Raw genomic sequence first — 57,671 nt, 5'->3', positions numbered from 1 at the left:
ACGCCGCGAAGGTTCGAACGGTTCGCCGCATCGTTCAAGAAACGGATCACCTGCTTGGGCACGGCCCCCTTGCCGCCCTCGCCGCTATAGGTCGGAACGAGAAGCACATAGGGCGACCCTGCCTGCAGGGTCTCGCCAGTGATGGGGATGCGCTGCGCGGGAAGGCCGAGCTTCTCGACGAAGCGATGGGTATTCTCGGATCTGCTGGAAAAGTAGATCACCTCACCCATTGCAGCAGCCACTCAGGCGAGCGCGCTGATCATGTCCGGGCGGAAGCCCGCCCAATGCTGCTCGCCGGCGATGACGACGGGAACCTGGCGATAGCCGAGACCCTGCACCAGCTCGTAGGCGGCAATATCGGTCGAAACGTCGACGACAGTATAGTCGATCCCCTGGCGGTCGAGCGCGCGGGTGGTGGCAGTGCATTGAACGCAGGCAGGCTTGGAATAGACGGTGATCGGCATGGTTTCCTCGTGAAGCTGGACGCAGAAAAGGGTTTCCGGCCTGGTATCGGACCGGAGCGAAAAGGGCTGTGGCAGAAATCGACGGCGCGGATGGCCGCAGTCGAAGCGACTACGGGTCAGCGATGATATGGAATTGTGAATTCATGGCCTTCACCCCGAAGCAGACAGATGACGGGGCAGCGAGGACGGTATAGGACCGGCTTCATCCGGACGCAATCTACCGTACCCTGCCGGACACCCCGCCGGCGGACGTATCGATCAAGGCAGGTCTCCTGGCTCACGGGTCACTGCGCCTTCTCCGCCTTCCCGGGAACTCCCAGTGGCATGATGGACAAGACACTCGCCGTTCACAGTTGCGGGGGCAGCCTCGGCTTCGCGAACATCATGGGCGCTACCGAATTCCCGTCTTAGCCCTTGATCCGAATTCGAATCGAAGGGAACCTCGAACACTAGATATAGTATACGCGGTTAAATCCGCGTCAACGGCTATGATGCGCCTGTGCCAAATTCACAGGGGAAAACCCGGCTGCAAGGCTCCAAGCCGTGGATATTCAGTCCTTCTGGGTCAGAAGCTGCTTGTCGAAGTCCACGCTGGTATCCATCCCTTTTGCCGAGGGATACGAGAACCGGCCGAACTCGCTGTAGCCTTGGCTTCTCCAGAAGCTGAGGGTATCAGGTGTGTCCGCATCGGCATGGAGATAGGACGTGACATAACCGAGATCGCGCGCCTTATTCTCCAGGGCAGCAACGATTGAACCGCCGAGTCCTTTCCGCCGCACGTGTGGCTCCAGATAGACCCGGACGATCTGGCATACATTGGCAGCGTCGCAATAGCGATCTTGCAGGCGGATCGCCGTAGTCGGCTTGTTCTGAAGATCGTAGAGGCCTCCGGCGGCGACGACGCGCTCTTGTTCGTCGCGAACCACGAGGAAAGCCCCGCGTCTTTCATTCGAGAACCAGCTCTCCGAGGACACGTCCAACAAAGAGTCCAGATCGGTGTGCCAGGCAGGGGTATAGTCGATCTTGTAGAAGTCCTTGATGATCCGGAGGCAGAATGCGCGTGCTTCAGTCCGCACAGCGGTTGGATCGTCATCAGTGAGCCATGTCAGTGCGCTTATCGATTTCACAACTCTGTTCTCGAACGTCCCCAAATCCCGACTTAGCGCTAGACTATCCCATTTATATATCGACGCATGCAATACAGGAGCGTTGCACGTTCTTCATTTTCGCAAAGGTTGATCACCCTGCCGAAAAGAATGCGGTGAGTAGCCTCATCAACGGCATTGACAAGTTCGCATTCGAAACTGACCGATGCGCTAAGAAGGACGGGGGAGCCGGCAATCCCTTCATTCCATTGCCCGAATGAAAATCGATCTTCTGTCGGTATCCGGCCTCCGAACGCGTTTGAAATGTCTTCCTGGCCTGGCATCAGGGTGTTAACGCAAAAATAGCGGGCGCCTCCAAAGGCATGAAAACATGAACTTGCACGGTTGATGCAGACGAGAAGCGTAGGCGGCGTATCGCTGACACCACAGACAGCCGAGGCCGTGAAGCCGTATCGCTTGCCCCTAACGCTGGTGCTGACGACATTGACCGACGTGCCAAGGCGAGACATTCCATCGCGAAAAATGGCGCTATCAACAATGTCGAAGCGGTGGTCATCCATTTTCATATCAGCCTCGTTAGCGCCGTCGAGACGGTCGTTTCTCTCAAAAATCAAGTTCGGCAGCGAGCCCCTCCCCACAGAATTGGCAAGGCGCGCGCAAATATTGACGGATATGGGTGAAGCTGTCGCTGTCCCGTGTAAGCAACTCGTTAGGCCGCAGCAGACAATTCCCTGCGGACGATTTCCGCGCCTGCGCTCAATGCCTGCAGCTTGCCTCTTGCCACGCGACGCGACAGAGGGGCCATGCCGCAGTTGGTGCAGGGGCAAAGCTTGTCGGCATCGACGAACCGGAGGGCCTTTCGTAAGGTGGCAGCAACCTCTTCCGGCGTCTCGATCGTGTTGCTCGCCACATCGATGGCGCCGACCATGACTTTCTTGCCCCGGACAAGTTCGATGAGATCCATCGGGACATGGGAGTTGTGGCATTCCAGCGAGATCATGCCGATGCTGGATTTCTGCAGTGTCGGGAACGTCCGCTCATACTGCCGCCACTCCGAACCGAGCGTCTTTTTCCAGTCGGTATTGGCCTTGATCCCATAGCCATAGCAGATATGCACCGCCGTTTCGCACTTCAGCCCTTCGATCGCCCTTTCCAGGGTGGCGACGCCCCAGTCGTTCACCTCATCGAAGAAGACGTTGAAGGCGGGTTCGTCGAACTGGATAATATCGACACCGGCAGCCTCAAGCTCCCTTGCTTCCTCATTGAGGATCCTGGCGAACTCCCACGCCAGCTTTTCCCGGCTTTTATAGTGGTTGTCGAAGAGCGTATCGATCATGGTCATCGGGCCCGGAAGCGCCCATTTGATCGGCTGCTTGGTCTGCTGGCGCAGGAACTTGGCATCTTCAACGAAAACCGGTCTTTGACGAGACACGGCGCCGACAACGGTCGGCACGTTCGCATCATAACGATCCCGGATCCTGACTGTCTCGCGCTTCTCGAAATCAACGCCGTCCAGGTGTTCGATGAACGTCGTGACGAAATGCTGGCGCGTCTGCTCGCCATCGCTGACGATATCGATGCCCGCTTGGCTCTGGTCATCAAGAGAAAGGCAAAGGGCGTCGTGCTTGCCCTCGGTCAATTCCTCGCCTTGCAACTTCCATGGCGACCAGAGCTTCTCGGGTTCGGCAAGCCAAGAGGGCTTCGGCAGGCTGCCGGCAGTTGACGTGGGCAGGAGTGTTTTCATGGCATTCGACCTTGTGATTTCGGTTCGTCAATGAGCGTGCTTGGCAGACCACTGTTCAAGAATGTGCCCGTAAGGCTTGATCAGATGGTCCTCGGCGAACCTCCCCTGCTCCACGGCCAGCCGGCTACGCTCGTCCCGATCGTAGACGATGCGGGTTAGGGAGTAGTCCTGGTGCTTCAGGCTAGGTTGATAGACGCCGCCCGCTGGCGAATTGGCGTTGTAGATTTCGGGACGATAGATCTTCTGGAAGGTCTCCATCGTGCTGATGGTGCCGATCAGTTCGAGATCGGTGTAGTCACGGAGAAGGTCGCCGAGAAAGTAGAATGCCAGAGGCGCCACGCTATGTGGCGACATGAAGAAGCGAACCTTCAATCCCATCTTCCGGAAGTATTCGTCGGTCGTCGAAAACCCATTCTGCTGGTATTCGATCCCCAACACGGGATGCTGATTTTCAGTCCGATGGTATGTCCTGCTGCTCGAGGCGCTCAGGCAGATCACCGGCGGCTTCTTGAAATGCTCTCTGAACGTGTCGGAGTTCAGGAACGATTGAAACAGGTTTCCATGCAGCTCCCCGAAATTCTCCGGTGTGCTGAATTCGGTGCGGTCCTTGTTGTATGAGGGCAGCACGATGCTGAAATCATAGTCGCGGACGTAGGAAGACAGGTTGTTTCCAACGATGCCGTCGATGCGCGCATTTGTGGCTCGGTCGATGATCGTCGTCTTCAGGATCTCTATCAGAGGGAAGGCGTCGGGCCGGTCTCGGGCATCGGTCACAAGCTCAACCGAGATGATGTCGAGGGCGACGGAATATCGATCTCCTGTAGGATTGTCCCAATGAACCAGGGCGTTGAAGCGGTTGTCGATCATCGTCAGGGTGTTGCGAAGATTCTCCTGGCGGCCTGCTCCCCTGGCGAGGTTCGCGAAATTGGTCGTTATGCGCGTGTTGGCTGCCGGAAGGTAGTTCTCATCGAAGGGAATACTCTTGAGGACGAAGCGAAATCCCGCGTCCGGTGCATCATCATCCGTGACATCCGAAGTGAAAGAAGGGTCGCTTTGTTTCTCCTTCATCGCTCTCATCGCTTCTCTCGCCTTTTGACCCGTGAGTACTGCAGGATTCTGCCGTTGGTATGCACATCCCTTATGTCCGAGCCTTTGACGAAGAAAAATTGATTTGATTTCACGCAATCATGAGCGACTCTCATGCTTGGGATGCGAGACCCTCACGCCCCCCTGGACGCCGTGAGAAAGCCCGCAATGAAATCGATGGCCTCTTCCCCACGTCTCAGGCCGAGATGAATGCTCTTGTGGATCCCCGTCCGGCCGATCCGCACCGGGCGAACGCCAAGCGTTGCTGCCTCCTGGCGCACCAGCCAGTCCGGGATGGCGCTGACGCCACGGCCTGCCGCCACCAGCTGGAGCATCATCTCGGTTGTCTCGATATTGCGGTGGTGCCGCGGACTGCAATTGGCGGGCACCAGGAATTGCGTGAACACGTCCAACCTCTGCGGCGGAACAGGGTAGGTCAGGAGCGTTTCATGGGTGAGATCCATCGGGTCGGCATAGTCCCTACTCGCCAGCCTGTGATCGCTCGGTACGGCGAGCACGAGCTCATAGTCGAACACCGGCACATACAGGATACCCGGTGCCTCTATCGGATCCGGAGTGATCAGGATGTCGATCTCGTGGACCATCAGCGCTGACACACCGCCGGCTGCGAATGAGGTCGTCAGCTCCAGGTCTACCTGAGGCCAGTCCACGAGGTAGGGTTTTGTAACCCCCATCAGCCATTGATGGCATGGATGACATTCCATACCGATCTTCAAAGAACCTCGCTGCCCCTGACGATAGTCCGTCAGGACATGTTCGGCCCTCTCGATCTGCGGCAGGACACGCTGCGCCACCGAGACGACGTAGCGGCCGGCCTGTGTGAGACGGAGATTGCGACCGTCCTTCTCCCACATCGCCACGCCATAGCGGTCTTCGAGCTTTCGGATCGTATGGCTGAGCGCGGACTGGGTCACGTTCAGCCGTTCCGCGGCTGCGGTCAGACTTCCCAGGCGATCCACTTCGAGCAGGATCGATAAATGCTGACGGTCAAGCATGAGCGTACCCGTCCTCGCTTCGGGAGAGTTCTACCGCTGGGGCGGCCTCGCGTATGTTAATCGGCCGGCTGTCTTCGCCGACCGCCACCATGTTGAAGAATCCAGTGGCGGTAATGGATCTTTCGCCTGTAAGCAGATTCTCCGACCAGAGCTTTGTCTCAACAAGCATCGAGCTGTGACCCACACGTTCGATACGTGCCTCCGCCTCGACGATCTCCCCGATCTCAATGGGTCTCGCAAAGTCGACACGCTCGGATGATGCCAGGACCACCAGCTTGCCGGAGTAGCGCGATGCTTCCACGAAGGCGGCCTTCGTCATGAAGGAGATGGCCTCGCCCCCGAACATCCGCCCGACACTGTTTGCCTGATCCGGAAAAACGATATCCACCATCTTGACGCCCGCCGTCGAAAGCGGCGTCTCCATGGGCAGGAGTTCCCGCAGGAAGAAATCGCCGGCCCCCTGGCCTTCGGGAATTGCCACCATATTAAAGATGCCGCGAGTGCAGGCATGTCGCTGATGCCCTACAACTGTCTCCGCGAACATCTCCACCTCGACCGTCAGAGACCGACGTCCGGCTCTGACCGGTATCGCCGAAAATTCAACGATGTGGCCGACACGTGCCGGCTGCTTGAAATCGATGCGCTCGCACGAGGCCGTCACGAAGGGGACGCGTCCGAAGCGGCTGGCCGCTATGAATGCGACGCGGTCCATGAAAGCAAGGCCAGCTCCGCCAAACAGCGTTCCGTGATGGTTCGTATCTCCGGGAAAAACGATGTCTATGAGACTGGTCGCCAGCGCTTGCTGGCCAGTTGTTTTGATCGTCGGTGTCATCCGCACTTCCATCAGGTTGAGACGGGGCGGACGCATGACGCAGGGCGAACGGCAGGGCATGCCGATCGCGCAAAGCGGCACACCGGGACACCCCGCCCGTGGACGTTATCTATCGCGGCAGGTCTCCTGGCTTGCGGGTCATCGCTGACGTTCGTCTTCCCGAGGCGTCTTCCTCAGTGACATGTTGAACGACAACTCTCCGCCTACAGTTGCGGGGGCAGCTCCGGTATGGATGCATGACACATCGTCACCAAATTCCCTCTTAGCTCCGGATTTCGACATCCGCAGAACCACGACGGGCACACCATGCCTTGGCGAGAGCGCAGCCGTCAACCATATAACGACATCTTTATATGACTTGGTACATGGTTTATTGGGGTAGAACGCGAAGCCAATGTCTGACTTTATTGGCAAAGGGTGCACCCTACAGTGACCCGAACGCACCGTAAAACCATTTTAGAAACAAGAGCGAACAGACAGGCCTACAATTCTCAGGACGACCGCCTTGAAAGGAGCCGAACTTACGAGCCTCTACTGGTGCCAGCCCTTACAGGTCAGAAGTACACTTTCATCAATGGCTTAGAGATCCAAGCCATGATTTTTGTCACTGCCCCTCCATTTCAGCCGCCACTTCCTTAGCCAACCCAACAAAGACCAGCGCCGCCGCGCTTCGGTAAGCGTCCTTACGTTGCATCAGAACAGCGGTCCGCTGCAAGCGCACGGGATCAAGCGCAACGGCGACCAGGTCCTGATGGGCGAATGCGATTGTTGCGGGCAAGAGTGTCGACAGCCTCGTTCTGCGGACGATTTCGATCACCGCACTAATCGAGTTGGCCTCTATCTGTACTTTCGGGTGAATATCGTGCTGGCGGCAGAAGCGATCGATCTGTTCGCGCGTAGCGAACTCCGCGCTGAGTAGCACCAATGACTCGGTGCTCAGGGCCTGTAGTCCGATTGACGTTTCACTCGCCAGAGGATGCCCGGTGCTGACGACCAGGGCGAGGGTCTCCACCAGCAGGGGGTCCAGATCGATGTCCGGTGTCAGTGTGCCGGAAAACGCGATTCCGACATCGACCTCATCAGCGAGAAGCAATTCCTCCATATGCTCCTGGGAAATCTCCCGCACGTTGAGGAAGATGTTCGGGTAACGACTGTGGAACGCCTCGACGAGAGGGCCGACCAGATATGTCGTGAACGTTGGCGTCACTGCAACGCGCAACGTACCACGGCTGAGATCGCTCACGTCGTGGATAGCGCGCTTGGCTTCCCGAAACTCCTGCGATGCGCGGCGCACGTATTGCAGATAGACCTCTCCGGAATCCGTCAATCGGGTCGTGCGCCCCGATCGGTCGAACAATTGCACGCCGAGGCTTTCCTCCATCAACCTGACCTGCTGCGAAAGCGCCGGTTGCGAGACATGCAGGGCCTCTGCGGCCCGTGTGAAGCTCTGATGCTCCGCGACTGCGAGAAAATAACGAACCTGTCGGGCGAGCATGTCAAAACCTATAAGATTATCTAATCCACCTCATAATAAACGAGACTTTTACATTATGCCATGCCTTCCGTAGCCTTCATATCAACAGATCGAGACACGGAGATTGCAGCGATGAAAGACATTATTGACGGCTTTCTGAAGTTCCAGAGGGAGGCCTTTCCTGAACGGGTTAAGCTGTTCAAGGATCTGGCAAATCAGCAGAACCCGCGGGCTCTGTTCATTTCCTGCTCGGACAGCCGCCTGGTGCCTGAACTGGTTACCCAGCGCGAGCCGGGCGACCTCTTCGTCATCCGAAACGCAGGCAACATCGTCCCGTCCTACGGCCCCGAGCCGGGTGGCGTTTCCGCCTCGGTCGAATACGCCGTCGCGGCGTTGCAGGTCTCCGACATCGTGATCTGTGGCCACTCCGACTGCGGCGCGATGACCGCCATCGCGACGTGCAGGTGCCTCGACCACATGCCCGCCGTGGCCAGTTGGTTGCGCTATGCAGACTCTGCCCGCGTCGTGAACGAAGCCCGCCGGCACCAGGATCAGCCCGCCAAGGTCGCATCGATGGTGCGCGAAAACGTGATCGCCCAGCTCGCCAATATCCAGACGCACCCGTCGGTGCGGCTGGCCCTAGAAGAGGGGCGCGTCGCGCTGCATGGCTGGATTTACGACATCGCGAGCGGACTTATCGAAGCCTTTGATGGCAGCAGGGGTTCCTTCGTCTCCCTTGCGGACAATCCCGACGTCCAGGCCATCAAATACCAAGCCAGGCGCGTTGCCTGAACCCTGTATCCCAACCAAGGAGAGAATGCCAATGCTACAGTCCCAAGCCACACAAACCGCTCGCCAGGACCTGACGGACGTCATCCTCGCATCGAAGCTCAAGAAAGACCTGACCTACGCCCAGATCACTGAGGGCACCGGCCTGTCGGAAGCCTTCGTTACCGCCGCCCTGCTCGGCCAGCACCCGCTACCGGCGGACGCTGCCAAGGCCGTGGGCAAGACGCTCGATCTCGACGACGACGCCGTTGCGCTGCTGCAGACGGTTCCGGTCCGCGGCAGCATCGGGAACGGTCTGCCCACCGATCCGACCATCTACCGCTTCTACGAAATCGTGCAGGTCTATGGGACCACGCTGAAGGCCCTGGTCCACGAAAAATTCGGCGATGGCATCATCAGCGCCATCAACTTCAAGCTGAACATCGAGAAGGTTGAAGATCCGGAAGGCGGCTCGCGCGCCGTGATCACGCTGGACGGCAAGTACCTTCCGACCAAGCCGTTTTGACCGCGCTATTCGTATGCAACGCCGCACTTTCATTACCGCGATCCCCGCTGTGGCCCTTGCGGGCTCCGCGCTTGCCGCAACCGTTCAAATCACGAAAGGAAACATCATGACACGTCCCCCACTCCCCCCGTTCACCCGAGAAACTGCCGTCGAAAAGGTTCGCCTGGCCGAAGATGGCTGGAACACGCGCGATGCGGCGAAGGTCGCTCTGGCCTATACGCTCGATACACGCTGGCGTAACCGGGTCGAATTCGCGACCAATCGAGAAGAGGCTCAGGCCTTCCTGACGCGCAAGTGGAACAAGGAACACGAATACCGGCTCATCAAGGAGCTGTGGGCCTTTACGGACAACCGCATCGCGGTGCGTTATGCCTATGAATACCGTGACGACGGTGGGCAATGGTTCCGCGCTTACGGGAACGAGAACTGGCTCTTCGCCGAGGATGGACTGATGTCGCATCGGCACGCCAGCATCAACGAGATGCCAATCGCTGAAGCGGATCGCAAATACCACTGGCCCCTTGGCCGCCGTCCGGATGACCATCCGTCGCTGAGTGACCTGGGCCTCTGAGCGACGCACCAGTTCTCGTCGATCGCGCCAGTGCTCCGCTCGCACTGGTGCGATTTGCTATCATGGTGGGACGTTGACGTTCCCCCAGGCGCGCGCTCCACACAGGTTCGCGATCCGTTACCGTGCGGCAAACCAGCCTCGCAACGACGCTCGTAGTTGATATTTCTCAGGCAGCAGTTTCGGCATGCGTCGACGGCTGCACGCCGGCAACAATGTGTCAGCAGCCGTGACTGACCGGTCCGGGGCGGCAGTTTCTAAGACTGTGAACCACTTGTTCGACGACAGCAATGCAGGTGCAGAGCAGTCATCCCGCACCTGGCTGCAACGCCACTGTTAAAGATCACGACCTACGGTCAACAAAATCGGATTCGTATGATGTGAGGGGATTAGAATCCACGACCCTATTGTTACCGAAAGCGCTCCACCTTAAACTTTTCAATAGCATGCATCGACTTAACCTCGATGGAACGACGGAATTGGAGCCGACGAGAGTCTCGCAGGTCTTGGCCGATGTCGTAGACTAGCTTCGCCTTGTAGGGAGAAGTTCGGCAGCATTCGTTATCTCGATGAGACGAAGCTCCGACTCAGTGCCCAATGGCCGGAAGAAATGAAGCTATTAACGCAAGGGCGCCCGACGAAATCATGCCCCCTGCCGCGCCGGAAATCGCGTTCCGACAATCCTGCAGTAATCCTCTTATAACGCCATGATCGGGCTTCGAAGCTTCAAGCTGCTGTATGATTGCGCTGGTAGCCTTGTCGACTGCGCCCGCATCTGCTCCCTCCTCCGCCAGATCCCCAAGATGAGCTCGAAGCTGCACGATAAGTCTTTTTACCTCGATCAGGTTCAGATCACCCCCAATGATGTCGCGGACCCGGTTATTGTTGCCTATCACGCCGTTAAAATTCTGGATATTGTAATTGGTCACCACACGTTCCTTCTCCTCTTTCGTGAATGAGAACCCCTCGCCCAGCACACCGCTCTTTTCTAGCTCGAGCGCCCAATCCAAAACCATCGTTCTGACCCTATCCAGGATGCCAGCAATATCCGATCGACTGATATGAACGGACATTTCACCGAAAGGAACGCGGTTGCGCCGATTTATAGCGCTTATGATCTCTGCGGGGAGAGGTTTCTGAAGTACCCCCTTTAAGTCTTGTTTCAAAAGATCCTCTATCTCCGCAATGGACTGTCCCGTGTATGCTTGCGAGAGCATGGCTTGGATCTCGGGGTCTGGATCGATGATCGGAATCCATTGGCCTCTGATTGGATTGTACGCCTTTGGCTGTCCCGTCAATTTCCGATATTCTGGGAGATCGCCGATATAGCCGTTCAGCTCCATGTCCACCCATTTTTCGACCGCTGCGAGCCTCAACTTAACGGCGGCAACTTTGACCTTCCGCAACAAAGTCGAAACGGGAATGCTGTCATTAAGTGCGTCTGCCTGAATTTCCTCGACCAGACCAACCATTGCGAACCCCAATTGGCAGAAACCACGTTTGCTAGATTTTGCGTTCAGTCTGGCTTACAACCAGATCGCCTCCGCCTTCCAGGTGAACGGAAAACCCGCGCTATTTAAACTTAGATATTTGCTGACGGGCATCGTGTCGGCGTGTGCAATCAACCGCGTCCGCCAACTACTGGTCGGATTGATAACCCTCAACATCCAATTGAGAATAACGAGGGCGGCATATAAACGTGTCGGGCTGATAGGCGTTACGGTGACATGATCTAACATCGGGGTGACACCCGTCGCGGGCCAGGTCGGCTGATTGACAAGTGGCTTGTTCCAGAGGCGAGAATGATGGGCACACACGTTTCGCACGTCATTCAGGCAATGAAGCCAAGTTTTTAAAATCTGACCGCTGGGTAACCCATACGCCGTGGCAATCTGATCTTGGTCCGCTATCGTTAAGCCGCCAAAGAGGTGCGACAACGAGCCGAAATCCCATAGTTCTACGTCAATCCAGATCGGAGGATGTACGCCAGCATATTTGGTCTTGAAGTGCTTTGCAAAATCCTCTCGGGAATCCAGAAATTTTTTGTCCTGTCGGTTGAGCCATTCCTGGTGACGAGTGTTCGCGCTACCAGGTTTTGGGCGACGAGCAAAGTTACCATGCAGTAGACGTGGATTGCGATGTGCCCACGGATCTTTTCGACCCAACAGAAGTGCTATGTCTGTTCTCACGGCCACTTCAATGCGCTCTAAGGCATCCAGGACGAGTAGGCGCAGGTTCTTGTCGAAAATATACAGGCCGTGAATGGTCGGAAAGTCGGTGTCGCCTTTGAAGTCGTCAAGAACAGTTGTCGTGGACCTTCCAGAGGTGGCATCCACGACTGTTTGAGATTTTCGAAAGGGATACCAATAGGCGCTAAGACGATAATACCCTATGCGGGCCAAGCAGGCTTTTGCCTTGCCGACATCAGTGATAGTCATGCCCCTGGAGACTAATAGGGCGACTTGCTGATCCAGCGTGAGGTAGGGTTTCGCATATGGAGCCATATGCAAATGAAGACCGACCCGTACAGAAAGCGCAAGCGCTAATTGCAGAGGGGCCGGCCGTGTCTTCCTCTATATGGGGCAAGACGATTCCTACTGCAACAAAAAAATTGGATCACGTAATGAATATGGTAGCAACAAGACAAGTTTGCTTGTTGCTACCATATTTAAAGGCTGCTGTCAAAGGAGCAAAAAACCATGTTTTATATTGATAATTTCGTGATACGAGGCGATAGTTTCGTTTCAAAACTAAAAGTGAAACAACAATGAACAACGCCCTCTCCACCTATTTTGAGCAACGTCTCCAGCGGGAGATTGAGGAAATCGACGCACGAATCAGGGACCTGACAGCCGAAAAATTAGCCCTGCAGCGCCAGCTGATGAAGGCGCGCCGGGAAGTCTCAGGGCTGACCGACGTCAACCGCAAAAATAGCGTAACGCGGATCATGATCGAAAATCGCGTGCTCGATGCGCTTCGAAACAGCCCGAAGCCACTCGGCTCAAAGGCACTCTTGATGGAAGCGATGCATGTCGACTTCCAGCTTAAGGCCACGACGTTTCGCACCCATCTTCATCGCTTGAAGGAGAAAGGCGTGATCGCATCTGCAGGGCAGCGCGGCTTCTGGAAACTAAACTCAGACTTATAGTAAGCAATTGATATTATTTTATTAGGAGTCGTAAAGCAGATGGCGCCCAACGCGCTTGCCATTTTTCGAGCAATTTCGCCCTAATCAGTTCTGGGTTGGCGCAACTCTCTCAATAAGCAGCTTTAGTTGTGAAAAACGAAATAGATCGAGAAAGAATTACTGTTCACTGAACAGGATGTGCCATACCCCTTCAGAAAACGTGGAGCCTGATATGGCGATTATCGATCTCTTTTCTAAACGACAAAAGCGGTTGCGGGGCGAAACAGTAGACATTTTTACCTATGATGCGATACCGCAAAAGCTGCGAGTCCAAATCGTTCACATCATCCGTGAGGCTCTGGGAACCGAAGAATACGACTCAACCGGTAACGTCCAAGAGGTTCTGAAGATTATTACTAAGGCTATCCGCCAGGAACTTGGAGTTTTCGTCCTGCCTCCCACCCAAGTTCCCGATGGTAGGAACCTTGAGGCGGAACTGTTCAATTATTTTCTTAAAGAGCAGTCAACGGAAGCGTGTCTTGACTTCATTGAAATTTCGTTTCGCGCAATAGACCACTTCGTCAGAGACTATGCATTCAACAATGTGCACAACGCGGTCGAGAGAGCGGATGGGGCGATCGCCGACCTAAACGGAAGATTAAGGGAACACGGAATTGGGTACCAGTTTGCAGATGGTCAAGTAATTCGGATTGATTCCGAACTAATTCATGTTGAAGCTGTAAAGCCCGCCCTACGCCTTCTTGGCGGAAAGGGGTATGCTGGGCCACATGATGAGTTTGTTCGCGCGTACCAACATTATCGTGAGGGGAAGAACAAGGAGGCACTCAATGAGTGCTTGAAGTGTTTTGAGAGCACGATGAAGGCCATCTGTAGTAAGCGGAATTGGGCGTTTGGGCCGGGTGATACTGCCAGAGCGCTTATTGATATTTGCCTAAAAAATGGATTGGTGCCGGGTTTTTGGGCGAATGAGCTGACCGCGTTGCGTCAGTTGTTGGAAAGCAGCATTCCAACGGGACGAAACAAGCTAAGTGGCCATGGTCAGGGAGCAACTCCGTCTTCAGTGCCGGAATACATTGTCGCCTATATGCTGCATATGACAGCTTCAACCGTGGTTTTTCTCGTAAACGCTGAGAAAGCGCTGTCCTAGCGGATACCAACGCTTATTTCACACGGCGATTGGGGCATATGGAAGGGCAGTCACGGGACATTTAGCTTCCCAACGCTTTCATCCAGATTTGCGTTTGAGGTCCGTTCTGTGGCGAAGATGCCGTTGATGAACTTGCGATATCGGTATCCGAGGAGATGTGAATCGGCGTCGCCGAATGACCCCACTCGGCTTTGAAATATCAATAGCTTGTGACGACGATTTGCCTCTAATCACCGCGCCGCTTCGCAATCTGTGCGATCGATGAATGCAGGGGGCAGCTTTATCTAGATACCAGCGTAAAAAAAAGGCCGATCCGCTCCCGGCCTCAATCCCGGACATCCGTCGTCTAGGAGTTAACGTCTGCCGTTGACGCTTTCCGACCGAGATGATCATCCAAAGCACGTTCGAGTTTCAACCGACAAACCCCGCAATTCGCGTTTGATGACTTCTTTCTGTCTAACATGAAGACGCAGTTGCCGGATGAAGTGGAGTTCGCCTATTTTGCCCCCATGATCCGAACCGTTCGCCAGACCAACATTAAGTCGAACCGGCCTCAAGATGGCGCACCACGTCCGTTCTCGGATTTTGGAGCTGCGCGTAACCTAGTAGTGCTCGGCGACCCTGGTGCAGGTAAGACGTATGTGTTCAAGCAAGCGGCGGCGGCCGAAGGCGGACGGTTTCTGAAGGCGCGGGCGTTCCTCAGTACACCCGCGCAAATGCTAAGCGGCCAGGCCCTATTTATCGACGGACTTGATGAAAAACGCGCTGGACGTGCTGACCGGGCCACTATCGATGCCTTGGTGACTAAGCTGTTCGAGGTCAATCCCTCCAAAGTCCGAATTTCCTGCCGCATCGCCGACTGGTTGGGTGAGAGCGATCTTGCTGGCTTCCAGCCCTATTTCGAGCAGTACAACGAGGCTCCAGTTCTTCTCCTGGAAAGCCTTTCCCACCCTGAACAGGTTGCCGTGCTCGCTGCCCAAAACGTTGAAGGCGCCGCAGCCAACACCTTTCTGACCGGGGCCGCTGAGCGCGGGCTGAATGAATTTCTGGAGAATCCACAGAACCTCATCATGTTGTGGCGGGCTGTTCAGACTGGCAACTGGCCGTCCACGCGCAAAGAGCTCTTTGAGCTCTCGACCGAGCTTATGCTGCAAGAATTCGATCCGGAGCGCGCGCGGGCCGGCAACGGCGCATTTTCCGTAGCCGAGTTGCGGTCCGCTGCCGGGGCCGTTTGCGCGGCGCGTCTCATCAGCGACGTTGAGGGTATTAGCCTCACCGATCAGGAAGGCAGCGAGAATATACCGGGATATCGCTCGGTGACGTTCTTTCCAACTGAGAAGGTACAGGCAGTGCTGGGCCGCCGCATCTTTGATGCGGGTCCTCAAGCCGAGACCGTCGATTACACCCACCGGACCACGGCCGAGTTCCTCGCCGCTGAGTTCCTGGCGGGCCGGGTCCGCGACGGGCTCCCGTTTGAAAGGATTGTCGCCCTCATGGGAGTCGATGGGCACCCGGCAACGGAACTGCGCGGCCTCCATGCTTGGATTGCCGTTCATCTCCCCGAACGCGCGAGCGAGCTTATTGAGGCCGATCCTTACGGTGTCCTGACGTATGGTGATGCCGCGTCGCTAACACCATCGTCTTGCGCACTCCTTGCACGTGCGCTCGACAGGCTCTCAAGGGCGAACCCTTGGTTTCGGTCAGGCAATGGGCAAGCCAGAGCCATCGGCGCATTGGCCCGCAAAGAGATGGTGGGGGAATTCCGGGCAATCCTCAATAATCCGACTTCATCGTTTGGTATTCGATCCATCGTTGTGGACGCACTTATGCTCGGCACGCCTATGGAGGAGATGCTACCCGACCTCGCCACTGTGCTAGGCCGGCAAGTCTCTCCTTACGCTGAGCGTGTACATGCGCTCGCGGCACTGCTGCGTATCGACGCGGGTAAAGCGATTATCCGGGACGTGTACAGCCAACTCGGCAACACGACGAACGATTTCCGTCTCCGGGCTGAAGTCATTATGGCACTCTACGGGGAACCCTATGGGGCGGCCGACGTGGTCGCCCTTGTGAACGGCTTTTTTAGCGTTGACGATATAGCGGGATCGGGATCGCTGTGGAAGCTTGCCGAGAACTTGCCACTTGCCGACCTTCCTCAAATACTTGATGGCATCGCGCCACCGGCACGCAACGGCGAGGGGGTTGACCGGCGGCATTGGGAGGTGGGTTCATTCTATGCCCGCGTTCTGGTTCGCGCATGGCGGACGCCCTTGAAGCCTAATCCAGGCCAGGCGCTTGGCTGGCTGCTCAAGCAAGCCATGATCAAGGGCGCTCCTAGCCGCGCGCAGGATTTGCGCGCTGCTTTGCGTGACACGCCCGAGCGGCTGGCAGAAATAGCACGTCATTTCTTTCGCACCATCGTGGTCGATGGCCAGAGCTGGCTCGCCTTCAACCGGTTTCGAGAAGCGATGTTGCTTGAGCTGAGCGCCGACGCAATGCTGGATTTACTTATCGACGAACTGGGTATGGCAGAACCCGGCGGCGACCGGCAACTTCTGCTTTATGAGTTTGCCCTTCGGCTTTGCTATCAGGGAGCTCAACCGCATGTGGCGGATGTGTTTGCGCGATTGTGGTCGCAAGCCGAAACGGACCCGCGGCTCTTCGATGTCCTTAGCCAGACAACGCACTCGAAGCTTCCCGACGATTATTTTGAAGGGCGCTCCAATCACCATCTCGATGAGGAGATAAGTCGCGAGCGGCAGCGGCTAGAATTCGACCACGAAGTTGAACGGATTCGGACCGGCCAGCATCTGGGATGGCTAACGCATCTCGGTCAGATTTATTTTGCGCGATATAGTGACATAAGCCGAAGCGCCGCACCGCACGAGCGGATTTCCGCATGGCTTGGCGAAGAGCGGGTTAGCGCTGCCCTCGAATGTCTCAAAGCTGCGGTTGCTCGCGGCGACACCCCTACATTTGCGAATGTGATGGCGCTTGCGGCTGAGCGCAGTCACTATGATTGGTGGTACGCGTTGGTCGCGGGCTTGAATGAACTTTGGTCCGATGGAGATAGCCTTTCCAGGCTATCGGATGATTTCTTCAAAGGGATGCTGGTGTTCGACCTAACTGATCCCGTATCGGAAGAACGCGACGGAGCCGAACGCTGGGTTGTTCATCCATGGCGAAAGGATTTGATGGAGCGTCGGCCTGAACTGGTGCGGGACGCCTATATCTCCCTTGCGCGCCTTCGCTTGTCCCGGAATGAACAATCGTCCGAGGGGCTCCACGAACTCCTCACCGATACGACATTCGAGCCTTACCGCGCCGACATTGTACTGGACCTGCTTCGCGACTATCCCAACACTGACCCATTCCGTCTGGATGAACTTTTAAGCGCAGCAGGTGAGCTGCCGGCTACTCACGACCGCCTGCTCTCGTTGGCACACAACGTCCTTGCAGGAACGTCGTTGGATGAGCGGCAGCGCGATCTCTGGCTGGCAACTGCCTTCATTCTCTCTCCGGCGGCGTTCGAGATCGATGTCAGGCAACGCGCCGTTGTCCATCCCGCGTTAATATTCGATCTCCGCGACAAGAGTGGTTTCGTAGACAATGCACAGCCTGAGCAAGTGCCGTCCATACACATGCTCGAATTCATGGCGAGATTGGCAGGCAGCCTTTTTCCCGAGGCGCCGCATCCCGTCAACGGCTGGAGCGGTGATCGGAATCCCTGGGATGCCGCCGAATGGATTCGTGCAATCATCACTACGATTTCGGCCTCGGCAAGCCAGGCGGCGACCGAAGCACTCGAACGGTTAAGCGGCGACGGCGAGCTTGCGTCGTACAGGCTGCACATCCTTCATGCGCTCGCAAATCAGCAGCAGCGGCGCAGGGATGCAGAATACGAACGGCCGAGCTGGCGCGAAACGATTGCGGTCTTGAACAATGGACCGCCGGCCACCGTTGCGGATCTCCACGCCTTGCTGGTCGCACATCTACTGGATCTGAAGCACCGTATTACGCGGACAAATACCGATATTTTCAAACAGTTTTGGAATCTCGATCAATATGCACGCCCCACCGAGCCCCGTCCCGAGGAGGCATGCCGGGACGATCTCGTCAATCTGATGCGGCCATCCTTGCTGCCGCTCGGAATCACCGTGGAGCCCGAATGCCACATGGTCGCTGACAAGCGGGCCGATATATCGGTAGCGATGCCATCGCGCAAAATTCTATGCGAGTTGAAGCGCGACTATCATGCGGAGGTCTGGACCGCCGTCCAGGGACAGCTGGAACGATTCTACGCGCATGACCCTGAGGCGAGAGGGCTGGGCGTTTATTGCGTATTCTGGTTTGGTGATAAGAAACAGCACGCCATCCCCGCTCCACCCAACGGCATCAGCAGGCCGCAATCTGCTGCCCAGATGGAGCAGATATTGGTCAACCTCGTCCCGCAGGATATGCGCCAGCGGCTGGCCGTCATCGTCATTGACGTATCGGGAACAGTGTAGTTGGTACGCCGTTATAGCAGCAATCCAAACGCTCTCGCCATGCAGAACACGGAACATTCTCACTGAATGCGAAGAAAGCACCATGTCCAAACAGCTTGCTCCCTACCCTATCCTGGATCAAAATTTCTGATTGCTCGTTTTCGTCTCCGTTAACCATCTGTATTAACTATATGTTTTCCTAACAAGGAATCTAATTCTCCCTTCATTTCCGTCGCTCAGACTGCATTTTGTTTGGCCTTTTACTATCGATAGTAATCAAGTATCGATAGTGATGGATTTCGAGGCGCAAAACCGATAAACTCGGGGCACAAATCACAGCGCCGGAAACGATCTTGCCGAAGCCAAAACCACTCCGCTCCCCCACCGATCCGGTGCTAGTCCGCGCTGAAGAACTCGATGCGCTCGACGCTATCCTACCCTTCGCCCGCCGCGATCAGCTAGCCGCACTGCTGACCGACGACGACGTCGCCACCCTCAAGCATCTAGCCAAGGAGGGCATGGGTGAAAATACACTGCGCGCACTCGCTTCCGACGTCGGCTATCTCGAGGCCTGGTGCGAGCTGTCGACAGGCAGCCCCCTCCCCTGGCCGGCGCCGGAGAGCCTGCTCCTGAAATTCGTCGCCCATCATCTCTGGGACCCGGTCGAACGCGCCGAGGATTCTTCCCACGGCATGCCTGATGACGTCGACATCGGATTGCGCGCCAAAGGCCTGCTGCGTGTCGAGGGCCCGCACGCGCCCGATACGGTGCGCCGGCGGCTGACCTCGTGGTCGATCCTCACCCGCTGGCGCGGATTGACGGGATCTTTTGCTGCTCCGTCTCTAAAGAGTGCATTGCGGCTTGCAGTCCGCGCCGCGCCGCGGCAACGCCGCCGCAAGAGCAAACGAGCGGTCACCGCTGACGTTCTGACAAAGCTGCTTTCCACCTGCGCCGGCGAGCGCCTGGTCGACCTGCGCGATCGCGCCTTGCTGCTGACCGCCTTTGCCTCCGGCGGCCGGCGGCGCTCCGAAGTCGCCGACCTGCGGGTCGAGGATCTGGTCGACGAAGACCCGGTGCATGCCGATCCGCAAAATCCCGCCTCTCCTCTCCTGCCGTGTCTCACCGTTCATCTCGGCCGAACCAAGACAACGACGGCCGAAGACCAGGTACATGTCGTTTTGATTGGGCGGCCGGTCGAAGCACTGAAGCGTTGGCTTGTGGAGGCTAGGATCGAGAATGGGCCGATCTTTCGTCGTATCGACCAGTGGGGGAATATCGACCGGCGCGCGCTGACGCCGCAGTCGGTCAATTTGATCCTGAAAAGCCGGTGCAAGCTGGCGGGGTTGGATGCAGAGATGTTTTCGGCGCACGGGCTGCGGTCTGGCTATCTGACGGAAGCCGCCAACCGCGGCGTTTCCCTGCAGGAGGCGATGCAGCAATCGCTGCATAAGTCGGTGCCGCAGGCTGCAAGTTACTATAACAACGCCGAACGGAAGAACGGGCGCGCAGCGCGACTTGTGATTTGAGCTATTTGGCGGTCGATGCGCCGATGCCGGATGACCACCCACATTGGGACGTCTAGGGCTTTTGTGATTCATTGCCCGGTGGATTACCTGTCAACATTGCCTTTTGCCTGGCAAAATTATCGGCTCCGCGTTTGTATATTCTGACTACCTCCCGGCAAACATCTTCTACCGACCTCTGTTGCTCATTTGCGATGTCAGAGATGTTCTTCACGATGCCCCGGCCAGATACAACCCCTGCTCTCCCGGCTGCTTCAGCCTCGTCTCCTTTGGACGAACCCAACACGGGGTCATATAAACTCGCCGCCTCGCGAAGAAATTCCAGAGCTCCGGCTTCGGACACACCCTTGCTTTGACAGTATTCCAGCACGCCCAACATGTTTCGAGTTTCTTTTTGCGCCACCTGAATGTCATCAGTCATTGAGGGTTGGGCCATTGCAAACGCTGCGTTGATGCAACTGAACGCAACGGCAAGAACGGTCTGCTTCACAAGGAATTCTCCACTGAGGTTTCGATCATCCATGAGCTTTTGGCGCGGCGCCTAACGGGTGATTTCGGCACTGTCGATTGAGTAATCATAGGCGCCATCCTGCCATTCTGAGTGCGTTCTTAAAAAGTAGCGAAGCTCTTCGACATAGTATCCGTTGCTTTTCGATTCTGGATAGTCGCATGCCATTGGCCAAGCTCGACCGGCGAGAGATTGATGAAGGGTCTTCGCCTCGATCGGTTGGCCGATCTTACAGGAGGCTTTTGAGGGCTTTGTCCCGCCGGACATCTCCGTTTCGAATGCAAAGAAAGCATCGGCCGCCCAGGTTGAAGCCGACAGTGCGAGCCTTGTCGTGATCGTTATCCTCTTGTCTTCCGAGGGACCGTACATGCCCCGTTGATTGTCTTTAGATTTCAACTGCACCGGGCCAACATATTCGCGATCCATCGAGAAGTTTTTGTAGTTTTCGCGGACGCGGGTCGGCCCGCTTCTAATCGGTTTGATCAAGAAAACGGTCTCCCTGCCCGGCTTGGAGGTGTCTCTCTCTTTGATCGTTAGCTTCGCTTCCGATACGGTAGGTCCATCCGGCAATATGGATAGGAGCTTTGCGGAAGCAGACTGAATATTCGCCGGCACAGAAACATCATCGAGCCCGGGACTATCGCGGTACCCAGGTTCGTTGATGTCATGAAGAACCGACTGAAACGCTACACGTGCTTGGCTGGAGATCGGTTCATCGGGATGACCAGCGCATCCCGCGAACGTTCGGCGGTAAAGCTCTCTCATTTCCTTCGCGCCAAAATCATTTCTGATGACCGTAGACTGGTCCATGATCGACATCAAAATGAAGTTGGCCCCGACAGTGATGACCGCCTGGTTCTCATCCCGCGCGGCATCTGCCAGGATCTGGCATTTCGATTCCGTCGTTAGACTGTCAAGGATTGCCTTGGTGGAGACGTCAGCGCTTCCCGTGGATATTTGTTGTGCCGCGTAGGTACCCGCTGTCCCTGACCAAAAAACCACTGCAATGATTGTGCCAACTAAGCCAGATCTTACCATTCGCCTATTTTTTCTCGATTTTCCAACCGACCCGTCGCAGTTCATTGAAGTTGTAGTCGGGCGAGTGGGGAGAGCAACAGCGATTGATCGCAAAACGTGCAACTTGCTTAACGCGACCCAAATGGCCACCTTGCGATCGCGTATCGGCAGGATCGAGATCGACAACAACAGCATCGAGCGGACCATCAGGCCCATTGCCCTAAATTGGAAAACGCACTGTTCGCCGGACACCTGCCTGGGCTGAGAACCGGACCACTATCGCCTCGCTCGTCGAGACGTGCAACCTCAACGCACTTCCTTTCCCCGCGTTCTTGACTCTTCTGTCGCTTGTTAACAAATGTGGAACGATGAAACATTCCCGTGGCATCGAGATCGGTCGCCCAAGACGGGATGCGATCACCTATATCGGGCCGGTCCAGGACCCGCTCGGCACCGCTATCGATGATTTTCCCCAATGGAATGCCCTAGGCGGGAACTGTCCTGCTTGTGAGCGGGAAGGTTGGCTTGATCGTTACGAGCTTCGAAGGAAATGGGGCAACGCCATTCTTCAATCCCTGCAACCCCGTCTTCGTTGCCTTGGATGCGGAAACAAGCTTGGAAACCGCTGGATTCTCGGCCAACTACCGCGTTGACCGGCTTTCCTCGACGTCCTCGACAATTTCGAGCAGTCTGTCGTGAAGCTCGGAACCGTCGTAGTTGATTTGGTGCAATTTGCCGCCAGAAAGCGACGCGACCATCACTGGCTTCTTGCGCGAGTTATCTATCAGAACAGCTTCATCGACAACCAGAAGGGCGCGGAACAGCTTTTCGAAAGCCGCTTCATAACGCCGGATGATTGTGTCCTTGGGAATATCATGACCGCCGTCGGCCACACGAAATCTCACCCGTTCTACATTTCGCTCAGCTGTATCCAGGCACACAAAGATCATGTTGACGTGAAAGCCAGCTTCTTTCGCCCGCTCCATGACCTTGATCGAATGTTCGCTACTGAGGGTGGTTTCGAAGACGAAGTCTGCCTTCGCCGCGATCAGCTCGTTGATGCGAGAGACAGCCAAGCGACCGGCTCGTACGCGCTTGACGCTGTCCCCTAGCTCTGCAGGCAAGCCATTCTCGATTTCGTCTGCGTTAACGAACTCGCCCGGTGGCCGATACTTTTCATAGATTGAAGATTTACCGGAGCCATTCGGGCCCGCAAGGATCGTGCAGACTGGCTTCGACATCAAAGGTTAGCCAGCAGCCCTAGTTTTTCTGCGCTTACGAACAACGGTACGTGTACGGGCTAGTCTCATGTCGCGAAGCTTCTGGAGACCGCTTCTCGATTTTGCAGACTTTGGAGGCGTGCTCTGCGATCCGTCCAAGACTCTGACTTCAGGAAGCTCAGGCTGCCACGACGGTTCGATGCCAAGGACCTTCCCACGCTTTTCAGCGTCGGAGCCGATCTCCTTGATAGCTTTCCATTGTTTTTCGAGCGATTGCAGTAGCATTCGAAATCCTGTTGTCTAACTGACGCGGACCATAGCAGGTTTCTGCGTCAGACTCCATCGTCTTCCTCTATGCGGTAAACGTCCGCATTGTCCTGCCGTTCCCGCAGCCCTTTATATAAGGCGTGGCGCAGCTTTTGGTCAGGTGTCCATTGGCGGAATTCGACTTCGGCAATCAATGTCGGCTGCACCCACACCACCTGACGTTTGCCCGAATAGGGAACCGGCGGCTGCTTGCGACGCCATGGTAGCTTGTCCCTCATAGTCCGCAGCGCGACCGAAGGACGCTCTTCGAATCCAGTTCCGACGCTACCCACATAGCGCAGCTCGTCCCGTTCGTACGCAGCCAGGAGCAACGCCCCGAAGCCGTCGCGTGCGGACTTGGACGGTTCGTATCCGCAATTCTCGGGTAAAAATTAAAGCTGATTTCAGCGAACTCATCTCTTTGAAGTTGCCGACGAATTTTAAGTTTTGACGGCAGTCAATCTTCGGTGCAAAGCCCTTCGCATTCTATTTTCGTCACCAAGAGAATCAGGTCTTCTTTACCGAAATGGCCGTTAACCTTTCGTTAACCCAATTTTCCTTGCTGAGAATCGAGAATCGGACATAATGACGGCAGATTACGAAATTCGGTTATTTTACCGGCAGAATGGTACAAGGCTTGATGAACGCGTTTTCGCTACCGTCGTTTGAACTCGACGATAAGATATTAATGCAGGGTGCTGAGATCAGCCGCAAGCTCAACCAACTGCGGCTTGAGAACTTTCCGCCGAACGCCAAGAAGACGCTGCGGCAGTTTTCCGTCGCGGAAGTGGCACATTATCTTGGCGTCACGCCGTCGAACCTGAAAAGGCTTTACCTCGATGGCAAAGGTCCCGTCCCAACAACGATGTCAGGGAACCGGAAATACTACACCGCCAAGCAAATGCTTGAATTGCGGCGCTACCTCGCGGAAACCGGCAAGAGCGAAGCCAAGAAGTATATTCCGCATCGGAAGCCGGGCGACAAGCTGCAGGTTATTGCCGTCGTGAACTTCAAGGGCGGTTCCGGGAAGACGACGACGGCGGCCCACCTCGCCCAGCACCTGGCACTCACCGGACACCGCGTCCTGGCAATCGATCTCGATCCGCAGGCGTCGCTTTCAGCGCTGCACGGGTTTCAACCGGAACTCGATCAGAACCCTTCCCTCTACGATACGATCCGCTACGACAATGAGCGCAAGCCGATCACTGAAATTATCCTGCCGACTAACTTCCCCGGCCTCGACATCATTCCAGCAAATCTTGAGCTTCAGGAATACGAATACGATACGCCACTCGCGATGCAGGCTGGGAACGAGGGCAAACGGTTCTTCACCAGATTAGGCAAAGCCATTCTGGATGTCGATGACCGCTATGATGTTGTTGTCATCGACTGCCCCCCGCAGCTTGGCTACCTGTCGTTGACTGCCCTCACCGCTTCGACCTCAGTGTTGATTACGGTTCACCCACAGATGCTCGATCTGATGTCGATGAGCCAATTTCTCCTCATGCTCGGGAACATTACGAAGACGATCAAGAACGCCGGGGCTGAAGTCCGGATGGATTGGCTGCGATACCTGATCACTCGTTTTGAACCGCAGGACGTTCCCCAAGTGCAAATGCTCGGCTTCATGCAGTCGATGCTAGCCGAGGAAATCCTAAAGACGCCAATGGTGAAGACGACGGCAATCTCAGACGCGGGCCTGACGAAACGCAGCCTCTACGAGTTGGATCGGTCGAACTTCACCCGCGAAACGTATGATCGAGCAATCGAGTGCATGGATGCCGTCAACTTCGAGATTCAGGGGCTTATCCACCGGGCTTGGGGGAGAATGTGATGATGTTGACTGCCGTCAAATTTTACCAGCACGCCAAATCTATCAAGCATTTAGCTAAATTTCGAGGATAGCGATATGGCTCGGAAAAACCCATTCATGAACGTAATGAGCGAGGAAGCGCCGGATAACTCCAGGGCAATCCTCGACTATACGAATAGAGGTGCCTCAAAGTCACTGATCCATTCCCTCGACGAGCTGACCGCCCAGGCGGATCGGCTGCTGGAAGGAGAAACCGTTGCCGAACTAGATCCTAGCATCATTGATGAGTCATTCGTTCGAGACCGGCTCGAAGACGACGAACAGGATTTCAACGACCTTGTCACAGCGATCCGAGATCGCGGCCAGGACACCCCTATTCTCGTCAGGCCGCATCCTACAGCTGCGGGACGATACATGGTGGTCTTCGGCCATCGTCGCCTGAGAGCTGCAAAGGTTCTGGGGCGAAAGGTTCGCGCTGTCGTCAAAGACCTCAAGGATAGCGATCATGTCGTTGCCCAGGGGCAGGAGAATACTGCACGAGCGAACCTGTCGTTCATCGAGAAGGCGATGTTTGCAGCCGAGGTCTCCCGTCGCCAATTCGACGGTGACAACGAGATAGTTATTTCCGCGCTCTCTATCGACCGCGCCACCTTGTCTAAGATGCTGGCTGTCTCCTCGATCCCAAAAGAAGTTCTTGATGCCGTCGGCGCTGCCAAGGGCATAGGACGTGACCGTTGGTATGATCTCAAGAACTTGTTGGAGCGGCCTTCGACACTTGAGCAAGCGAAAGCCTACATCGAGACCGACGTCTTCAAGACGATGACCGGCGACGACCGGTTCAATTCATTACTCGCTTTCGTGAAAAGCCTCGGAAGGCGGGCTCATCCGAAAACGGCGAAAACTCAGAAATGGGCCTCGGACGACAAAGCTGTGTCAGCGGAGATTAAAAGCGACGGCAAGACCTATACAGTCGCTTTCAAGGCAAAGGATGCCGGAGGCTTTGGCGATTACATCACGGAGAACCTAACCGACCTTTATCAGGCCTACCGGAGTAAGCAGGATCAACAAGGAGATTAGACAGCAAAAGAAAAAGGCCCCCAAACGACCAAGTCGTGGAAGCCTCTCTCGTATTCGTGACAGATCGAGAATCGCATTTCCCCGAATCCCAGTCAAGAGTCTTTGGCACCGTTTTGGTGAGCGGATTTCTTTTGCCTATTGAAGGGTGAAGGAAATGGAGAATGGAAGTGTGACGACGCCCTTTGGGCGGCGGGCGATGACGCTTGGCATGCTGGCAAGCCAGCAGTTGGCCGAGGAGATCGAGCCCGGCATTACTAGGAACAAGTGGAAGCTCTTTCGCGCGATCTGTGAAGCCAGGCCTTCACTCGGCGTGTCGGACCGCGCCCTGACAGTTCTCGACGCATTGTTAACATTCTATCCGGGCGATGAGATTTCGGAGGAGCGAGGGCTGGTGGTTTTCCCATCGAACGCCCAGCTCTCCATCCGTGCCCGGGGAATGACCGCTGCAACGCTTCGACGGCATCTTGCTGTTCTGGTGGACGCTGGTTTGATCCTGCGGAAGGATAGCGCCAATGGAAAGCGCTATGCGCGACGCGACGGGGCAGGCGAGGTCTCAGAGGCTTTTGGCTTCTCGTTGGCTCCATTGCTCGCACGGGCAGCCGAGATCGAGACTCTTGCCGCCCAGGTTCAAGCAGATCGAGAGCTTCTCCGTACGACCAAAGAACGCCTGACCATCTGCCGCCGTGATATCTCGAAGCTCATCAATGTAGCGATAGAGGAGGGCGTGGAGGGTGATTGGGAGAAGATCATGCTTATCTTCCGGGACATCATTGGGCGGCTTCCACGAGCCGCTACGATCGATGACGTTGCCTCGGTGCTCGATGAACTGACGATGCTTCGCGAAGAGGTGCTCAACCGTCTGAAATTACAGGCCAAAATGAATAAATTGAGCGCCAATGAGTCTCAAATTGAGCGGCACATACAGAATTCAAAACCCGAATCCATTTCTGATTTTGAACCAGCTCTCGAAAAAGAGCAGGGGGCGAAATCGAGCCGAGCCATCAAACTTCCGAGGGAGCCGATAAAGGCGTTCCCCCTTGGTATGGTCCTGCAAGCCTGCCCTGAGATCTCAAATTATGGGCCGGGGGGCTCGATTAGCAGCTGGCGAGAGCTGATGTCAGTGGCAGTCGTGGTTCGATCCATGCTGGGCGTCAGTCCGAGCGCCTACCAGGATGCTTGCGATATCCTCGGTCCCGAAAACGCCGCCGCAATGATGGCTTGCATCCTCGAGAGGGCAGGGCACATCAATTCGGCCGGGGCATATTTACGTGATCTCACCCGGAAGGCCGAGCGCGGCGAATTTTCAATAGGTCCGATGTTGATGGCGCTAATGCGCACAAACTCCGCCCAGGCTCGAGTTGGATAGCAAAGATCGCCCGTCTTTCCTTCGATTGGCGGTGGGAATAAGCATCTACGGTCAGATATTTTGGAGCGGATGAATAATGAAGACGACGATGGCGGCGAATCTTCTTGTGGTTCACGACAAGACCCCGCTGCCGCAGGGTCGCACCGACGCGGCGGTAGCCTTAGAACTCGAACTCGTCGCAGATCGCGAACATCTGCTTCGATCAGATATTCTAATGTTGATAAGTAGTAGGCGTCAGTGATGTCTCGAAACATGGAAAAGTTGCGCGGCGCTGCCGTGCGGCGTCTAGCCACTGATCGCTATCGCTTCCTGGGCTTTGACCAGTCGGTAGTCCCAGCGGTGCGTCACCCCGCAGGTGGATTTTGGAAATATAGACGATGGGTTGCGTCAGCTAGATCAAAAGCGCTTGACGCGTAGATCACTTTACCCGCGATGTCTTTGTGCCGATCGTAAAAATGGTACGGTTCGAGTTCCTGATGGGTAAGAAGGATCACGCGTCTCAGAAATGGGTTGTTGAGGGACTTGGCCAACTCGATTTCGTCCGCCGTGAACACCGATAGTTTAGCAAGCAAAATGTACGTCGTGACGCGGTCTCTCGGAAATGCGTCGGCGACTTGACGTAAATTCTCGATGTCACGGGCATCGATCACGCCGCCTGCATCCTTGCATTCGCCGATCACGACCGCCGGCTTTGGGGAGCGAGGCTCGTGAAGCAGAGCGACGAAGTCGGTCTCGCAGACAGGTAGACCACTTCTGGGATCAATAGGCTTTAAATCGTAGGAAGCACCATAAGTTGCGGTATTAAGCGGACTTCTCAAGTTCACATAGAGTTGCTGCAGCAGCATAGCGACAGGGATAGCGCCCGCGGCGTTCTTCTCGATGCCCAGAACTCCGGTGCGTCTATATGCAAATTGCCCTTCAACCAACTGCCGGGTCGCGTCAAAGTCGGCACCGCAAAGCGAACAGGTCGATTTCTGCGTCAGGGTGTCGAGCGGCGTCCAGGTCTCCAACTGACACGTCGGGCAGCGCAGATCTGAACCGATTCGAAAAAGGCCTTTTTCGACGAGATGAGTAAAAACCGCGGGGGGCGTGAGGTCCGTGCGCAGCTCTCTTTGCTCAATGAACAATCGTCGATGATCGGCAAACGTAGACCCAGTAATAGGATCCTTGGAGCCAATTTTGTTGATGGCATCCTTTCTCGAAAACGAATGCGTCGGGCCAAATGACTTGATCAGCTTTCGGACGCCGGGAATCTTGAAAGCGCGAACGCTATCCAGCCCACCCATGCTGGTGATAAGCTGCCGCGCAATAAGACCGCTTCCACTCAGCTTGGCCTCGAAGCCAGCCAGCGTAAACATGCGTTCTATCAGCGCCGGAATAGGAAGAGCGCCGAGTCTGAGATCGACATCGGTGACGTCAATGATAATGCCGACGTGCTCGGGCTCCAGCCTAAGCCTATCGTGCTGCATGGCCATCGTCCGGCCGGCGAACTCGTTTAGCTCCGGGATGCATGGTGGGTCGAAGGTATAGTTGCTGCCATCGCCGCGTGCGCCCAATACCAAAACGGAAGTCATAAGGTGTTGTTGGTAGAACCAAGGCTCTGAGGCAAACGGCTTGTCCTTCAAAGCGAAGCTAAGATAAGGCAGTTGAGCAGGCCCCCGAGCACTGCGAGTGCGGATTCGGTGCCGAAATGCATTTTGGCGGGTGTGACGTTTTGCCCGTTCCATGTTGCCTCATTGACACCGCAGACGCTCCATGCCCCGGGGCCAAGGGTCGTGGCGGCGTTTTGGTGGTTCACGTCCTGGCACCAAATAGCAGGTTTGTTCCTGAGATCATCGCGTCCAGCAAGGTCTGCACGCAACATTTCCTCACAATAAGCTTTCACAAGGTCGAAACGTGCATGGTGCTGTAGGTCGTGCCAGACCATTTGAATTCCGCATGCCCGAAGATTCCAGAACGTAACGAGGTCATTGATGTCAGTGGCGCTGCCCAGGTAAAAGCCTGGATAATCCCATCCTGCGCGTGCCGAGTAATGTGGTTTCAAATCATAGCGGCTCAGATGGGTGATTCCCGGATGCTGCATAATCTCTACAGGTATAGAGGCGCCATCTCTAATGGGCAGATTGATTGCCTGTACTGCCTGATCCAGAATGCTGCGATAGTCTATCCCGACTTCTTCCCGAGTAGGATATTCGCCAAACTGCATCAAAAAGACGTCAGCGAGCGGGTCCGCGTTGTCCCATGTAGCGACCCGCACCCCATGCTCAACCATTGCCTTCCAATCAGGATTATCCCGGCGATGGATCATAAGGTTCCGCACGTCGAGTACGGTGGCCGAGCCCTCTCGACCGTCGTATGGTGGGCGAAACAAATTGGCGGCGACGCCGATATTCTGAAGGCCTGCGTATCTCTCCTTAAATGGGGCAAGGTCTGGGTGATTGCCCAGCGAGGTTACGATATCCGGGCGAAACACCTCCGTCAGCTGGTGCGCCTCTGGCCTATCGACTAGGATAATCGGGTTGTAGCGGCCGCCCCAAAGGCAGTGGCAGTACCGCACAGCAGTGCGCACGCTATCAAGATCAGTGGAGTGGACTGCGAACGCAATTCGCAGCGGACGGTAGACAACATCGACGCGAGCAGTTTCCATACAGTAACTCTGCCATCATGTCTGCGTTTCGCCAATACGGACCGACGCCAGAGATACGCTACATCCGAATTTGACCAGGGGAGCTGCTCCAACGGTGTTCGGGCGAAAGCACTGCGACGCCTTGCTACCGGCGGACTGATGCTCGCTGGCCTGAGCTACCTGGGGACGCATTTCCCAAAGTGTCCATAGCGCTGTTTGCGATTACGAAATTAGGCGGGCTCGCGCTACGGCGACTAAGAGCGGTGCAAGATCAAGCTAAGTCCTGAATCCTCCTGCGTCCAGGATGCCCCTCAGGCAGTTCGAACAGTTTCTTGTAGTCATAACCCTCGTACGACCAAACCTGCCCGAGAATGCGATGCCACCAAGGAATGAAAATTCTCTGGCTTGCTGGATAGAGTTCGGTGGCACCCATCGCATCATTATATGCCTTGGAATCAAGGGCGCGAAGTATCGGCGGCTCATCACCGGCAATTCTACTCATCTGTCCCCACCAGCGCGCAATCTCAGCCGCGGACGGCTCTGGGGTTTCCTCGACCTCCGCCAGAAGATGATAATAGTCCCTCTGCAAAGCTTGGTGGTCTCGGGCTTTCCCACCGAAATCAAACACAAGCTGCGCCGCACCGACCGCTGCCACAAGAGCGCCGACTACGCCTTCTGACACGTCAACGTGGAAGATAAGCATGAACTTCCCGACGGCTTGGGCGCCTAACAAAATGACAAGGAAATTGAACCAGCGATTCCAGCGGTCAAGCGTAAGCCTCCGAGACGTGTGATAAAGCGCATTTCGAAGGGCATTGAATCGCACCAAATCCCGGTCCATGTCTTACCTCATTTTTTCGGTCCAATTGGTGCGGCTGGCTTCGAGGGCGATGGCTGACGAGGGCCTGGACCGGCGCCGGCGCCAGATCCAGGGTTGACACTCGTCATCGTAGGCTGGCGCGGGCCTGCGCCTTTGGTGATAACTTCGGGCTGCCGCGGGCCACGGCCGTCCATTGTGAAAGTCGGTCCTTTAGCCAAGATTGTCTCCATGTAGTGTGTTCAGATGGGAATGCTAGGCGCCGGTAGTACGGCAAAGCGAGCTGGCATTGCATTTATTTCAACACAAGATTGCACGGGGAATCATCTTTGCGTCAAGGATCAAAAGCGCTTCTCACCGGTGCAGTACCCCCAAATATGTGGGAAAACTTTCCGTCGCATAACAACTTCATGTTCGGCTGCCCGCCCAAAGGTACCTCGGGGCGGGGGTGGGAAGCGTGGTCATCCGGCGGGATCAATCCCTTCGCGAGTGCAAAATGGTCCGCTAGAGCTTATTCTGGTCAACGGAATCAAGGGCTCTGTTTTCGAGCGAATTCTGCTGATTGGGCGAGTTGCAAAAGACTAGGCACGTCCAAGCCTCCCGGCCGAAAATCTAAGAAAGCCGATCAGCGATCCCAGCGTCACCGGAGCAAATGAGCACCTTTGTGCAATGTCGGCCGGTCTCATCTCGGTTGACATTGCATGATATCTCTCACCACCTCGGCCCACCACGGCGGCGTCTTGTCTAACGAAGCGAGCCACGAGTCGATCTGCGGATCACTGGCACCGCGCTTGATCACTTTTAGCATGCACTCACATTGTCCAAGCGTCTCGTCGAACGCGCGGGCGCCGTTGTTGTACATGTTTTTCAGGCATCCAGCTTTTATATCTTGATCGCGCTTGGAAATGCGCATTGTTTCGTCGGCCGAGAAAATATCTCTCAGTATTTTTGACTGCTCTGGGTTGGTATATGCGTAGTCGAGCCGTCCCTGACGTAAATCTGCCTTGAAGGACTCGCAAATAGCGACGTTCCCTTCCAACGGATCTACTTCCGGCCGCAGTTGCTGCGCCAATTGTTCCTTCAGCGCGGGAGTGAGTGTGGCAAGTATCTTATCTGCGGGTAAGGTCACGTCCATGTTGTCAATCGCCGTCAAATGCAGAAGGAAGCGCAACGTGTAATCGCTATTGTCGTGACTGATGCAGCGCTCGCCAAGCGCATGGATACGATGGCGCGCTCGTTCAACGGACATTGCCGCGGATTTTTGTTGATCAGAGTAATCGCCAGATAATGGAACTGCCCGTGCAAGAGCTATCGAAATCATCGCCGCCGTCAGGGCATATAGAAAAAATCGCGTAACTCTCTTCAAAATCTTGCGCATTTTGCTAACCTCACCCTCAAGTTGCTCGAGGCTGATTTCCGGAAGTTATGCGGCAATCGGCGTAATGTCGATAGCCCCGGCGATGTTGGTTTTCGCATAGAACAGATGAAGTGGATGTCGATGACTTGGCGCCAAAATCATCCCGTTGGCATTTGATTGGCACATCCCAGATTAGGATAGAGCCGGTTCTAAAGACTTCGCGCACTAGCCGTGCCATCGTCAGCTACCGTGCAGCCTCTCAACATCTTTCGTACTTTTAGCGAGACTTCATCCAGAGTTGCCATAACTCGATTCATCTGTGAGAGCGTAGCCTTCGTCTCCGGCCCACAACTGACAACTTGATACTCTCTGCTTGATGAGAGAGTTGCCAAATGCGCCGCTGTACGCTTGCGCAGAACCAGGCCGATATCCATCGCGATGCGGGTCCGCTTGTTAAAATCGCGCTCAAAGCCGCGGATTGTCTCGCGATCAAGCCCGTTAGCAAGCAGAAGAGCATCCAGATAGAGATCAATCGAATGGAGAGCCAGAAGACGTCGTGGAAGGTGGTTGGGCTTCGACAAGCCCTCGCCAAGCGTTTTGGCGGCGTCTCGGTATCGGGCCGCCAAATCTAGAATGCCTCGCACGTCCGCTGCCTTGCCGAGATATGCAGGTCCATTGCCTGGTTTCGGCCGGGCGTTGTCCGTCAGGCGAAGGAGATCCTTCAGCATCGTCCGCAGTTCGGGCCAAGGTGCGTCTTCGAGCTTCAGGCCGGGATCGTGCGTGACGATCAGGCAGTGGAGCTTGGCGGTGACTTCGATCAGCGAAGAGGGCCGTGTGATCCACATGACGCGCCCGGAGATCCCAGCCCGTTCCGCGAGTTCTTGTTCTTGGGCAACGATCGCACTGTATCCCAAACGCTCATCCGCCTCTTTCCACCGTTTCCGGCGCCGACGAAGCTCGGCGCGCGCCTGAGACAGGTGTTCGGCATCGAGCTGAGAGGCCATCCGATTGAGGTCGGCAAAAGAGCGAACCTCGACGACACCATCCTTTTCGACATTCGGAAGCATAACGACCGGAAGACCGTCGGCCTCTTCGAACAATTCCGCCTCCAGCTGTTCCCTAAGACGGATGACCCTCATGTGCTGCTGGTGGCATGCATACCAGCGAGGCCACATTTCTCTGACGGGCGTCGGACCACTCTGCCTGGGTTGCCGGGATTCCGCGATCAGTGCGCTCAGCAGGCGCGCCGCGACGGGAAGCAGGTTCCGGCGGTCGATCAAGCGCGGTAAGATTTCGGTGGCGCCGCTCACTGAGTGCTTTTTTCTAGGCGTAATTGCAGGCAAAGTTCTGCTATTCTCAGAATCAGCCATGATCCGAGCCTCACTTATGGATTTTGGTCGTGCCGCTTGTGGTGGGCCAACCAGGAGCGGTGGAACGATGAAATCGTAACATGGATACGATATCCGCCAATGCAGCAGACTTCAATACAAAATCGTATCGGTGTTACGAAATGATTCCGATTCAGTGCAAAATGGCGCGCGCGGCGCTGGGATGGGGAACTCGCGATTTGGCCAAATTCGCGCACGTATCTCCCGATACAATCGCCAGGTTAGAACGAGGTGAACAGCTTCGGGCTTCAACCGTTGAAGCTATCCAAGTTGCCTTCGAGAAGGCAGGTATCGAATTTATCCCCGAAAACGGTGGTGGCGTCGGCGTTCGGTTCTCTAGGCCAAAATCACAATGATAATCAGGAGGCGGCTTTGGCCCTGGATATCTCTCGAAGATTAGTCGCCGACTACCGCAAAGATAAGCCGACTGTCCACCGCAAGTGCTGTCGAGTCCTCCGCAAACCGCCGCTGGCATGGCCTTCACCAACGTATGCTCGAAACACCATGACCGGACCAACATCATGATCGAGAGCGAGACACGACAAGCGGATTGGCGTCGGGCAAATCCGGCAAAATACGACGCCCATCTGGCGGTCCAGAGAGCCTTGAAGACCGGACAGCTGGAAAAAGGTGTCTGCGAGGTCTGCGGCATTGAAGCGGTCGACGCCCATCACGATCAGTACGAACACCCATTGCAAGTTCGTTGGCTCTGCCGGCGCCATCACACGCGCCTTCACCATTATGGGGAAGACATGTTCCCCATAAGGTCGGTTGCGGCGCACCGCGAAGCTTAGGAAGAGCGATTTGCATCGTGAGGGTGGCTTGTAGGAGGTCCTGCGAACCTGCCTGTGACGGGGCGTCGACCTTCCGGAGACCGTTCACGCAGGATCGAACGTCCCTTCGAATTCCGCATCGGCATAATACCGCAACTTCTTGACCCATGCCGGCCGCTGCCCCTGTCTCAGCACAATCATCTTGTCGTCCGGCAGGCGCAGGATCTCATCGGCGTTGATGAGATCACGTGCCGAGATGTGTTCCGACGAGGAATTCTTGCCCTCGCTCCACGACCGGGTGATGTACTGCGCGTCGGTTTTGCCAATCGAGCGGGTGATGAGCTCAGCGGTGTCGATATCATTGACCCCGAAGACTTGAAGCACAGCGGCATTCGACAGGAAGGTGCCGGCGCGCTTGCCATAGGTGGCGCGTAGCTGATGGATGTCCTGGAGGATCGGCCAGAGCTGAACGCCATAGCCGGCCATGAGACCCATGGCGCGTTCAACGGGAGCGAGATGGCCAAGAGCGGCGAATTCGTCGAGCAGGTAGAGCACGGGCCGGGCAGGGGAGGCGGGATCACGCGCCATGTCGGTGAGGCTTTGGGTGACCAGCAACCGCAGCCATCTCGAATAGGTGGAAAGCCGATCCGGCGGCAAGACCAGGAACACCGTTGCGTTGTTGCGCTTGAGATCGGCAAAGCGGAAATCCGAGCGGCCGAGCGCGACCATCATGCGTGGACTGTCGAGGAAATGGGTATGACGTTGGGCAGCCGAAAGCACGCCGGCCGCCTCGCGATCGGACTTGCCGAGATGTCGATTGGCGGCGCGGGCAATCAGACCGTTCACCTCTTCCATCTCCTGCATGACGGCGAGCAGCGTGCTGAACCGTTCCGGTGGAAACGTCAGATATTCACGCAGCGTTCCGAGGTGTCGGCGCCCGGGAGATTCCCCAACGGCAATCGCGAGGATCAGCCCGGCAATGAGCGCCTTGGCCTCCTCGTTCCAATGCGCTTCGCCGGCCATGCCAGGTTCATCGAAGACGAGGGCGTCGGCAAGCGTGCTTGCGTCTTCGGCGACGTCGAGGCCATCCGGATCGAGCGTATCGAGGGGATTGAAGGCGGCGGATCTTTGTCCCGTCACGCCGAACGGATCGAGGATATGGACCGGCCCGAATTGCGCTCGAGCACGACCGGTGACCTTGGCATTCTCTCCCTTCGGATCGATGCAGATCACCGAACGCTCGGCGGTCAGCAAATTGGGAATGATGGTGCCGACGCCCTTGCCGGTTCGTGTCGGCGCCATCGTCAGCAGATGCGCCGGTCCGTCATAGCGCAGCAGCTTAGTTGTCACCGGATCCCGGCCGATCAGCAGGCCGTGATCGGTGGCGGAGAGCGTCTGCAACTCTTTCGCCGTTGCCCAGCGGGCAGAGCCGAATACGGCAGTGATCTGAGCATCCGTCATGAAGGCCGAGAGGAAACCTCCGACACCAAATAGAACCGGCAGATATTTGGCGCCGGCAATGAAGAGCTGGCTGGCTGGCCCATGCTCGATCCCGGCAACCAGATGGACGAGACCATTGGCAAGCACGAGCAGTCCCGCAAGCAGAACGCCGATGATCGCGCATCCGAGGGCCATGACCGGCGCCTTGACAGTCAGTTTCAGCATCCGTGTGAACGTCATTCACCGCCGCCCATCGGTTCAGACGAGGAGGCCGGCTTGAGGATGTCGTCGAACAGGGCTTTGTCACCATCGCGGGTGAGGAAGCCGGGTAGCTCGCGACGCAACCAGTCGCCCAGGCGCCGGGTGAAGTCGGCATCGTTGGAATTCTCCAGCCGATGCAGCACGAGCGCCCCGAGCAGCACCTTGCGCCGCGTGTCTTCGGCGCGCTCCCGTTTACCAAGGCGCGCCTGCAGCGTCTTCTTGCGAACCTCCAGTTCGGCAATGCGTTGTTCCAGGGTTTTGCGCGCCATGTTATCCTTTCATGTCGGCTGTCTGCCGAACTGTTCTGAAGGCGAACAAAGATTGCCGTTGGGGTGATGCATTGTTTTCCGGCTCACTCACAAGACTACACGGCGTTGCGTCTGCAACAACCCTGAATATATGGGGGATGGTGCGCCTGGCCTGATCCCGGAGTGACGTGAGCGAAGCGAACAGAAGTCCAAGGGCGCACTTACGAGTTGTGGGACAACTCGGCGTTTGCTATGCTGCATTTCCAAACGGGAAATTGTGCTTGGCGATTTATCATTGCAGCATGAAGACGATAGCCCGTAGCGGCGGCCGCAGCGCGGTTGCATCCGCCGCCTATCGTGCGGCCGTCAAACTCACCAATGAGCGCGATGGCCTGGTGCACGACTTCACCCGCAAGCAAGGTGTCGACCATGCGGAGATCGTGCTACCGGAAGGTGTCGCAGCCGATTGGGCGCGCGATCGATCCAGCCTTTGGAATGCCGTCGAGCGCGCCGAGGTGCGCAAGGATGCACGGGTGGCGCGTGAGTTCGAGATCGCGCTTCCGCATGAGCTCAATGCGGAGCAACGGCTTTCGCTGACGCGCGACTTCGCGCGCGATCTTGCGAACCGTTATGGCGCCGCGGTCGACTTTGCCATTCACCAGCCGCAAGGGGAAGGGGACATCCGCAACGTCCATGCCCATCTGTTGATGACGACGCGGATCGTGGGTGAGACAGGGCTTGGCGAGAAGACGCTGATCGAGCGCGAGAACAAGTGGCTGTTGAACAACGATCAGCCCACCTCGCACATGCAGCTTCGCGACATTCGTCAGGCCTGGGAGCATCATGCCAATCGCCATCTGGTGCGCGCCGGTCTTGAGGTGCGGATCGACCATCGCTCGCATCTGGAGCGCGGGCTTGAGATCGAGCCGACCGAGCATATGGGTGTCCATGCCTCGCAGATGGATCGGCGTGGGCTGGATGTGTCGCGCAGGCGTCTGGAAGAGCGGGCAGCACAGCGAAACGCCGCGCTGATCCGCGAGAAGCCGGAGCAGGTGCTGACGATCATCACGGCTGAGAAGAGCGTGTTCGATCGTCATGATGTCGCTCGTGCGTTGCATCGCTATATCGACGACGATGCGCAGGCATTCCGCAATGCGTTTGCCGCGGTGATGGCGTCGCCGGCGTTGGTCGAACTGCAGCCCGAGCGAGACGGCGAGTTGGCGCGTTACTCGACGCGAGAGATGGTCGAGATCGAACATGCCATGGCCGAGAGAGCATCGAAAATGGCGAGCGCTCTCGGCCATGGTGTTGATCGACATCATGTCGATCAGGCCATAATCCTACAGGACAGCGCCATCCGGGCAAGGACCGCGTCCTCGCTTTCAGGAAAAGTTGAACGCGGCGCGATGCTGCTTGCCGATCGAGAGCGAGCGATCGAGCGGTCGGGCTTGAGCGAGGAGCAGCGCCTGGCGATTCAGCATGTCACCGGTGCGCAGCAGATCGCTGTCGTGATCGGGTTTGCGGGGGCGGGTAAGTCGACGATGCTGGCGGCCGCGCGCGATGCCTGGGAGCGCCAGGGCTACCGCGTTCATGGGGCCGCACTCGCCGGCAAGGCGGCGGAGGGATTGGAAGAATCCTCCGGCATCGCCTCGCGCACATTGGCCTCGTGGGAGTACGGCTGGCAGGCAGGGAAGGGACAGCTCGGAAAGGGCGACATCCTGGTCATCGATGAAGCCGGCATGGTTGGCAGTCGACAACTGGCCCGGTTCGTCGCGGAAGCGGAGGCGCGCGGTGTAAAGCTGGTGCTCGTCGGCGATCACGAGCAGCTGCAGGCGATCGGCGCCGGCTCACCGTTCAGGGCGATTGCCGAGCAGGTAGGTGCGGTCGAGCTCTCGGAAATCCGCCGACAGAAGGAGGATTGGCAGCGCCATGCGTCGATTGCGTTTGCCACCCATCGAACGGTCGAGGGACTGGCCGCCTATGCCGATCGGGGTGGGGTTCAGTTCGGTGCTGACAGGGACGAGACACGGGCCGCATTGGTGCGCGACTACCTGGCAGATCTGGAACAGCATCCGTCGGGCTCTCGCATCGCATTGGCGCATCGCCGCGCTGACGTTCGGGCTGTTAACGCCGATATTCGTGCCGCGCTTCAGGAGCGTGGACTGTTGGCGTCTGGCGCAGGCGAGGGTGCGGCCAAGGACAACCGGGACCCCGAAAAGCTCGGCCGCGAACTGGTCTATCGGACCAATGACGGCAAGCGCGCCTTTGCACCCGGCGATCGTATCCTTCTGTTGGAGAACAATCGCGATCTCGGTGTGAAGAATGGCATGTTGGGAACGGTTGATGCCGTCGAGGCGGACGCAATCCATATACGTCTCGACGGCCCTGGCGAGGGGCGGAACGGTGCCCCTGTTCTATCCATACCCGTTCATCGTTACCAAGCCTTTGATCATGGCTACGCGACGACGATCCATAAGTCTCAAGGAGCGACCGTCGACCGGGCGTTCGTCATGGCGTCCGCCAGCATGGACCGGCATCTGACCTATGTGGCCATGACGCGTCATCGCGACGGCGTGAAGCTTTATGCGGCTTCGGACGAGCTCAAGAACATGGAAATGCTCAGCGCCAGTATGAGCCGGTCCGGCGCCAAGGAAACGACGCTCGATTACATCAATGCCTTTGCCGAGCGGCGGGGGATTGCCGAGGCGTTCGGCGTTCGCAGCGAGATTGCCGTCGATCTTGCGCCATCGACGCAGGCGCAGATGTCGGCACCACCGGAGCAGACCAAGCGGGTAGGGGAGACGCAGCTCGAAACGGTGGCACCACTCGTGCCGGCGATTGCGGGATATTCCCAAAGTGTCGAGGACATAGCCCGTGAAAGAGCAAAGCCGTACCTGCAGGATGCCATGGACGTGGTGCGTTCGGTTGGCCGCCATGTCTATACGGATCCCGTCGGCGCCGCCGAGAGGATCAGAGCGGTGATCGTGGACAAAGGGATGGGCCGCGAGGTGCTTGCCAAAGCTGTTGCGGTGCGTCCCGAGCAGTTCGGTGAGCTGTCTGGAAAGGTGGGCCTGTTGGGTGAGAACAGGCAGCGCAAGGCCGCGAGGTACCACGCCGTCGCACTGAGCAATCATGTCGCGGCCGCAGGTCTCACCTGGGAGCGCCGGCTGGAGGCGGAGCGCCAATCCGAAACCTGGCACCGGGAGAAGCGCGATGTTGTCGAGGTGCCAGGGCTGACCAACCGCAGCGAGGTGCTGCTGAAGCAGTTCGATGCCCTCTCTCAGGCCGATAAGCCGAAGTTCCTTGAGCAACTGTCCGGCACGCCGGAAGGACGACAGGCCCTCCATGAGGCGAAGACGATCGTCCAGGCGCTCGAGCAACGGTTCGGCAGCTCCGATCCGCGCGAGTTGAAGAAAGGGAACCTGCGGCTTGGGCCGGAGGTTGCCGATAAGCTTCATCGCATCGAGGCTGTCGCTCGTATAACCGACCGAGCGCTCAGGGCGGAGCTATCGCGTCAATACGAGTTGAAGCGCACCCTGAACAAGGGGCTGGGATTGGGGATGTAGTTGCTAGCAAGTGGGTGTCCCGGGTTAAGGCACCAGGCCATTTGGCTCCGGTTATCCCGCCCCTGTTGCAAGCGAGGAGGGGTCGGTGTTCATTTTTGTCGAGATTTCATCCACCTTTGCATCTCGTCGCGAGCCATTCCAGATGGCGATATCGCAGATTCGTCAATAAGTTCTCAGCCACAGAATGGATCGGTCGCAAATACAAATTCAATCCCGAAATCGAGACAACAATGCCTGCAGAGGCGGCTGCCGGTTGTGAGTCGTCGGTGAAGCCTGCAATCTTCCCTTCAACTCAGGAATCAATGAGGTGCAGACGCCTCATCCGAAGATGCTGCCAAAAGTAAAATGCGAATAAGGGCGCTTCGCACGCAGCTTGCGGCCGCCTTATGGGAGACCATCATTCAGCTTCTGTATGTGCTCGGAGCACACGGTGTTCACCAGATCGATCAGGACCGCTGTCCGCTCTGCGAGCCAGTGAAGGGCCTCCTCGCTGATCTCGTAGTGCTTGGAATAGCGCGCCTTTACGTAGGCTTCGTTGATAGTGTTGAACCATGCTCTCTCCCGGTGCTGATCGCGGGGAAAGGCTTCCGCCAGTTGACGATCCTGCCCCTCCGCCAGCGAGCGCAGGAACTTGAGATTGTGGGACGCAGGACCGTAATTTGTCAGCGTGAGCAAAACACAGGAATATGCCTGTTCCAACGATTGATGAATATCAAAGGCGGCGACGTCGATATTGCCGCGAGACATGTGAAACGCGGCTCCGTCCAGAAACTGTTTTGCGAGCCTGCTACGGGAAGAAAAATGTCCCTTAGCAACTGCCAGCCTGTCCTGCGAAGATAGCACACCGGGTTCAGCGAGGGGTTCGTCATCCAGCTCGTAAAGGACGATGCCTTCCTTGCGAATGTCGGAAAAGAAATACTGCCCTTCCTTCAGATAGGTGTTCACCTCACGCCGGGAGTGAACGATGAAGCTTACCGGTGTCTCGATCGTCTTGTCATGGATCAGCCGATCGGCGGCCTTGTACCAATAATCCGCAAATTCACAGAGCTTGCGATTGTTGACGATGATCAGAAGATCGAAATCCGAACGATAGCCCTTCATGGTGAAGGGTTCGTCCACCCAGCTGCCCTTCGCATAAGACCCGAACAGGATGATCTTGAGGATTCGTCCGCGCTTCTTGAAATCGGCGGTGCCTTCCTTCAGCGCGTCCTCGAACTCCTCATGCAGGATTTCCAGGACCCTTTCCAGCTCACGCTGCTTGCGAGGCGGCATGCGATCAATGGACGATTTCATCATATGCGGGTTCGACGGACTGCATTTGAGGGTTCTCGGTCTGGCTTCTATTCGGGAGTCTAGCATAGGTAAAGTTGCATTGGGAATCCGAAACATGCGCGATTGACGGTCATACGGGTCTGACTCCGCTAGCCGGATTCCGCTTCCATGGAATGGGGTGTTGGTTTCCACGCGGAACTGAGCCGGACAGGAAAAACGAACACATCGACATTTTGGGCGATGAGCTGGAATCGCCAGAAGCTTGCGGCTGAAGCCAAGCTATCCGGCAAACGCCGCGCTCCTGGATGAGCGGGAGACCTTTGCTTCTGTATTGGCGAAGGACTTGCAGGCGCCGCTCCGGCGCGGGTTCGTGCATGAAGGCGCAAAGTAGTCGTCCGGCACTAGGCTGCATCGCCACTTTTAAAAGATCACTGCCGGCAGTCAACGAAGTCAGATCCGTTGATGTAAAGGGAGTCGAACCGACGACCCTGTGGTTACAAAAGCTATCCGTCTGAAATTCCTTGGTAGCGGTCATCCGCTTTATCAGCATGGAATGACCGGAGGAGTCTGGTGCTGCAGGCGGTCCCCCAACCGTCGCATTCATTGAAATTGTCACTACTTTTTCTGCTCGCGAATCTGGAACAAGGAGATCGCTATGGTGAAGCTTGCATATGGTTTAGGGGACTGCTTGTTCTGATCGGTCTCGTTTGGATGGGTCAGGGCAGTGGGTATTTTCCATATCCGGCCGAGAGCTTCATGATCGACCAGTCACCCTGGATTTATCGGGGAGCTCTGGTCGCCATTGTCGGCGTTGTGGTGGTCGCGCTGGCGCGACGCAAGCGGCCGCTCCCGTGATTGCTCCTGTTCACTAGGGTCACAGGAATCTCTTCGCTCCGCGCTGCAGGACCCCGGCGAAAACGAGCGGAACGCCTGAAGGTGGGCGCACTGAAAAGTGCATCTTGACAGGCGATCCTCATCCGGCGGGGCACACTCGCTCCGCTGGATCGCGAAGATTTCTCAAGCCGGCCCCCTGCCAAATCGTCCAAGCGCCAATGGCGATCGACATCTGTGCGGCTTGAGGCCGTTCAGCAGTCGTTCAGATGCATGTGGCTAGCAAGTAATAGGTGGTATTCTGTGGAGGGCGGCATGGCGTTAAAGGGTACTGTCGGCTCGAAGCGGACACCGCAGACGATTAAAGTCCCGGCCACATGCCGCCGTCGAGCCGTAGGTTCGCTCCCGTGATATAGCTGGCGCGCGGGCTTGCAAGAAAGGCGATGGCATCGGCGATCTCATCAAGCGTTCCAACCCTGCCCATGGGCACTTCGGCAAACATCGGCAGCACGATTTTCTCGATTTCGGTCCATGGTGCGTCTGACGCAAAACCTTGCGCGGCGGCGACCTTTCTGAAGCCTTCGTCTAATCTGTCGCTGTGAATCGTTCCGGGCGACACCGTGTTCGCCGTAATACCATCCATGGCAACCTCCTTTGCCAGCGAGGCCGTCATCGCGATCATAGCAGCCTTGGCGGCAGCGTAATCGGGCCTTTTCGCAGGAGCCATCATCGCGGCCATGCTGGAGATATTGACGATTCTTCCCCATTTAGCAGCCCGCATGTTTGGCAACAGCCGAGCGGTCATCCTTACTGCCGCCAGCACGTTTCGGTCGTACTCAGATGCCCATGTCTCCGGGCGAGTGGTGCTCCAGTCTTCAGGCTCGCCAGAGCCCCCCGCATTGTTGATCAAGATTTCTACGGGTTTAACGAAAGCCTGGGCATCATTGACGAGCCCTTCTACGTCATCGTCATTCGTCAGATCGCCAAAGACCGCATAGGCGCGGCCACCCTGGGTGACGATGTCGTGGGCGACTTCTTCGGTACTCGTTTTGTTACGGCCATGGACGATGACGATAGCGCCCTCACGCGCCAGACCTTTGGCAACGCCTTCGCCGATACCCTTGCTGCTTCCTGTGACAAGCGCAATTTTTCCATCAAGTTTCAAATCCACTTGGCAATCCCCATCTTACTGCGATGTACTGATAAGGGGACAAGACGATGAACGAGGCAATTACGCACTTTAAGGTGCCTATCGAACGAGAACCAAGGGAGGTTTGTCTCGGCCCCGATGGATCGGTTGCACATGTGACCAGAGTGCTTCGAATGATCACTGGTCGTTGGAAGCTACCCATCCTGTTTCGGCTGTTTGCCGAGCCATCGATGCGAGCGTCACAGTTCATGCGAGACATCCCAGACATTTCTCAGAAAATGCTCACACAACACCTTCGGGAGTTGGAGTGCGACGGCCTTGTCGCAAGACGCGACTTTGGTGAGCAGCCGCCCCGGGTCGAATATTATCTTACGGTTGCTGGCCGTGGTCTTATGCCGGTCTTGATGGCGGCGCGGGAATTTTCGAGGGACTACCCGGAAGCGTCCGACCGACGACCATGAGCGCTGAGGAAGCGGCCTGTTGCGCTTAGTCAACGTGCGAGGGAAACGCCGCTTACCGATCTTCTCCAAAGTGAAGCCATTGAAATTATTGGCATGTCGCAGTCGGAAACAGAATTTTATATTTAGCCGGTTAAATAACAGATAATCTAATTTATGGAACATAAAGGGCTCGGCTCAAGAAGTCCTGGAGGCTACCGGGCGTTTCTAGCCGGCCCGGACCGCCAATTCTTTGGCATGGAACTCGATATGACGATTGATCGGATATCCGCGCTGCTACCGAAGTGCGCTCAATTTTCATCCTTACGTCACCGGTCGCCCGACGGTGTTTACTTCTAAAACGGCAACCGAGTGACCCCTTCAATTATTCCGAGCCATGCGGGTTATCGATGAGGTAGAGCCATTGCCCATCCGGCTGTCGCAGGACCACCTCCGATGTCTTTCCGCTTAGAGCGACAGGCTGATCATCGGGACCTAGTCCGTCGAGAAGCCATTCTGCGCGCAGCATGGCGATGTCGCCGGCCTGAACGGCCGAAAGAGTTTGAACGGTCATCCGACCTTTGATCGCGAATAAACCTACCAGCTCCTCGCGTATCGCATCGGGACCGATCGCTACCCTCCCCGAATCGGAGACGAGGCGTGCGTCGACGGTATAAAGCGCTAGCAGTGCTTCGATGTCGCCAGAGTTAAAGGCGTCTTCGAAGTTGCGGTGCGCATCTTGTGGTCTGGAGTCAGGCATGTTCCGTCCTTGATGTTATGCTACTTGATGACGTGCAGCTATGATGCGCTATCGGCTTCACCGATTAGCGGACATCCAGTAGGCTATTAGACTCTCATAATTTGAGGCTCTACCGTTTGCCGATCGGCAGGTATTGTCCGGAAGGCATCAGGGAGCTTTGCGAGCTCAGGGGATTTCCTGCTTCCTCGACGCCTGCGTTCATAGACCGGTCAACTTCAGCATGGCCTCGGGATAACGTGCACCCTGGATCTGGATATCCGCCTGATCGATCTCATCGAAGTCTGCCTTTTCAAGCTCGATCTCGACTGCAGCGATATTCTCGTCAAAACGCGACAGCTTCCGGGTTCCGAAGACCGGCACGATCCACGGCTTTTGCGCAAGAAGCCAAGCGAGTGCAATCTGTGCGGGCGTGGCGTTCCGCCTCTCGGCGATCTTGTATATGAGGTCGACGAGCTTCTGGTTTGCCTGGCGTGCCTCTTCGGAAAACCGTGGCGTATGGCCACGAAGGTCGGACGGGTCAAACTTCGTGCGGCTGTCCATCTTGCCTGTGAGAAATCCCTTGCCGAGCGGGCTGTATGTCACAAATCCGATGCCCAGTTCCTCGAGCGTGGGGATAATTCCGGCCTCCGGCTCTCGGGTCCAAAGCGAATACTCACTCTGGAGCGCAGCGACCGGTTGAACCGCATGAGCGCGCCGGATGGACTCCTCGCTTGCTTCGGACAGGCCGAACCAGAGCACCTTACCTTCACTGATGAGGTCTTTGACAACGCCCGCGACATCCTCCATCGGCACTTCCGGATCGACGCGGTGCTGGTAGAGAAGGTCGATGTGGTCGGTCCTGAGCCGCTTCAAGCTTCCCTCGACAGACCGGCGGATCTGAGTAGGTTTGCTGTTTGCCGCCATGCGGATCTCGCCCGTATCCTGGTCGACGTCCATGCCGAACTTGGTCGCGATCTTGACCTTGTCTCTGACCGGGGCGAGCGCCTCGCCGACCATCTCTTCATTCGTCCAAGGGCCATAGACCTCGGCCGTGTCGAACATATCCATGCCACGGTCGACGGCGGTTCTGATCAGTGTGATCATGTCCTCGCGGTCCGGCAGGTTTCGTTCCTGGCCATATCCCATGGTTCCCAGAGACAAAGCCGAAACTTCCAGGCCTTGGCCGAGTTTGCGCTTTTGCATGTCTATCCCCTGTCGTCGTTTACGTCTGTTCTGGTTCGTTTTCTCACGTTCGGTCGATGTGCAGTCGGTCCCTGCTGCCAGTCGCAGTGATAACGACCTGGGGTCAGGGGCGATCACGAAAACCGATCAGACCTTGCGCAGCACGTTGGCAATGTCTGCGCGCCATTCGTCAGGCGTCAGTTTCCTGTAGGGCTCATCGCCCATCGAGGCGCTGGAAATGACCACGGTTGGCGACAGCTCGCCCAAAAGCGCAAGGCTTGCCCGGAGGTCGAATCTCGAACCGCCCCCAACAAACCGATTGACGCGGGTTTCCCAGGCGCCGTCATGCCGATAGATAGTGTCCCCGGTCAGCAGATAGGTTTCTTCGCCGGAAGGCACCAGAAAACAGACGCTACCGTCCGTGTGACCAGGCGTGTGGATGACCTCCACGCCACCGGGCAAATTTTCCCTTCCCTCGAACAGGTGATCGATGGCCGCCACTCTGTCTACCGCCTTCGCCTCCAATAGGTGGCAGCAGAGTTTGGCACCAAACCGCTGCTTGATTTTGAGCAAGGCTGGCCCGACCTCGTCCCTGTGGCTGATACAGTGGTAAGCGACACCGCCAAGGGCCTCCATATGATCGAGGTCCTCCGGGACGCCAGAACTGTAGAACAGGATGTTGCCAGTCTCACGGATGAGCAGGTATGCGTGGGAACTGACCCCCGAGAACGGATGCTCGGCGCGGGTCTGCCAGAGATCGGGATAGATTTGTTTCACCCTTGTCTCCCTATAGTTGTCCGTATCTGTGAAGTGATCCGGATCTTGCTTTTTCGAATTGAACACTGCGTCAGGTTTGCGGGAGGGCGGTTCTCGGAACGGCCCTCCCTCACCCGCGCGGGAGTTATCCGCGCAAAGCTTTCGGGTCTTCGGCCGGCTTGAAGTAGGCGCCGCTTGCGAGGTCCGATAGCAATGTTGGCATCGTCGGCTTCCAGCCCAGACGCGCCTGCGTGAGGTCGCTCGAGGGATCGAGGTCAAAGGCGACGAAATTCGCAAACCATCCGAAGTGAGCCTCTGCTTCAGGCATCGACTTGGAAACAACAGGCACGCCCAGCCCGCGGCCGATCGCGGTCGCGATGTCCTTGAAGGGAACCTTCTCTTCCGCAACCGCGTGATAGCGGTGGCCTGACTCACCCTTCTCGAGCGCAAGGCGATACAGCGCCGCCGCGTCGAACCGATGCACGGCCGGCCAGTTGTTCTGACCGTCATCGATGTATACGGAAACGCCAGTCTTGCGCGCAATCTCGATCAGCATAGGCACGAAAGCGTGGTCGCCCTCACCATGGACCGACGATGCGAGACGGACGGTCGTAGCATGCACTCCCTTCTGGACGATCGCATCGGTTGCTTCTTCCGTCGCCGCGCGCGGGTTGAACCCGCCGGTTTCCGGCAACGTGTCCTCGGTTACCCTGACGCTCTTGGGGAGAATGCCGACGGCCGAGGTAATGACGAGGCGGCGCGACGTACCTTCGACGGCGGAACCGAGGGCCTCGATCAGCCGGCGATCCGCTTCGCAGTTCTCGACGAACTTCGAGAAATCGTTGCTGAACGCGGTGTGGATCACAGCGTCGCTTGCGATTGCGCCTGCCCCCACGCTATCGAGGTCCTCGATATCGCCGCGATGAGGCGTTGCGCCAACTGCCGTGAGCTCAGCTGCGGACCGGTCGGATCTGACCAGGCCGAGAACTTCATGACCGGCGGAGAGGAGGTCTTTCACGACTGCGGAGCCGACGAATCCGGTCGCTCCGGTAACAAAAACGCGCATAGTAATTTTTCCATCGTTTCGTGACTATTGGTTCGCTCTTAGCGCGATTACTCGCGCGAGAGCTACGCATCGCTTATAGTCCTGAGGACAAATACGATCTATGTTAGATCGTCCAAGTTTCCTTGGTCATCGTCCACCGAGATCGAAAACAGCCTAGACGGCGACCTCTTGCGGTTAGCCCACCTTCGAGCCGATCGTGTCGAGCTCGGCTACCGCATCGGCGGGCAGCGAGAGCGCGGCGGCGGCAAGGTTCTCATGTAAATGCGCGACCGAAGAGGTGCCCGGGATCAGCAATATGTTGGGCGAGCGCTGCAGCAGCCAGGCGAGGGCCACCTGCAATGGACTGGCCCCGAGACGTCCGGCGACCTTGGAGAGGCTTTCCGATTGAAGCGGGTTGAACCCACCGAGTGGGAAGAACGGGACGTAAGCGACCCCGTCTTCTGCAAGACTGTCGATCAGTTCGTCGTCGTCGCGATGGGCAAGATTGTACTCGTTTTGGACGCAGACGACCGGCGCGATCGATCGCGCTTCCGAGACCTGCGGCAGCGTGGCGCCGCTGATACCAAGATGTTTGATCAGTCCTTCTTCGCGCATGGCAGCAAGCGCGCCGAAGCTTCTTGCCACCGAGTGGTTGCCCTTTGCCTGATCGTCCGGATGGACCCGCAAATTGACGACTTCGAGATGATCGATGCCGAGGTTCCTCAGATTGTCTTCGACAGAGGCCCGCAGCTCATCCGGCTCCGCCGCCTTCTGCCAGGAGCCATCATCGCCCCTGATAGCGCCGACTTTCGTGACGATGGTCAGGCCAGCCGGATAGGGCGAAAGGGCCTCGTTGATCAGCTTGTTTACGACATGTGGCCCGTAGAAATCGCTCGTATCGATGTGATTGACACCTGATGCCACGGCCACCTTCAAGACCGATATCGCGGCACCATGGTCGCGAGGCGGGCCGAAGACGCCTGGGCCTGCAACCTGCATCGCGCCGTAGCCCATGCGGCTGACCTCGCGACCACCAAGCATGAAGGTGCCGGGCTTCCCGGCGGCGGGCTCGATCGTAGTCATGGATCACTCCTCTGTTCGGTCGCTTGGGCCGATCCATAAGAGCGGCCGAATGCAACAAGGCCGGCAGCAAAGCACGGCCGGCAGAGGCGATCCATTTTCGATCGTCCAAGTTTCGTTCGCCTTCGTCCATGGGGGTCTTTTTCAGTTCACTCGGCGCGGATCATCCGAAAAGATAAATTGCGCGCCGTCGCAACCTGCTTTCCCGGCGCATTCTCCGTAAAAAATTGACAAGGACCTATCCCTCCGATGGTAGACGATTTAAAAGAAGTTCAGCGATTTTACTTTCGATTGTCCGAGGCGCCAATGGATCCACTCTCCGATCTGCTGTCCCTATTGAAGCCGGTGAACTATATGTCGGCCGGCTTTGACGCAGGCGGCGATTGGGCAATCGATTTTCCTGATCAGCAGGGAACAATCAAAAGTGCGGCCGTGGTGGTCGGCAGTTGCTGGGTTTCGGTAACAGGCGTTGCAAAGCCGGTGCAATTGCATGCCGGCGACTGCTTCGTCCTTCCCCGCGGCCAGACCTTCCAGCTCGCAAGCGAGCCTGGGCTAAAGTCCATTCTGGCCGAGACGGTGTTCAGCGGCGCCGAAAACGGCGGTATCATTCAGTTGAATGGCGGTGGTCGGACGTTCATCGTCAGCAGCCGGTTTTCCGTCTCGGAGCAGCAGATTGGCATCCTCTTGAGCCTGCTTCCGCATATCGTCCACATCCGCAACGGCACGGAGCACACGCCATTGCGTTGGCTGGTCGAACAGATGATGGAGGAGTTGCGCTCGCCGACGGCGGGCACGGTCCTGGTGTTGCAACACCTTGCGCACATGATCCTTCTTCAGGCGCTGCGCCGCAACCTCGGCCAGGGTGGCGTCGGCCTGCTGTCCGCACTGGCCGACAAGAATGTCAGCACGGCGTTGATCGCGATGCACCAGAACCCTGCCCGGTCGTGGACAGTGCAGGAACTTGGCGAACTGACTGGAATGTCCCGGTCAGCTTTCGCCCAGCGTTTCAAGGAAACCGTAGGAACAGCACCGATCGACTATCTGACGCGATGGCGGATGTTGCTCGCCGGTGATCGTCTGTCGCAGTCCGACGAGCCGATTTCCGCGATTGCATTTTCGCTCGGCTACGAGTCGGAAAGCGCGTTCAGCACCGCCTTCAAGCGGGTGATGGGAAGGTCGCCCCGACGCAACGGTTTGCACCACGTGGCGCATAACTGACAGCGACCGGGCTTTCGTTGCAGAAAGTCCGGTCGGAAATGTTCGCCAGCAAGAGATGTGTCAGAGTTAATTGTTCAACGCGGCATAGATCTTGCCGATGTCAAACATGTTGTGCACCGAGATGAACTTCTTCGTTTCGGTGTCAATGGTGTGGAGTGCTCCCCGTTTCACCGGACATGTCGGCTAGTTTGATTTAGCCCTGATGAACTGCCGTGGGGAAGCCATCTTGAGCGCGGAATGGGGATGGATTTCGTTGTAATCTTCAATCCATCCGTCGATGAGCCGGAGCGTCGTTTCGGAGTCCGGTAGAGCTGATAGGCGGATGTAATCCCGTTTCAGAGTTTTCACGAATGCCTCGGACATGCCGTTCGACTGGGGGCTGGCCACCGGCGTGAAGCAGGGCGTCAGATTGAGCGCCTGGGCAAACATCCGTGTCTCCCGTGCGGTATAGGCCGAGCCATTATCCGAGAGGTGCTCGATAGCATGCGGGGCTCGGGTTGCGCCGAAGCGTTTTTCGACCGCCTCCAGCATCATGTCGCGCACGTCTGAGCCGGAGATGCCTGCATTGGCGACCGCCGCCCAGGCGATGATTTCGCGATCGAAGGCGTCGATGATGAAGGCGAGACGAACGACTTCGCCATTCCAGCAGTTAAACTCCAGTCCATCCGAGCACCAGCGCAGGTTCGAGCGCATGACCATGACCTTGCCGTCATGGATGCGGCCCTTGCGAACGGCCGTATGCTTCTCCAGCAACATCGCGTGGTTGCCCATGATGCGATGAACCCGCTTGGCGTTGACGACAGGCTTATCGGCGGCTCGCCTTTCGCGATTGAGGAGCGCGGCGATCCGCCGATAGCCATAGGTTGGCCTTTGATCAACCAGCCTGCGAATGGCGGGCAGAAGCTCTGTATCCTCGGCCTTGTGATAGGGCCCGCGCGGCTTTGATCTGCCTTTTAGCCGCTCAACGAGGTTGGAGCGGGAGACGCCCAGCGTGTCTGCGACGGTCTTCATCGGGAACCGTCCTTCGGCAACAAGATCGGCCGCGATATCCGTTTTTTTGAGTCTGCTTTCGAAAGTGCTTCGCGGAGGATTTCGACCTCCATCGTTTTGCGGCCGAGCATGCGCTCCAGCTCGCGGACGCGGTCCTCCAGCTTCTTCACTTCCGAATTGCCCACAACCGGCTCGTCAGAATCCACGGCTGCAGCACCTCCCTCGCTCAAGAGCCTGCGCCACCGGTAAAGCAGATTGGGCGCAACGCCATGGCGGCGAGCGGTGGAAGATACCGTCTCGCCTGGTTCGAAACTCTGCTCGATGATTGTCAGCTTTTGCTCGGTTGTCCACCGTCTGCGCCGGACATCACCCGTCAGCAGTTCAACGTGTCGATACTCGTTAGACATAAGCATGTCCTCAAGCCTGTGCTTGAGCCTTTCTGCTTATGCCGACTGTCCGGTCAGAACGGGGTGCAGTTCATGGTGAAGATCGATGTCGCCGGCAAAGCGATATCGTCCGAGCCTTTTGTAAACGAGAAGATCGGAAGGGCAGTCGAGGCTACGGTCACAGCGTGCTCGCGTGAAGGCTCAAGATCGACCGGGACGATGTTGCCGAGCAAAGGCGTTTTCCAAATCTCGATCATCGTGTGGTGAATGCCTGCGACTGCCAGAGAGAACCCGGCTGTAAATGCTCTGATCGCTTCCACGGTCACAATAGCCGGGTCAGCATTGAACTTCAGAGTAGTCGTCGGCGCATCCAGATAGAGGGCGGCCAAACGATCAGGATCTCGCGAATCGACGGCGCTGTAGTAGGAGCGAACGATTTCGATTATATCGTGATTGCTCAAAGATATATTACTATCCATGGCGGTGTTTCCTAAGTTGCATGTATTGGGCTTACCGGTGCTGGCCCCGGCAATTATCTCGCGGTTGCAAGTCTTCTCTGAAGAAGCACTCAACCAAGTGGCAGCAAACTCATCGGGTGCATGTTTTCCCATGCCGGATCGTTTGCGATAAGCTGCCAACCCTCCTCACCCGGCACCTGCTCGAACAGGCCAAGGTTCGAAAGGGCAAACCAGTATCCTGGCCTATGCAGGTCAGCTGTCAGGACCGGAACGAGACTGTGGTCGCGGGGAAAGCCGATGGCGTCCTCCTTCCAAACCTGGCCGACACGTTTGAAGATCGAAGAGGGTCCAGCTGAGGGATGTCGGCTGAACGTGGCTTGGCGATCATTCTGGCTGTCGTGAAGTTGCGCCTTCCAGTCGCGGCCGTGTGCCATGCCCGGACTGGGCGATGCGGCAACGCGAATGTCGTCAGGATCCGACGGGTTAATCGACATTCCATAGAGGTAGACCATTTCCTCGAGACCGCGGCTGACGTAGTTCCAGGACTCGCCGCCATCCAGGCTTTCGCCGAAGGACCGGCCCGGCATCATAAGTCCATCTCCAAGCGCGCCGTAGATCCTTCGCGGTGCCAGCGGATGGGTTAGCAAGACGTGGGTATCAAGCGGACTGTCAGAACGGCGATCCTCGAAGGTTTCGCCGCCATCCATGCTGCGAAGAAAGGCGCCAAATTCGATTGATAGGTAGATCTGTCCGCGTTCACCGTGTGCGATCCATCGCACATGGTGCGTCGCCGGCCGCGGCGGATAGGCCCAGCTACGTCGGGAGGGCAGACTGTCCAATGCGTTGACAAGCTGAAAGGTTAGGCCGTGGTCGTCCGAGCGATAGAGCTTGCTGGGTTCTGTCCCGACCCAGACAGGATGCCGGCCGTCATGATTTTTCTGCGGATCGACACTGACAAAAGTCGTCTCGCGTTCGGGCAATGCGCCATCGACCTCTGGGCCGTAATAGCTTTGCGGCGTCCCAACCGGAAGCCAGGTGCGCCCCGTGTCATCGCTTCGCCAAAGACCGCGATTGTAGGTAGCGCAATAGATGATCGCTGGTTCGCTGGGATCGATCGCAACCGCGGTCGGTTGCGTGGCCGGCATAAGCGCCTCGAGCTTTTGGCTATCCCGTTCGAAGCGGAAAAGCCCGCCACTCATGCCAATCAGGAAATGTGTCATGATGCCTCCAGTCGTCGGATATCGTCAGCCAAAGCCGGTCAGGACGTGAGTATGATCGCCCCACGCCTGGGACCAAGCTCGGAGAGTTCAACGGCTCGTGCGGCTTCAGCCAGAGGATACTCGGTTTCGACATCAAAAATATGCGGACTCTGTCGTGCCGCCTCGAAGATCTCTTTGAAACACGCCGCACGGTCTGCAGCCGGCATGGCAGAGGCCAGTCCTGCGGACGAAAGCCCTTTTATAGTAAGGCCGCGGGCTGTGATGAGCAGCGTCGAGATCGGCGATGGACGGGGATCAAGCCCACCATAGACAATGGCGGTGCCGCCTGGAGCAAGTACGCCCAGCAATGCGGGCAGCAGCGCGCCCCCGACGGGATCGACAACAACACCGATATCGCCGCCAGCGGCAGCCTTAAGCGTGTCCTGCCAGTCGCTCACGCTGGTGTTGATCGCAGGCATGCCTGGAAAATCCTGCTGGATTGCATCGACGGCATCATTGCGCCTGACGAGTCCGATGACCTTGCGGTTCTGGATTGCGGCAAGCGTTATGAAGATTCGGCCGACGGTCGAGGTTGCGGCGGAAACGAGGATGGGTCTGTCTTTTCCCATCTCGCCGTTCGCCTGGACCGCAGTGCGCAATAGCAGCAAGGCGGCCATGCCGTTGGTGAGCAGCTGGCTGAGAACCGCATCGCCGATATCGTCTGGTAATTGGACCAACGTGCCGAGCGGCATTGCGACCCGTTCCGCCCATGTGCCGCGCGTCGGGTAGAAGCCGACTCGGGAACCGACCGAGAACTGTTGGTCGGCCAGCGCTCGCTCACCAAAACTTTCGATCACCCCGACCCCGTCAATGCCGGGAATGCCCTGTTCTGAAAAGAACTGCCGGGGAAGGAAGCCACGAACCGCTTGGTGATCGGCGGCATGAACAACCCTTTTCGTTACCCGAACGATCGCCTCGCCTGACTTGGCGATGGGTTCGTCGACATCACCGAGTTTGACCACATCTTTGGGATCGCCAGCCGCATCGACAATAACCGCTTTCATAATACCCTCGATTAGCGTTACATTCCTCTGATATCGACATCCTACGAAACTACTCGCGCGAGAGCAATATGTCATCCATCCGCTTTTTCATTCTTTCATGTTTCGAGGAAATCGGCCCGACCCATGGTCACCACTTAAGGAAAGAAGCCGAACGCAAGCGCATGCCGCTCTGGACGGATATAACGGTCGGAGCGGTCTACGGCGCGATAGGCCGGCTGGCGTCGGAAGGATTGCTGCGGGAGATCGACCGGCAGTCGGAGGGCAACCGACCGGCACGGCAGATATTCGAGATCACCCAAGAAGGTCGCGCAGTGTTGCAGGACCTTCGTCGGCAACTCCTAGAAGAGGTCTGGTTTCGATATGATCCGTTTGACCTGGGCATTAGCGTTGCAGAAGGATACGATCAAAAATGGCTTCATGATACGCTTATCAAGCGTCGCGAGGCGACAGCGAACTTGCTTGAGCAGCGCCGGAAGATAACCAGCGACGCCATGCAATGCGTCAGCGGGATGCAGGTCTGGGCTCTCAAGCACAGTGAGCGGCGATTGGCGGCAGACCTCGAATTTCTCGACGAGCTAATCGCGTCAGCTTTCAAAAAGCCTCCGTTGAAAGCCAACGGCTAAGGCGCGTTCGATAATCCGCGTTCCTTTTTGCCAGCTTCGATCGCACGCTGCTCTCCCGCGCGAGCTTTTTCCAGCAAGCCTGCAAGCTCTTGATTGTAAATTGCGCCAGCGCCGGTCAGCGCTATGCGGCCGTTGTGTCGACGCAACAGATCAAGATCGAGCCATCTGATTGGAGGATGATGTACACGCACGCCTTGAACGGATTCGAACCGACGACCACGCGATTCCCTCACGCGGCATATCGTTGATCTATGGAACCGAGAAAATGATCGACAGACGGCTTCACGTACTGGCGGATTCGGCATTCAGCCAACTTCGAAGATGGGATCGAGATATTCTATGCACCCGGGAGTTCGACACCGCCGAGGGTTGCCTGCGTTAGCGCATTCAGGAACTCGGTAACGACGATAAGTCGCTCGAACTACCCAAGACGGCGTCCGAGATGTGTGGAGGCAATCGTCAATGTTGCCCCAAGGCCATCCTATCAGGAACAATCGCAGGGGCCATGAAGCGTAATCGGAGCGTGGCGCTCTCCCATCCCTCGGGTATCCGAGGTTGCTTCCAGCCTTCGAGCTGTGACGCGGGGTTCGAATCCCTGCACCGACAACCATATTCGATAAATCGAACAAAGCCTGCGATTTCTCGTCGGCTGCCTCAGCTCGCCGTCGACACGGCACCCCTTCTCCGAGGCTATGGGATCACCTCCCCATCGAAACTGAGCCGCCGTCAGTCTGGCGGGTTTCGATCCGATCCCGCCGCCAAGGTCGGGCGGGCTCCCTGCCCCGTTATCCGCCACGGTGGGGAGGATATCCGCTCCCTTCCATGGTCAGCGTGATCTCCATGCTCCCGCTATCGTCGTTCGGGAAAGCGTATTTGGAGGCGTTCGAAGTCCGCCTTGGGAATGGTGACCAGAGTTTATGCCACTCAGTGAGAGGTGAGCGCAGGACCGCTGGACACGAGATGCTCTGTAATGGCGCGCCGGATTTCGGTAACCGTGTCGAAGAGCCTGTTGTCCAAGTCGATGACATTGAAGCGGACAGCGATAAATTTGAGGCGATTTTCGACAGGGACCGCGATCCCAACTTCCTCACCATTGAATACGACAGCTTGCTTTTGCATAACAAACCTCGGGCGCGCCACACGGGAGCGCCATCTTAGAAAAATGGAACAAAGGGTTTACGACGCGTCAGATCGCCGTCGTAGGTCGGTATCGGATCGAGACGAGATCACGCACTCGCTGCACCGATGCGAAGAAACGAAGTCGGACAAACAACGTCATCATCCTCCCTCAAGCAAGGTCAAGCGACCGCTGAGTATCGTCGGCAAGGGCCGGTTATTTCGGAACCCTTCTGTAAAAAACGTAGTCGAGAAAGTTCGAGCAAGCAACTGATTTTTGTGGTTATTTAGCGTTTTAAATCGTATGACAATTACCGCAGATGCGAAGTAACAAATGATGTACGTTCGTCCGACGCCGTTTGTCGAAGGCCTGTCAAAGGCTTTACCCGCAATATTACAGACCGAGCGGCCGGGACTCTTCTTAGAGGGGCGGCAACCGCCGTTTGACAGATTTCCCCTTGACGACGGCGGTGCTGGTGACGGCGTGTTCCGAGAGGCCTTCAAGAACATCGCTGGGTTTCGGGTGCACGACCAGGCGACGCCTGGTCGAGAGGGTCGCTGCAAAGCGGGGCTGACCCGATCAAGCATCGCGGACGTTTGTGGGGCTTCTCCTGGTCGCCCGGGCGAGCCTCAGATGCGGTATCTCAAGTCCGCCTTCGTAGTTCTTAACGGGAACACGATGGCGGCGGCGAGTAGACCAGCCAAAGCCCCCAACGCTGTCTCCCATAGCCGGGCGGCGAGAAGAGTATAGGAGTGCTCTCCGGTGGCCGCCAACGTCACAACCAACGTATAGGCGTAAGCGCCGCACGCGATGTCATACCGTTCCGGCAGCGCCATTGCATAGATTACCATAGCGACGGCAGCGGTCCCCCAGATCACGAGCGGATAGTCCATCGCGGCAGGCAGCATCGCAAGGCCGATCGGAACACCCACTGCTGTGCCAAGGATCCGCCGACGAGCACGATCCATCGTTCCCGACATCGATCCTGCCACGACATATGCGCCCGCCGTCACCGCCCAGATCGACTCCTCGAGCCCGAGGAAGGCGCTCAGGATAACGACAGCGAGAGCGGCGGCGCCGGCCTGAAGTCCCATGGCCAGCTCGGGTGAAAACCGGCTTGGTAGAACCACCGGCACGGACATCGGAGCCGCCGGATGTTCGGACGGTCCGCTCAGAATCCTTGGCATGATGGAGGCGACGGCCGCGATCGCTCCAGATACCAGTATCAGACCTATGTCGTCTTTGGTGAGGCCGGCGTTATAGGCGAGAAGCTGGCCAATGAAGAACTGGGAGCCCATGCCCGCACCGGTGGTTCCAAGTCGCCGAAGATAGCCGACGAGAAAGGCCCCCAGCACGAGCACGATCTCCGAAATCGACGGCATCAAGGAATTCACCGCCGGAACGGTGGCTGCCGTGACGATCGCGCCACTTACTGCAGCCACCGCTAGGAGAAGCAGATCTCTCGTCGATTCAAGCCGAGTGGCGCGCGCTTCTGAAACACTGCCCCAGAGGGCAAATCCCGCGGCGAGAACGCCCAAGGCATTGCCTTTAGGAACAGAATAGGTGCTCGCGTAGTGCGCCCCCGCAAGCGCCGCGATGCCGAAGGCGGTAACAAGCCGGGTCCCTTTGATTCGACGGTGGCATCCTGGATCCACCGTCTCCAGCCAGCACGCAATTGAGCTCAGCATGGTTCCTCCCAAGACAGCCAAGCCTGCTCACTCGCCGGCCTGTGGCGCCATTGCCCCACTCTGTGGCCGCTTACGATATTCCCCCATGCGTTGCAGGACAATGTAGAAAGGCGGAACGAACACCACTGCCAAGCATGTCGGCACAATCAGGCCGCTGAAGACCGATTGTCGATCGACTTCCGCGAAAGCCGCCGAGCCGATCGCGAACACCCGCGGCAGGACCGGTCGGATTTTAGTGAGACAGGTTTGGCTGCCCGATCAGCAAGTGCTACCGGACCATACCAATGCGCTAGTTGAGCCTGGCACCCGTCGATGCATTGAAGGTAAGAACCTTGTCTGGGTCGATGCCGAGCTGGACGATATCCCCGACGGCGACCCTGCTTTTGGAAGGAACGATCGCCTGGATATCCGTGTTGCCCACTCTTACCACGATTTCCTGTTCCTCTCCGGTGGGTTCGACAAGCAAGACCACGCCCTTCACTCCGGCCGAAGCAAGAGTTATGTGCTGCGGTCGGATCCCGTAGGTGATTTTCGTGTCTGGAGCCAATCCTTGCGCCAGCGGGAACGACGTCCCGTCCGCGGTGACGGCGGAGCTTCCCCTGACCTCGGCCTGAAAAAGGTTGATTTCCGGAGATCCTATGAATCCCGCGACGAACGTGTTTGCCGGATTGCGGTAAAGCTCCAGCGGAGGTCCGAACTGTTCGACCTTTCCGCCGTTGAGCACGACGATCTTGTCTGCCATGGTCATCGCTTCGGTCTGGTCG

At 57.1% G+C, this 57,671-nt stretch carries 51 protein-coding genes, 3 pseudogenes and 2 riboswitches (1 of these 56 running past the window's edge); of the genes and pseudogenes, 18 read left to right on the top strand and 36 right to left on the bottom strand.

The genetic code is table 11. From position 1 onward, the window contains the following. The 9 genes from nrdI to cynR form a co-directional block, all read right to left on the bottom strand. A protein-coding gene (nrdI, locus tag AC13QY_RS31015) for a class Ib ribonucleoside-diphosphate reductase assembly flavoprotein NrdI (protein ID WP_145635253.1) crosses the window boundary here: on the bottom strand, positions 1-230 show its 5' portion. Its footprint begins 181 nt before the window's first position; the window shows 230 of its 411 coding nt (coding positions 1-230); the start codon lies at positions 228-230; the stop codon falls past the left edge of the window. 12 nt (positions 231-242) lie between these two features. After that, positions 243-464, bottom strand: a complete 222-nt coding sequence (gene nrdH / locus AC13QY_RS31010) for a glutaredoxin-like protein NrdH (protein ID WP_488494487.1) — start codon at positions 462-464, stop codon at positions 243-245. Between the two features lie 245 nt (positions 465-709). Next, a riboswitch (cobalamin riboswitch) is annotated at positions 710-924 on the bottom strand. A gap of 91 nt (positions 925-1,015) precedes the next feature. Further along, positions 1,016-1,591: a GNAT family N-acetyltransferase gene (locus tag AC13QY_RS31005; protein ID WP_488494486.1), complete on the bottom strand. Its 576-nt coding sequence runs from the start codon at positions 1,589-1,591 to the stop codon at positions 1,016-1,018. 38 nt (positions 1,592-1,629) lie between these two features. Next, complete coding sequence (locus AC13QY_RS31000; RefSeq protein ID WP_488494485.1) at positions 1,630-2,136, bottom strand: flavin reductase; 507 nt, start codon at positions 2,134-2,136, stop codon at positions 1,630-1,632. A 143-nt stretch (positions 2,137-2,279) separates the two neighbouring features. After that, entirely contained in the window at positions 2,280-3,314 is a 1,035-nt protein-coding gene (locus tag AC13QY_RS30995; protein WP_488494484.1) for a methionine synthase, read from the bottom strand. Between the two features lie 27 nt (positions 3,315-3,341). Next, a complete protein-coding gene (locus tag AC13QY_RS30990; protein WP_488494483.1) occupies positions 3,342-4,499 on the bottom strand; it encodes a DUF1852 domain-containing protein in 1,158 nt (385 codons plus the stop codon). Between the two features lie 35 nt (positions 4,500-4,534). Next, positions 4,535-5,416 carry a LysR family transcriptional regulator gene (locus AC13QY_RS30985; protein ID WP_488494482.1) on the bottom strand — a complete coding sequence of 294 codons (882 nt, stop codon included), beginning with the start codon at positions 5,414-5,416 and terminating at the stop codon, positions 4,535-4,537. Continuing rightward, positions 5,409-6,248, bottom strand: coding sequence for an acyl-CoA thioesterase (locus AC13QY_RS30980; RefSeq protein WP_488494481.1), 840 nt, complete (start codon positions 6,246-6,248; stop codon positions 5,409-5,411). The genes AC13QY_RS30985 and AC13QY_RS30980 overlap by 8 nt, the downstream gene beginning before the upstream one ends. A 99-nt stretch (positions 6,249-6,347) precedes the next feature. Next, positions 6,348-6,558: riboswitch (cobalamin riboswitch) on the bottom strand. A gap of 294 nt (positions 6,559-6,852) precedes the next feature. Continuing rightward, a complete protein-coding gene (cynR, locus tag AC13QY_RS30975) occupies positions 6,853-7,743 on the bottom strand; it encodes a transcriptional regulator CynR (protein ID WP_488494480.1) in 891 nt (296 codons plus the stop codon). Between the two features lie 111 nt (positions 7,744-7,854). Here cynR and AC13QY_RS30970 point away from each other — a divergent pair, with 111 nt between their 5' ends. The 3 genes from AC13QY_RS30970 (at position 7,855) to AC13QY_RS30960 (ending at position 9,587) form a co-directional block, all read left to right on the top strand. Beyond that, positions 7,855-8,514, top strand: a complete 660-nt coding sequence (locus AC13QY_RS30970; protein WP_488494479.1) for a carbonic anhydrase — start codon at positions 7,855-7,857, stop codon at positions 8,512-8,514. Positions 8,515-8,545: 31 nt separating this feature from the next. Next, positions 8,546-9,016, top strand: a complete 471-nt coding sequence (gene cynS / locus AC13QY_RS30965; protein WP_488494478.1) for a cyanase — start codon at positions 8,546-8,548, stop codon at positions 9,014-9,016. Positions 9,017-9,122: 106 nt separating this feature from the next. Then, positions 9,123-9,587: a nuclear transport factor 2 family protein gene (locus AC13QY_RS30960; RefSeq protein ID WP_488494477.1), complete on the top strand. Its 465-nt coding sequence runs from the start codon at positions 9,123-9,125 to the stop codon at positions 9,585-9,587. Positions 9,588-10,171: 584 nt separating this feature from the next. On the opposite strand, the gene AC13QY_RS30955 is transcribed toward AC13QY_RS30960, so the two are convergent. Together AC13QY_RS30955 and AC13QY_RS30950 are read right to left on the bottom strand one after the other, a co-directional pair. Next, positions 10,172-11,056 carry an AbiTii domain-containing protein gene (locus AC13QY_RS30955; RefSeq protein ID WP_488494476.1) on the bottom strand — a complete coding sequence of 295 codons (885 nt, stop codon included), beginning with the start codon at positions 11,054-11,056 and terminating at the stop codon, positions 10,172-10,174. Positions 11,057-11,110: 54 nt separating this feature from the next. Beyond that, positions 11,111-12,022, bottom strand: coding sequence for an Abi family protein (locus tag AC13QY_RS30950; protein WP_488494475.1), 912 nt, complete (start codon positions 12,020-12,022; stop codon positions 11,111-11,113). Positions 12,023-12,351: 329 nt separating this feature from the next. On the opposite strand from AC13QY_RS30950, the gene AC13QY_RS30945 reads away from it, so the two are divergent. From AC13QY_RS30945 to AC13QY_RS30930, 4 genes are all read left to right on the top strand, one after another. Beyond that, positions 12,352-12,732 carry a hypothetical protein gene (locus tag AC13QY_RS30945; protein ID WP_488494474.1) on the top strand — a complete coding sequence of 127 codons (381 nt, stop codon included), beginning with the start codon at positions 12,352-12,354 and terminating at the stop codon, positions 12,730-12,732. Positions 12,733-12,943: 211 nt separating this feature from the next. Then, positions 12,944-13,879 carry an abortive infection family protein gene (locus AC13QY_RS30940; RefSeq protein ID WP_488494473.1) on the top strand — a complete coding sequence of 312 codons (936 nt, stop codon included), beginning with the start codon at positions 12,944-12,946 and terminating at the stop codon, positions 13,877-13,879. 461 nt (positions 13,880-14,340) lie between these two features. Then, a complete protein-coding gene (eruA, locus tag AC13QY_RS30935) occupies positions 14,341-18,387 on the top strand; it encodes an NACHT domain-containing antiphage protein EruA (RefSeq protein ID WP_488494472.1) in 4,047 nt (1,348 codons plus the stop codon). Between the two features lie 332 nt (positions 18,388-18,719). Further along, the gene (locus AC13QY_RS30930) at positions 18,720-19,892 is read left to right on the top strand and encodes a site-specific integrase (protein WP_488494471.1); all 1,173 of its coding nucleotides are present in this window, start codon (positions 18,720-18,722) and stop codon (positions 19,890-19,892) included. A gap of 52 nt (positions 19,893-19,944) precedes the next feature. Here the strand turns inward: AC13QY_RS30930 and AC13QY_RS30925 are convergent, their stop codons facing one another. Both AC13QY_RS30925 and AC13QY_RS30920 read right to left on the bottom strand, forming a co-directional pair. Continuing rightward, positions 19,945-20,379, bottom strand: coding sequence for a hypothetical protein (locus tag AC13QY_RS30925; protein WP_488494470.1), 435 nt, complete (start codon positions 20,377-20,379; stop codon positions 19,945-19,947). Between the two features lie 51 nt (positions 20,380-20,430). Then, positions 20,431-21,621, bottom strand: a complete 1,191-nt coding sequence (locus AC13QY_RS30920) for a hypothetical protein (protein ID WP_488494489.1) — start codon at positions 21,619-21,621, stop codon at positions 20,431-20,433. On the opposite strand from AC13QY_RS30920, the pseudogene AC13QY_RS30915 reads away from it, so the two are divergent. Further along, positions 21,581-21,770: pseudogene (locus AC13QY_RS30915) on the top strand (IS66 family transposase); the annotation flags it as partial. The gene AC13QY_RS30920 and the pseudogene AC13QY_RS30915 overlap by 41 nt on opposite strands. Positions 21,771-22,055: 285 nt before the next feature. On the opposite strand, the gene AC13QY_RS30910 reads toward AC13QY_RS30915, so the two are convergent. Next, a complete protein-coding gene (locus tag AC13QY_RS30910) occupies positions 22,056-22,655 on the bottom strand; it encodes an ATPase (RefSeq protein WP_488494469.1) in 600 nt (199 codons plus the stop codon). 311 nt (positions 22,656-22,966) lie between these two features. Continuing rightward, positions 22,967-23,314: pseudogene (locus tag AC13QY_RS30905) on the bottom strand (ATP dependent DNA ligase); the annotation flags it as partial. A 266-nt stretch (positions 23,315-23,580) separates the two neighbouring features. Here AC13QY_RS30905 and repA point away from each other — a divergent pair. From repA to repC, 3 genes are all read left to right on the top strand, one after another. Then, complete coding sequence (gene repA / locus AC13QY_RS30900) at positions 23,581-24,774, top strand: plasmid partitioning protein RepA (protein ID WP_488494468.1); 1,194 nt, start codon at positions 23,581-23,583, stop codon at positions 24,772-24,774. A gap of 75 nt (positions 24,775-24,849) precedes the next feature. Next, positions 24,850-25,830 (top strand): plasmid partitioning protein RepB, encoded by a 981-nt coding sequence (gene repB, locus AC13QY_RS30895; protein ID WP_488494467.1) that lies wholly within the window; start codon positions 24,850-24,852, stop codon positions 25,828-25,830. A 154-nt stretch (positions 25,831-25,984) separates the two neighbouring features. Beyond that, complete coding sequence (gene repC / locus AC13QY_RS30890) at positions 25,985-27,196, top strand: plasmid replication protein RepC (protein WP_488494466.1); 1,212 nt, start codon at positions 25,985-25,987, stop codon at positions 27,194-27,196. Between the two features lie 344 nt (positions 27,197-27,540). Here repC and AC13QY_RS30885 read toward each other — a convergent pair whose 3' ends face one another. The 5 genes from AC13QY_RS30885 to AC13QY_RS30865 all read right to left on the bottom strand — a co-directional run bounded on the left by AC13QY_RS30885 (position 27,541) and on the right by AC13QY_RS30865 (position 33,366). Further along, on the bottom strand, positions 27,541-28,821 hold the full coding sequence (locus AC13QY_RS30885) for a hypothetical protein (protein ID WP_488494465.1): 1,281 nt from the start codon (positions 28,819-28,821) through the stop codon (positions 27,541-27,543). Next, entirely contained in the window at positions 28,818-29,843 is a 1,026-nt protein-coding gene (locus tag AC13QY_RS30880) for a hypothetical protein (protein ID WP_488494464.1), read from the bottom strand. Before AC13QY_RS30880 ends, AC13QY_RS30885 begins: the two co-directional genes overlap by 4 nt. 250 nt (positions 29,844-30,093) lie before the next feature. Continuing rightward, the gene (locus tag AC13QY_RS30875; RefSeq protein ID WP_488494463.1) at positions 30,094-30,663 is read right to left on the bottom strand and encodes a hypothetical protein; all 570 of its coding nucleotides are present in this window, start codon (positions 30,661-30,663) and stop codon (positions 30,094-30,096) included. Between the two features lie 658 nt (positions 30,664-31,321). Then, the gene (locus AC13QY_RS30870; protein ID WP_488494462.1) at positions 31,322-32,017 is read right to left on the bottom strand and encodes a hypothetical protein; all 696 of its coding nucleotides are present in this window, start codon (positions 32,015-32,017) and stop codon (positions 31,322-31,324) included. A 188-nt stretch (positions 32,018-32,205) separates the two neighbouring features. Then, a complete protein-coding gene (locus tag AC13QY_RS30865) occupies positions 32,206-33,366 on the bottom strand; it encodes a hypothetical protein (RefSeq protein WP_488494461.1) in 1,161 nt (386 codons plus the stop codon). A gap of 140 nt (positions 33,367-33,506) precedes the next feature. Between AC13QY_RS30865 and AC13QY_RS30860 the strand changes: the two genes are divergently transcribed. Together AC13QY_RS30860 and AC13QY_RS30855 are read left to right on the top strand one after the other, a co-directional pair. Next, complete coding sequence (locus AC13QY_RS30860; protein WP_488494488.1) at positions 33,507-33,740, top strand: helix-turn-helix domain-containing protein; 234 nt, start codon at positions 33,507-33,509, stop codon at positions 33,738-33,740. A gap of 165 nt (positions 33,741-33,905) precedes the next feature. Continuing rightward, complete coding sequence (locus AC13QY_RS30855) at positions 33,906-34,178, top strand: hypothetical protein (RefSeq protein WP_488494460.1); 273 nt, start codon at positions 33,906-33,908, stop codon at positions 34,176-34,178. 84 nt (positions 34,179-34,262) lie between these two features. Here AC13QY_RS30855 and AC13QY_RS30850 read toward each other — a convergent pair whose 3' ends face one another. Together AC13QY_RS30850 and AC13QY_RS30845 are read right to left on the bottom strand one after the other, a co-directional pair. Then, entirely contained in the window at positions 34,263-35,837 is a 1,575-nt protein-coding gene (locus AC13QY_RS30850; RefSeq protein WP_488494459.1) for a type IV secretory system conjugative DNA transfer family protein, read from the bottom strand. Further along, entirely contained in the window at positions 35,834-36,127 is a 294-nt protein-coding gene (locus AC13QY_RS30845; protein ID WP_488494458.1) for a mobilization protein, read from the bottom strand. Before AC13QY_RS30845 ends, AC13QY_RS30850 begins: the two co-directional genes overlap by 4 nt. Before the next feature lie 260 nt (positions 36,128-36,387). On the opposite strand from AC13QY_RS30845, the gene traA reads away from it, so the two are divergent. Next, positions 36,388-39,672, top strand: a complete 3,285-nt coding sequence (gene traA / locus AC13QY_RS30840; RefSeq protein WP_488494457.1) for a Ti-type conjugative transfer relaxase TraA — start codon at positions 36,388-36,390, stop codon at positions 39,670-39,672. A 384-nt stretch (positions 39,673-40,056) separates the two neighbouring features. Here traA and AC13QY_RS30835 read toward each other — a convergent pair whose 3' ends face one another. Beyond that, positions 40,057-40,968 (bottom strand): nucleotidyltransferase and HEPN domain-containing protein, encoded by a 912-nt coding sequence (locus AC13QY_RS30835; protein WP_488494456.1) that lies wholly within the window; start codon positions 40,966-40,968, stop codon positions 40,057-40,059. A 631-nt stretch (positions 40,969-41,599) separates the two neighbouring features. On the opposite strand from AC13QY_RS30835, the pseudogene AC13QY_RS30830 reads away from it, so the two are divergent. Beyond that, a pseudogene (locus AC13QY_RS30830) lies at positions 41,600-41,799 on the top strand (hypothetical protein). A 337-nt stretch (positions 41,800-42,136) separates the two neighbouring features. On the opposite strand, the gene AC13QY_RS30825 reads toward AC13QY_RS30830, so the two are convergent. Next, positions 42,137-42,946: an SDR family NAD(P)-dependent oxidoreductase gene (locus AC13QY_RS30825; RefSeq protein WP_488494455.1), complete on the bottom strand. Its 810-nt coding sequence runs from the start codon at positions 42,944-42,946 to the stop codon at positions 42,137-42,139. Positions 42,947-42,993: 47 nt separating this feature from the next. On the opposite strand from AC13QY_RS30825, the gene AC13QY_RS30820 reads away from it, so the two are divergent. Next, positions 42,994-43,386, top strand: a complete 393-nt coding sequence (locus AC13QY_RS30820) for a winged helix-turn-helix transcriptional regulator (RefSeq protein WP_095438050.1) — start codon at positions 42,994-42,996, stop codon at positions 43,384-43,386. 361 nt (positions 43,387-43,747) lie between these two features. Here the strand turns inward: AC13QY_RS30820 and AC13QY_RS30815 are convergent, their stop codons facing one another. From AC13QY_RS30815 to AC13QY_RS30795, 5 genes are all read right to left on the bottom strand, one after another. Beyond that, positions 43,748-44,122 (bottom strand): YybH family protein, encoded by a 375-nt coding sequence (locus AC13QY_RS30815; protein ID WP_488494454.1) that lies wholly within the window; start codon positions 44,120-44,122, stop codon positions 43,748-43,750. A gap of 198 nt (positions 44,123-44,320) precedes the next feature. After that, complete coding sequence (locus AC13QY_RS30810; RefSeq protein ID WP_488494453.1) at positions 44,321-45,304, bottom strand: aldo/keto reductase; 984 nt, start codon at positions 45,302-45,304, stop codon at positions 44,321-44,323. 126 nt (positions 45,305-45,430) lie between these two features. Then, on the bottom strand, positions 45,431-46,060 hold the full coding sequence (locus AC13QY_RS30805) for an MBL fold metallo-hydrolase (protein WP_488494452.1): 630 nt from the start codon (positions 46,058-46,060) through the stop codon (positions 45,431-45,433). A gap of 124 nt (positions 46,061-46,184) precedes the next feature. After that, positions 46,185-47,105 carry an SDR family oxidoreductase gene (locus AC13QY_RS30800; protein WP_488494451.1) on the bottom strand — a complete coding sequence of 307 codons (921 nt, stop codon included), beginning with the start codon at positions 47,103-47,105 and terminating at the stop codon, positions 46,185-46,187. Positions 47,106-47,279: 174 nt separating this feature from the next. Continuing rightward, entirely contained in the window at positions 47,280-48,167 is an 888-nt protein-coding gene (locus AC13QY_RS30795) for an oxidoreductase (protein ID WP_488494450.1), read from the bottom strand. A 303-nt stretch (positions 48,168-48,470) separates the two neighbouring features. On the opposite strand from AC13QY_RS30795, the gene AC13QY_RS30790 reads away from it, so the two are divergent. After that, the gene (locus AC13QY_RS30790; protein ID WP_488494449.1) at positions 48,471-49,382 is read left to right on the top strand and encodes an AraC family transcriptional regulator; all 912 of its coding nucleotides are present in this window, start codon (positions 48,471-48,473) and stop codon (positions 49,380-49,382) included. A 183-nt stretch (positions 49,383-49,565) separates the two neighbouring features. Here AC13QY_RS30790 and AC13QY_RS30785 read toward each other — a convergent pair. The 4 genes from AC13QY_RS30785 to AC13QY_RS30770 all read right to left on the bottom strand — a co-directional run bounded on the left by AC13QY_RS30785 (position 49,566) and on the right by AC13QY_RS30770 (position 53,479). Beyond that, positions 49,566-50,785, bottom strand: a protein-coding gene (locus tag AC13QY_RS30785) for an IS3 family transposase (RefSeq protein ID WP_186450385.1) whose coding sequence is annotated in 2 segments (ribosomal slippage) — positions 49,566-50,455 and positions 50,455-50,785 — 1,221 coding nt in all. Because the reading frame shifts where the segments join, the coding sequence is not laid out codon by codon here. 47 nt (positions 50,786-50,832) lie between these two features. Further along, on the bottom strand, positions 50,833-51,369 hold the full coding sequence (locus AC13QY_RS30780) for a nuclear transport factor 2 family protein (RefSeq protein ID WP_488494448.1): 537 nt from the start codon (positions 51,367-51,369) through the stop codon (positions 50,833-50,835). Continuing rightward, positions 51,327-52,436 (bottom strand): WD40/YVTN/BNR-like repeat-containing protein, encoded by a 1,110-nt coding sequence (locus tag AC13QY_RS30775; RefSeq protein WP_488494447.1) that lies wholly within the window; start codon positions 52,434-52,436, stop codon positions 51,327-51,329. Before AC13QY_RS30775 ends, AC13QY_RS30780 begins: the two co-directional genes overlap by 43 nt. 38 nt (positions 52,437-52,474) lie before the next feature. Next, the gene (locus tag AC13QY_RS30770; RefSeq protein ID WP_488494446.1) at positions 52,475-53,479 is read right to left on the bottom strand and encodes a zinc-binding dehydrogenase; all 1,005 of its coding nucleotides are present in this window, start codon (positions 53,477-53,479) and stop codon (positions 52,475-52,477) included. A 68-nt stretch (positions 53,480-53,547) separates the two neighbouring features. Between AC13QY_RS30770 and AC13QY_RS30765 the strand changes: the two genes are divergently transcribed. Next, a complete protein-coding gene (locus AC13QY_RS30765) occupies positions 53,548-54,102 on the top strand; it encodes a PadR family transcriptional regulator (protein ID WP_488494445.1) in 555 nt (184 codons plus the stop codon). Positions 54,103-55,026: 924 nt separating this feature from the next. Here the strand turns inward: AC13QY_RS30765 and AC13QY_RS30760 are convergent. The 3 genes from AC13QY_RS30760 to AC13QY_RS30750 form a co-directional block, all read right to left on the bottom strand. Then, positions 55,027-55,221 carry a hypothetical protein gene (locus AC13QY_RS30760; protein ID WP_488494444.1) on the bottom strand — a complete coding sequence of 65 codons (195 nt, stop codon included), beginning with the start codon at positions 55,219-55,221 and terminating at the stop codon, positions 55,027-55,029. Between the two features lie 627 nt (positions 55,222-55,848). Beyond that, entirely contained in the window at positions 55,849-56,907 is a 1,059-nt protein-coding gene (locus AC13QY_RS30755) for an FUSC family protein (protein WP_488494443.1), read from the bottom strand. A gap of 289 nt (positions 56,908-57,196) precedes the next feature. Further along, on the bottom strand, positions 57,197-57,671 hold a 475-nt coding region (locus AC13QY_RS30750; protein ID WP_488494442.1), incomplete at its 5' end, for a TOBE domain-containing protein.

It is taken from the genome of Martinezella sp. CNPSo 3795 (genome assembly GCF_057784475.1).
Note: the sequence above shows the minus strand (reverse complement) of the source record. Positions and strands in the feature narration are given on the sequence as shown.

What these genes read in the sequence shown, in the direction of transcription:
- cynS (WP_488494478.1), top strand. Translation starts at nt 8,546, where the DNA reads ATGCTACAGTCCCAAGCCACACAAACCGCTCGCCAGGACCTGACGGAC.
- AC13QY_RS30980 (WP_488494481.1), bottom strand. Translation starts at nt 6,248, where the DNA reads ATGACACCGACGATCAAAACAACTGGCCAGCAAGCGCTGGCGACCAGT.
- AC13QY_RS30760 (WP_488494444.1), bottom strand. Translation starts at nt 55,221, where the DNA reads ATGCAAAAGCAAGCTGTCGTATTCAATGGTGAGGAAGTTGGGATCGCG.
- repC (WP_488494466.1), top strand. Translation starts at nt 25,985, where the DNA reads ATGGAGAATGGAAGTGTGACGACGCCCTTTGGGCGGCGGGCGATGACG.
- AC13QY_RS30910 (WP_488494469.1), bottom strand. Translation starts at nt 22,655, where the DNA reads ATGTCGAAGCCAGTCTGCACGATCCTTGCGGGCCCGAATGGCTCCGGT.
- AC13QY_RS30950 (WP_488494475.1), bottom strand. Translation starts at nt 12,022, where the DNA reads ATGACTATCACTGATGTCGGCAAGGCAAAAGCCTGCTTGGCCCGCATA.
- AC13QY_RS30955 (WP_488494476.1), bottom strand. Translation starts at nt 11,056, where the DNA reads ATGGTTGGTCTGGTCGAGGAAATTCAGGCAGACGCACTTAATGACAGC.
- eruA (WP_488494472.1), top strand. Translation starts at nt 14,341, where the DNA reads ATGAAGACGCAGTTGCCGGATGAAGTGGAGTTCGCCTATTTTGCCCCC.
- AC13QY_RS31000 (WP_488494485.1), bottom strand. Translation starts at nt 2,136, where the DNA reads ATGAAAATGGATGACCACCGCTTCGACATTGTTGATAGCGCCATTTTT.
- AC13QY_RS30985 (WP_488494482.1), bottom strand. Translation starts at nt 5,416, where the DNA reads ATGCTTGACCGTCAGCATTTATCGATCCTGCTCGAAGTGGATCGCCTG.
- AC13QY_RS30780 (WP_488494448.1), bottom strand. Translation starts at nt 51,369, where the DNA reads ATGGGAAAACATGCACCCGATGAGTTTGCTGCCACTTGGTTGAGTGCT.
- AC13QY_RS30800 (WP_488494451.1), bottom strand. Translation starts at nt 47,105, where the DNA reads ATGCGCGTTTTTGTTACCGGAGCGACCGGATTCGTCGGCTCCGCAGTC.
- AC13QY_RS30995 (WP_488494484.1), bottom strand. Translation starts at nt 3,314, where the DNA reads ATGAAAACACTCCTGCCCACGTCAACTGCCGGCAGCCTGCCGAAGCCC.
- AC13QY_RS30835 (WP_488494456.1), bottom strand. Translation starts at nt 40,968, where the DNA reads ATGATGAAATCGTCCATTGATCGCATGCCGCCTCGCAAGCAGCGTGAG.
- AC13QY_RS30765 (WP_488494445.1), top strand. Translation starts at nt 53,548, where the DNA reads ATGTCATCCATCCGCTTTTTCATTCTTTCATGTTTCGAGGAAATCGGC.
- AC13QY_RS30775 (WP_488494447.1), bottom strand. Translation starts at nt 52,436, where the DNA reads ATGACACATTTCCTGATTGGCATGAGTGGCGGGCTTTTCCGCTTCGAA.
- repA (WP_488494468.1), top strand. Translation starts at nt 23,581, where the DNA reads ATGAACGCGTTTTCGCTACCGTCGTTTGAACTCGACGATAAGATATTA.
- AC13QY_RS30940 (WP_488494473.1), top strand. Translation starts at nt 12,944, where the DNA reads ATGGCGATTATCGATCTCTTTTCTAAACGACAAAAGCGGTTGCGGGGC.
- cynR (WP_488494480.1), bottom strand. Translation starts at nt 7,743, where the DNA reads ATGCTCGCCCGACAGGTTCGTTATTTTCTCGCAGTCGCGGAGCATCAG.
- AC13QY_RS30970 (WP_488494479.1), top strand. Translation starts at nt 7,855, where the DNA reads ATGAAAGACATTATTGACGGCTTTCTGAAGTTCCAGAGGGAGGCCTTT.
- AC13QY_RS30860 (WP_488494488.1), top strand. Translation starts at nt 33,507, where the DNA reads ATGATTCCGATTCAGTGCAAAATGGCGCGCGCGGCGCTGGGATGGGGA.
- AC13QY_RS30845 (WP_488494458.1), bottom strand. Translation starts at nt 36,127, where the DNA reads ATGGCGCGCAAAACCCTGGAACAACGCATTGCCGAACTGGAGGTTCGC.
- AC13QY_RS30790 (WP_488494449.1), top strand. Translation starts at nt 48,471, where the DNA reads ATGGATCCACTCTCCGATCTGCTGTCCCTATTGAAGCCGGTGAACTAT.
- AC13QY_RS30820 (WP_095438050.1), top strand. Translation starts at nt 42,994, where the DNA reads ATGAACGAGGCAATTACGCACTTTAAGGTGCCTATCGAACGAGAACCA.
- AC13QY_RS30875 (WP_488494463.1), bottom strand. Translation starts at nt 30,663, where the DNA reads ATGGACCGGGATTTGGTGCGATTCAATGCCCTTCGAAATGCGCTTTAT.
- AC13QY_RS30850 (WP_488494459.1), bottom strand. Translation starts at nt 35,837, where the DNA reads ATGACGTTCACACGGATGCTGAAACTGACTGTCAAGGCGCCGGTCATG.
- AC13QY_RS30870 (WP_488494462.1), bottom strand. Translation starts at nt 32,017, where the DNA reads ATGCGCAAGATTTTGAAGAGAGTTACGCGATTTTTTCTATATGCCCTG.
- repB (WP_488494467.1), top strand. Translation starts at nt 24,850, where the DNA reads ATGGCTCGGAAAAACCCATTCATGAACGTAATGAGCGAGGAAGCGCCG.
- AC13QY_RS30880 (WP_488494464.1), bottom strand. Translation starts at nt 29,843, where the DNA reads ATGGAAACTGCTCGCGTCGATGTTGTCTACCGTCCGCTGCGAATTGCG.
- AC13QY_RS30795 (WP_488494450.1), bottom strand. Translation starts at nt 48,167, where the DNA reads ATGACTACGATCGAGCCCGCCGCCGGGAAGCCCGGCACCTTCATGCTT.
- AC13QY_RS30815 (WP_488494454.1), bottom strand. Translation starts at nt 44,122, where the DNA reads ATGCCTGACTCCAGACCACAAGATGCGCACCGCAACTTCGAAGACGCC.
- AC13QY_RS30855 (WP_488494460.1), top strand. Translation starts at nt 33,906, where the DNA reads ATGATCGAGAGCGAGACACGACAAGCGGATTGGCGTCGGGCAAATCCG.
- AC13QY_RS30755 (WP_488494443.1), bottom strand. Translation starts at nt 56,907, where the DNA reads ATGCTGAGCTCAATTGCGTGCTGGCTGGAGACGGTGGATCCAGGATGC.
- nrdH (WP_488494487.1), bottom strand. Translation starts at nt 464, where the DNA reads ATGCCGATCACCGTCTATTCCAAGCCTGCCTGCGTTCAATGCACTGCC.
- AC13QY_RS30770 (WP_488494446.1), bottom strand. Translation starts at nt 53,479, where the DNA reads ATGAAAGCGGTTATTGTCGATGCGGCTGGCGATCCCAAAGATGTGGTC.
- AC13QY_RS30865 (WP_488494461.1), bottom strand. Translation starts at nt 33,366, where the DNA reads ATGGCTGATTCTGAGAATAGCAGAACTTTGCCTGCAATTACGCCTAGA.
- AC13QY_RS30920 (WP_488494489.1), bottom strand. Translation starts at nt 21,621, where the DNA reads ATGGTCCGCTCGATGCTGTTGTTGTCGATCTCGATCCTGCCGATACGC.
- AC13QY_RS30810 (WP_488494453.1), bottom strand. Translation starts at nt 45,304, where the DNA reads ATGCAAAAGCGCAAACTCGGCCAAGGCCTGGAAGTTTCGGCTTTGTCT.
- AC13QY_RS30960 (WP_488494477.1), top strand. Translation starts at nt 9,123, where the DNA reads ATGACACGTCCCCCACTCCCCCCGTTCACCCGAGAAACTGCCGTCGAA.
- AC13QY_RS30945 (WP_488494474.1), top strand. Translation starts at nt 12,352, where the DNA reads ATGAACAACGCCCTCTCCACCTATTTTGAGCAACGTCTCCAGCGGGAG.